Raw genomic sequence first — 56907 nt, forward strand, 5'->3', positions numbered from 1 at the left:
ACGATTGTGCCGAAGTCTCCGCCCTGCCGCACGGTGGCGAAATTGATGGAAAGGCCTTCAATGCTCATCTCGGTATCTCCCCTTATTTTGCTTCACCCGATGCCACGGACGGCCAGAAACGCCTTCATGCGATGCGTTGCCAGATCCGGCTCGGCCAGCACATTGGCCTTGTCCGCAAGCCGGAAAAGCTCGGCGAAATGCTGCGTGGAGCGGGTGCTTTCCTGCCCGCCGACCATGGTGAAATGGCTCTGCAACCCGTTGAGATAGGCGAGGAACACCACGCCGGTCTTGTAGAAGCGGGTCGGGGCCTTGAAGATATGGCGCGATAACGCCACCGTCGGCTCCAGAATATCGAAGAACTCGTTGTCCGCGCCGCGCTTCAGGCTGGCCAGCGCTTTCGAAGCAGCTGGCGCTATGGCGTCGAAAATGCCGAGCAGCGCGTCCGAATGGCCCTTCTCGTCACCGGCGATCAGTTCGGCATAGTTGAAATCGTCACCGGTATACATGCGTACCCCGGCGGGCAGGCGGCGGCGCATGACGATTTCCTTTTCCTTGGAGAGAAGCGAAATCTTGATGCCGTCGATCCTGTCGGCATTCTCTTCGATCATGGCAAGGCAGGTTTCCATCGCCGCCATGTGGTCGCCAGCCCCCCAATAACCCTCAAGCGCCGGGTCGAACATTTCGCCCAGCCAGTGGATCACCACTTTCTGGTCGGCATGGGATAGAACCCTGGCATAAGCCTTGAGATAATCATCCGGCGAACGGGCGGCAGCGGCCAGAGCGCGGCTCGCCATCAGGATCACGCGTCCGCCTTCTCCCTGAACAAAATCAAGCTGTTCGAGATAAGAGTCGACAATCTGGTTCAGGTCGTAACCGCCGCCATTCAGATGATCGGTGCCGACGCCGCAGGCGATCAGCGCATCCTTGCGGCTGGCCGCCTCCTTCAGCGAACGGGAAATCAGTTCCTGCGCCTGCGGCCATGCGAGCCCCATGCCGCGCTGCGCCGTATCCATCGCCTCGGCGACACCGAGGCCGAGGTCCCAAAGGCGGTGACGGAAACGTAAGGTGGCGTCCCAGTCGATGGCGGGCGTCAGCCACGGATCGTTATCGGCAAGGGGATCGGCCACCACATGGGCGGCGGCGAAGGCGACGCGGTTGAAATCCGCGGCACTTCGTTTCTCAACCGCGACCGGCGTGCCGGATAATTTGTAGACCTCGATGCTGCGGTCGTCCTTCGGAAGCTTGAGTTCGCTCACCGTCGCCTCCTCAGGAAAGGGCGGGAACGTCGAGCCAGCGGCGTTCCTTCCAGGATTTCAGTCCAAGCTCCGCAAGCTGTACGCCCTTCACGCCTTCCATGAGGCCATAGGGCCACGGGTCGTTGTCGACGAGGTGGCGCACGAACATTTCCCACTGCGCCTTGAAGCCGTTGTCATAAACGACATTGTCCGGCACTTCCTGCCAGGTCTTGTAGAAATCGATGGTCTGCGGCTGATCGGGGTTCCACACCGGCTTCGGCGTGTTGGTGCGGTGCTGGGTAAAGCATTTTGTCAGGCCCGCCACCGCCGAACCATGGGTGCCGTCCACCTGAAAGGTCACGAGGTCGTCGCGGCGCACCCGCACCGCCCATGAGGAGTTGATGTGGGCGATCACGCCGCCTTCCAGCTCGAAAGTGGCATAAGCGGCATCGTCGGCATCCGCCTTATAGGCTTTGCCCTGCTCATCGAAACGTTCCGGAATATGGGTCGCGCCGAGGCAGCTCACCGATTTCACCGGACCGAACAGGTTGTCGAGCACATAACGCCAGTGGCACAGCATATCGAGAATGATGCCGCCGCCATCCTTCAGACGGTAGTTCCAGGAGGGGCGCTGCGCCGGCTGCCAGTCGCCTTCGAAAACCCAGTAACCGAACTCGCCGCGCACCGAGAGGATTTTGCCGAAAAAGCCGCTGTCGCGCAGCATGGCGAGCTTGCGAAGGCCCGGCAGGAACAGCTTGTCCTGCACCACGCCGTGCTTGATGCCGGCGCTTTCGGCCAGCCGTGCAATGGCCAGCGCCTCTTCCATCGTGTCGGAAATCGGCTTTTCGCAATAAACGTTCTTGCCCGCCTTGATGGCTTTCTCCAGCAGGCTGCCGCGCATCTGCGTCGTGCCGGCATCGAAGAAAAGCGTATCGTCAGGGTTTGCCAATGCGGCGTCGATGTCGGTCGTCCAGCGCGCGACATTGTGCTTTCTGGCGATTTCCTCGATCTTCGCGCCGTTGCGGCCGACCAGAATGGGGTCGAGCATGACCCTTTCGCCGTTCTTCAACAGCACGCCGCCCTGATCGCGAATGGCGAGAACGGAGCGCACGAGATGCTGGTTGTAACCCATGCGGCCGGTGATGCCGTGCATGATGACGCCGATACGTTTCATGAATTTCCTCCCAAGGCGGCCTCTTCCCGAAAGCCGCTTCCGTCAAACATGGCAATTTGTAACCATTTGGTTATTTGTGGTCGTGAAGGATGCGATCTGTCAAGGTGTTTTTGACAGGAAAAATTCATGGCCTGACGACGGTTGCGTTTTCGCGTTTCCACCGCGCCGCAAAAGAAAACGACGCGCTTCGCGGATGCGAATGGCGCGTCGTCGCTGTTGTTAAAGAGGAATTCGGTTTGGCCGGCTCAGACCGGCCGCACTGCAGCAAGCAGGGTGTCGACGATATGCTGGCCCCAGCGTTCGAGTTCGGCGGGGTCTGTCAGGTCGCGCTGGAAGATGGTCGACAGCGTGAACCGGTTCGAAAGATAAAAAGCGCCGAGCGAAGCGATGGTCAGATAGACGTCGATCGGATCGAGGCCGTCACGGAATTCGCCCGCGTTGCTGCCGCGCCGCAGAACGTCTTCCAGCTCCGAAATGAAGTTCGAATGCATCGCCGTAATCGTCGGGGATTGCCTGAGATAGCGGGCTTTATTGAGGTTTTCCGTGGCGAGGATGCTGAGGAATTCGGGGTGGTCGAGGAAGTAGTGCCAGGTGAAAAGCGCAAGCTCGCGCAAGCCCTCCGAAGGGGCCTTGCGGGCCAGGTCAAGCCGTCTCTCGGTGTGGCGGATATGGCGGTAGGCGTCTTCCAGAACGGCGAGATAAAGCGCATCCTTGTCGCCAAAATAATGGTAGATCATCCGCTTGTTGGTGCCGGCGCGGCGGGCGACGACATCGATTCGAGCCCCCGCCAGCCCCTTGGCGGCCACCTCGCGGCGGGCGGCTTCGAGAATGGCGGCGCGCGTTCTTTCCGGGTTTCGCACCTGTGTCGTCGCGCGCTTGCGCTTGGGTGACGGCGTTTTCTCCATGGCCGCATCGGGGGTCGGATCGGACGGCTGGTTTTTTGTCGTTTCTTCCATTTCAGCACCCGCTTGACAATGTTTGCGATCAGTGTTCCCATGTAACCAATTAGTTATAAAACGGCAAGTGTCGTTTACGTTCATCATCAATTGGCAGTCAATAGGGAGGAGTTGCCAATGCCCGTGATGCTTCAGAGGAGAGGTGTGCTTTCAGCGGGGCTTGCGGCCCTGTCGCTTGCAACACTGGGAGGTGGTTCAGCGCAGGCCCAGGCCGCGCGCCTTCGCATGTTGTGGTGGGGGTCGCAGGAGCGCGCCGACCGCACCAACAAGGCGATAGCAGCCTATAAGCAGGTCAAGCCGGATCTCGATATTGCCGGCGAATTCGCAGGATGGAGCGATTATTGGCCGCGCCTTGCCACGCAGGTTGCGGGCCGCAATGCGCCCGATCTGATCCAGATGGATTATCGCTATATCTTCGAATATGGCCGTCGCGGCGCGCTGGCGCCGCTGGACGATTATATCGGCAAGAGCCTGAAGATCGAGGATTTCGGCAAGATGAACATCGATTCCGGCCGGGTCGATGGCAAGCTTTACGGCATCAATCTCGGCGTCAATTCAAGCGCCGTCTTCTTCGACAAGGCGGCCTGGGAAAAATCCGGTGCGACACCGCCGGCGATCGGCCAGACCTGGGAGGAGTTTGCCGAAAACGCCGCCAAGCTCAGCAAGAACAAGCCGAAGCCCGGCTATTACGCCACGGCCGATGCCAGCGGCGTGGAGCCTAGCTTCGAGAACTGGCTGCGCCAGAACGGCAAGTCGCTTTACACGCAGGATGGCGGTATCGGCTTCGATCCTGCCGATGCGACCAAGTGGTTCACTTTGTGGGCGGATTTGCGCAAGAGCGGCGCCTGTGTGCCGGCCGATGTGCAGGCGCTCGACCAGCTCAACATCGAAACCAACCCTTTGACGACGGGCAAGGCGGCAACGGCATTCGCCCATTCCAACCAGTTCGTCGGTTATCAGAAGCTCAACAAGTCCAAGCTTGCCATAAGCTCCTATCCGAAGAGCACGAAGGATGGCCCTTCCGGCCATTATCTGAAACCCTCCATGCTTATCAGCGTCGCCAATGGCAGCGCCGGCATCGAGCAGGCCGTCGGTTTCATCAACTTCCTTGTGGCTGAACCGCAGGGCATCGATATTCTCGGCGTCGAGCGCGGCGTTCCGGCCTCGGAATCCATGCGTAGCCAGTTGAGCAGCAAGCTCGACGAGGTCAGCAAGACGATGGTGGACTATATTGCCGAGATTACCCCCGGCGTCGGCGATCTGCCGCCGGCGCCGCCTCCGGGCGCGGGCGAATTCGCCTTCGTCCTCAAACGCACGGCGGAGGAAATCGGCTTCGGCAAGATCACGCCGGAAGAGGGCGGTGACCGCCTCGTCAAGGAATCCGAAACCGTTATCAAACGGAAGTGATGGTTTATGGCCTTTCGATCTGAAACTCTTGTGGGGGAGAGCCGTGGCGCGGCTCTCCCGAAGCGGGGCGGCGTGAAGCGGATTTTCGACCGCAACATTCACGCCTACCTGTTTCTGCTGCCCTGGCTGATTGGCTTTTTCGGCCTCACCCTCGGTCCCGCGCTTGCGTCTCTTTATCTGTCTTTCACCAATTACGACCTGTTGCAGTCGCCGGACTGGGTGGGGGCGGCCAATTATGTGCGCATCGCCACGGCCGACCCGAAATTCGCCGCGGCCATGCAGGTCACCTTTACCTATGTGCTGCTGTCGGTGCCGCTGAAGCTGATCTTCGCGCTGCTGGTCGCGCTCGCCTTCAACCGCGGCATCAAGGGCCTGACGCTCTATCGGGCGATCTTCTATCTGCCGTCGCTGCTGGGTTCGAGCGTCGCGATTGCCGTGCTCTGGCGCCAGCTTTTCGCCTCTGACGGTCTCGTCAACATGATCCTGTGGCAGGCCTTCGGTTATGAAGGGCCGAGCTGGATTTCCAATCCGGATTATTCGATCTACACGCTGGTCATCCTGTCCGTCTGGCAGTTCGGTTCGCCGATGATCATCTTCCTCGCGGGTCTGAGACAAATCCCGCAGGACATGTATGAGGCCGCCGAAATCGACGGTGCGAGCAAGGTGCGGCAGTTCTTCCGCATTACCCTGCCGCTTTTGACGCCGGTGATCTTCTTCAACGCGGTGATCCAGACCATCGATGCCTTCAAGGCTTTCACGCCCGCCTTCATCATTTCCGAAGGCACCGGCGGGCCGATCAACTCGACGCTGTTCTACACGCTTTATCTCTACCAGGAAGCCTTCGGTTTCTTCCGCATGGGTTATGCCTCGGCGCTTGCCTGGATTTTGGTGATCATCATCTCGCTGTTCACGGCCTTCTCGTTCCTCAGCGCGAAATACTGGGTGCACTACGATGACTGATGCTGTTACCGCCCCCCGGCCGGGCCAGGGCCCGCAACGTTCGCCGCTGAAATCGGTGATGCTCCACACGGCGCTGATCGTCGCGTCCTTCGCGATGCTCTATCCGATCCTGTGGATGATATCGGGTTCCTTCCGGCCGCAGGACGAGCTGTTCGGCTCTTCCTCGCTCATTCCCTCGGCGGTGGATGTCGGCGGATATATTCGCGGCTGGACCGGGCTGCAGGTGAGCTTCGGACAGTTCTTCTGGAACTCCTTCTTCATCTCGGTGCTTGCCACCATAGGAAACGTGGTCGGTTGCTCGCTCGCGGCCTTCGCTTTTGCCCGGCTTCGCTTCGGAGGGCGCAATTTCTGGTTCGCGCTGATGCTCGGCACGCTGATGCTGCCCTATCACGTCGTGCTCATCCCGCAATATATCCTGTTTCTGGAAATGGGCTGGGTGAACACCTCGCTGCCGCTGATCGTGCCGAAATATCTGGCGACGGACGCCTTCTTCATCTTCCTGATGGTGCAGTTCTTCCGCGGCATCCCGCGCGAGCTGGACGAGGCGGCTGTCATGGATGGCTGCTCGCCCTTCCGCATCTACTGGAAGATCATGCTGCCTTTGTCGCTGCCGGTTCTCGCGACGGCCGCTATCTTTTCCTTCATCTGGACCTGGGACGATTTCTTCGGGCCGCTGATCTATCTGAACGACATCAACACCTACACCGTGCAGCTCGGCCTCAGATCCTTCGTGGATTCCACCGGCAGCTCGGACTGGACCTCGCTTTTCGCCATGTCCAACCTGTCGCTGGTGCCGGTCTTCCTGTTCTTCCTGTTCTTCCAGCGGTTGCTGATCGAAGGTATCGCCACCACCGGAATGAAACGCTGAACGGAACCCGGATCGGGAACGCATTTTAAGACAATCAACACTGTCGCTGCCGCCCTGCATGCGGCGTGACAGTCGGGAGAAACAGCATGGCAAGCAGCATTACGCTCGAAAAAATCGTCAAGCGGTTCGGCGCCTTTCCGGTCGTTCACGGCATCGATCTCAAGATCGAGCCGGGCGAGTTCACCGTTTTCGTCGGCCCCTCGGGCTGTGGCAAATCTACGCTTCTGCGCATGATCGCGGGGCTTGAGGAAATCTCCGAAGGCGATCTGCGTATCGATGGCGAAAGGGTCAATGAAACCGCCGCCTCCAAGCGCGGCATCGCCATGGTCTTCCAGTCCTATGCGCTTTATCCGCATATGAGCGTCTACAAGAACCTCGCCTTCGGTCTGGAAACGGCGGGTTACAAGAAACCGGAAGTACAGGCGCGGGTGCAGAAAGCCGCCGATATCCTGCAGATCGGCCCGCTGTTGCAGCGCAAGCCGAAGGCGCTTTCGGGCGGCCAGCGCCAGCGTGTCGCCATCGGCCGGGCCATCGTGCGCGAACCGAAAATCTTCCTGTTCGACGAGCCGCTTTCCAACCTCGATGCGGAACTGCGCGTGCAGATGCGCGTCGAAATCGCCAAGCTGCACCAGACGCTCGGCAGCACAATGATTTATGTGACGCACGACCAGGTGGAAGCCATGACCATGGCCGACAAGATCGTCGTGCTGCGCGACGGCCGCATCATGCAGGTCGGCCGCCCGCTCGATCTCTACAACAACCCGGCCAACCAGTTCGTCGCCGGTTTCATCGGCTCGCCGAAGATGAATTTCCTCTCCGCGAAAGTGGCGTCAGGCGACAGTTCCAACCGCACCATCGAGGTCGCCGGTCAGCGTATCGTGCTGGAAAAACCGGTCGCCGCGCAACAGGGCGAACCGCTAACCTTCGGCGTGCGCCCGGAACATGTGAACCCGCAGGCGCAATCGGCCTCGCTGGGTGAGGCCTCCATCCAGCTCGTCGAACATCTCGGCGGCTCAACGGTGGTCTACACTGCGACCCCCGACGGCCAGCCCGCCACCGTGCTGCTGGACGGCCAGCGCCATATCCGCATCGGTGAGACCATTCCCTTTGCATTCGATCTTTCGAAGACGCATCTGTTCGGGGCGGATGGGCGGCGGATATGACACTTGTATTTAGCGTCTAAAGTAGATGACAAGAGAAAAGCCCCCTTCAGTCATATTGGCTTTGCAGGCCTTTTCGAGCGATTGCGTGCTTACGCGATGAAGAGGTTCTTTCGCGACCAAAGACTTCGGTAAGCTGCATCTCGAGCCGAGGGCACAGTGCGTCGATGATGATCGTGAAGAACAAAGGTGGACGCACGTGGCAAGGTCCGATTGCGTAACGAGGAAAATCTGTCCAGTGTGAAAGTTAAGACTGGAGAGACGAATGCTGAGATTATGGCAGCGCATCACATATTATCGTCATCGTAGTGAGCTTTGGGCGCTTAACAAGGCGCAGCAGATGCCGCTCGTGGCAGGCTTTCCAATCTCGTTGGTGGTCTCATTTTGGTGGTTTGTTATGGCGACGCCAGTGATGCTGCCGCATATAATATTGCAAGCTTACTCCAAGAGTGCTGCGACAATTTTCTTGTTGATCACTGGTCTTCCCCTACTTCTAGCGATCGTTTTAGCGATGCCTTGGTTTTTCAGCTGGCAAGGAATTGCGGCAGGTCTGATGTCGGGTCGATCTGAGGCAGCGAGGAAAAAGGAACAAGTCTTAATGTATGCAATTGACGCCTATAGGGCGAAGTGAGTTTAACGTCTGCGTGCCTGCTGGTTCTCGGCGATTTGGCAAAGATGGTAGGCGTCAATTTCGAGATTCTGGCCATCCCATTTTACGCTCGCACCATAATCTGCAATTGTCGCGGTTTTCCAGATGTCCTCCGATAGTAGTGGAGCCAGTAATCCTCCACCGGTGGCGATCCACCCTGTCAGATCAGCAGACGACTGGCCGCCGTCTCCCCATTCAATCGTGAGCAAGCCATGAGGTTTCGCTGTAATGCTTTTGACCCGTGGTATAATAACCTTCTCCCGTTAACCGGTAAGAGTAGACATTGATCGGTCGAGATTATGACTTATCAAAAATTTCTCCAAGTATCACCGCATCTTCCGCGAACTGTCCGGCATCGTCACCTTTGACGAATTCGAGCATCGCGAAAGCCGGTTTTTTCCAGTCGCCTTCCGGCAAGGCATCCACGCACGCCCGCCAATAATCCGCGCGCTCGTGAAGCGGCAGGCGGCTGGCGTCGGCGAGCCAGGCGAAGACATGCAGGTGGCAGATGCGTGGGCCGAGTGCGGATATTTCCGCGAGTGCGTCCTGCAGCGGCAGGCCGGGGGCGGGTTGCCAGTAGAAAAAGAGGTTGGGCATCGGCAAATCCTGCATGAGTTGCAGGGCCGAGGGCAGGGTGTCCGTCAGCGAGTTGGGGTGATATTCGAGACCGATTGTCATGCCATAGTCGTGCGCCTGGCGGGCGATTGTCGCCAGCGCTTCCGTTGCCGCGCGGCGTTCGCCGGGGGAGTAATCGGCAGATGGCCGTTTGCGGCTGCCGGGCCAGATGCGGATATGGCCGGTGCCGAGGGCCTTTGCGGTTTCCAGCACGGCGGTCACATCTTCCGGCGCAAAATCCGGTGCAAAGATATAGGAGCCGTAAGAGGAGACGGAGAGGCCGGCTTGCGCCGTCCGCGCCGCCACATCCCTTGCATTGGCAAGGTTGCCGGGCGGTACATGGATATCCGCACCCCATTCGATGGACCTGATGCCGTTTGCGGCGGCAAGCTCGATGACGGCCTGTGGCGACAGGGAGCGGAAGGTGACGGAGCAGAGGCCCGGCTCGAAAAATCTCATGCGATCAGTTCCAGATGTTCCGGCCGCACCTGCTGTTGCAGGGGTGCCGCGCGGCAGAAGCGTTCGATTTCGGCAATCGCCATGTCGCCGAGCCTTGCGCGTTCAAGCCCGGTGGCGCCGGCGATATGCGGCGTCAGGAACACGTTCGGCAGGCTGTAAAAGGGTGAGTCCGGCGGTGGCACTTCCGGGTCGGTCACGTCGATGACGGCTTCGATGCGTCCGGTTTTCAGCTCGGCCAGAAGTGCGTCTTCATCCACCAGCGCGCCGCGCGCCGTATTGATCAGGGTCGCGCCATCCTTCATGCGGGCAAGCGCTGCCGCGCCGATCATATGCCGCGTCTGCGGCAGGGAGGGCGCGTGCAGGGAAATGACATCGCTCACCGCCATCAGCTCCTCGAGTGACACAAGCTGCACGCCGAGCTTTTCCGCCTCCGCAGGGCTTAGAAGCGGATCGAAAAGGATGAGGTTGAGATCGAAGGGCTGCAACAGATTGATGACGCGACGTCCGATGCGCGATGCGCCGACGATGCCGACCGTCAGGCCGAGATTGCCGATGGCCTGCGCCTGCAATCGCTCGACAGGGGCGCGGTCGCGATGCTCCAGATAAAGGCGTCGGAAGCCGAAGGTGCGCTTGCCGGCCAGCAGGATCATCGCCAGCGAGAATTCGGCGACCGGCTGCGCATTCGCCTCCGCCGCGCTGCACACGGTAACGCCACGATCGAACACCGCTTGCGACAGGAAATATTTGACCGTCCCGGCGGCATGGGAAATCAGCCTGAGGCGCGGCATCAGCGCCAGCTCCCGCGCGCCGATATCCGGACAGCCCCAGCCGGTCAGAAGAATGTCCGTCCGCGCCAGCTGCTCCTTCACGGAAGCGGCGTGGAAATCGCAGATCCGCCCCGTGTCGAGAATATCGACGCTCTGCGACAGCCTTTCGAGCGCCTGCGGTGTCAGCACATGCTGGGTTCGCTCCGGGTCCATGGCGAGGCTGAGACGCGGAAGCGGGCTCGTCATTGCGGCTCTCCCGCTGCCGCCATGCTGCTGACCGGAACGCCCCGTTCCGCAAACAGGCGGTCGAGCGCCTCCATATCCGGAAGTGCTGGGACCGTCGACAGCGCTGTTTCGCTTTCTGGCCCGGTCACCCCGGCAAAGACTGCGCAGGCAAGCAGGGTTTCGCCCGCCGGAATCTCGCCCCGCAGTTGCGGCACCGTGGTCTTGGCGTTGACGAGATTGGTGTTGGGCAGCGCCTTCAGCGCCACGCCGTGGCGGGTAACGCTCGAACCGAGATCGATGATGGCGGATATGTCTGTGCCGCAATCGGCGGTCGCCCGGCCGGTCTCTTCGCGCACAACATCGCGGTCGCCGTCGTTGCGGTTGATAGCGAAGCCGCCTTCGGTCACCGAAAGGGGGCGGGGAGAGGTGATCCGGTGCAGCCTGATATGCCAGCCGCCAGCCGCAACCAGCGTCGTTTCAACCGCCACATCCGGGAAGGGCTTCCATGTCGCCCGCAGGCTTTCCCCGGCCAGCAGAACCTTCTCGTTGGTTTCGCGCACGCGGTAATGCAGGCCATCTTCGGAGAAGGCCAGCATATTGTCGAAACCGTTGGTCCTGAAACCGCGTTCGTCCACTTCGACGCCGAACCCGTAACGGGAGGAATAGGCGAATTTGGCATATTTCTCCGGCCCGCCGCGCATGGAAAGGTTTTCCTGCCCGCTGGAAAGCGCCGTGACATTGCCGCTGGTCCGCATCATCACCATGCCGGGATGAATGAGCGCCTTTGGTTTTACGGATGTTTCGGGCAGCCTTTCCTCCGCCTGCCAGAAGGGGTGGCTTTCCGGCAGGGCGAGCGGCAGGAAGGCCTTGAAGGCCCAATAGGGCGAGCCCGCTGAATTATAGCTTTCCGACATGGTGAGCTGCGGATAGGCGTAGCCGATGGAAAGCACGCCGTCGCGGTCGGTAATCGGCTTTTTCGCCCACCAGCGCAGATGTTGCAGATAAAGCCCCTTGATCTCGCCCCAGGGCAGCGCCTCCTCATCGGCAAAAGCGAGACCCGCCCAGAAGCCGCCGCAGGCGAAGCGGTAGGTCATGGAGCGGCCGAAGGCGAGCGTGCCGCCATCCTCATCGAACCAGCTGGCGAAATCGCCGGCGAAAAGGCGCGCCCGCTCCCGGTAGCGTGCGGCGTAGGCATCGTCAGGCTTGCTGAGTTTCGCGTAGATCAGGCCGTAAAAATGCATGGCGAAGGCGATGTAATGGTCGATGCGGCGGTAATTACCGTCGCGATACCAGCCGTCGGCGATATAGAATTCGTCCAGTTCCTTCTGGAATGTTTCTGTCAGGCCGCGGTCGAAATCGATACCGAGATGATCCAGCGCCATGTCGACCATCACCCGGAAGAACTTCCAGTTATTATCGGCGTAATTGCGCTCGCGCGCCGTCAGCAGATAGCGGCGCACATTGTCTTTCTGTGCGTCGGATAGCGGTTCCCACAGGTGCTGCGGCGCAAGCCGCAGCGCGAAACCGAGGGCTGCAAGCTCTACCAGCCGCTGATCCCTTTGGCGCACGTCGCCCCAATATTCGGGATGGGAAGGATCGGTGCCGTTGGCTATTCCCCGTGCCAGAAGCGGCCAGTGGTCGAAATGATCGCCGCTCAGCGCAAGCGGTGCGATGCCCCAGAGCGGCCGGGCAAAACCTTCAAGATCGGCCGCCGCCCGGTCGAAATGCGCGGCGGTGCCGCTCAGCGTCACTCTTGCGCCACCCGGCGAAAAATAAGGAAGGAGCGGCGCAAAACTGTCGTCGAGCGCTCGTCGGACATCGGCGCGGCTTTTGAGCGGATTGCCATGCAGCGGATTGAATCTGGCCATGGTGGGCTTACTCATGGTGTCATGCATCGCGTGCCGCCTTTCCCGTTTTTTTCGCCTTGCCGGCCGTCTGTCCTTCCACCAGCTGCACGCCAAGCTGCACCTGACGGGCATTGGCGGAGGGTTCCGTCAGCCGGCGGCGCATCAGTTCCACCGCCTCGCGGGCGATTTCTCGACGGTCGACGCGGATCGTGCTGAGACGGGGCGTGGAAAGCTCGGCAAAGGGCAGGTCATCGAAGCCGATAATGGAAAGATCGTCCGGCACGGCGAGGCCAAGCTCCTGCGCCGCCCCCAGCGCGCCGAGCGCAATCGCGTCATTCATGCAGAAAATGCCGGTGAGTTCAGGGTTTTTGGCCAATAGCTGGCGAACCGCATCGCCCGCCTGTCCGAAGCCGCTATCCGCCGTCGAAAGCAGGAACTCCTCATAGGTCGTTCCCTCTTCCTCGAGGATCGTGTGGCGAAAGCCGCGCATACGTTCCCTGATGGTGTGGCGATGATGCGGGCCGATATAGGCGACCTTGCGGTGACCGAGTTCCAGCAGCCGCCGCGCCGCCAGCGCGCCGCCGTAAAAATTGGAAGGCGAGACGCAGTCCAGCATCATCGAGGGGTCGGCGCTGTTGACCAGAACCGGTTGCAGCACACCCTGCGTGATGCGGTGGATGATTTCATCCTCGGGATCGAGGCCGATGGCGAGAAGGCCGTCCACCTCGCAGACCCGCTGGGTCAGCGCGTCATCCACCTGTTTCTGGTGCAAAAGCCGGATATCGAGTTCGAAACCGTCCGTTTGGGCAAGGCTGCGCAGCATGTCGAAAATATCGTGATAAAAAGCGCCGATATCGCCGGTCGCCCTTTCGGCGGACATGAGTGCGAGGATTTTCTTGCCCTCCAGCGGGACGCCGCCGGTCTGGTTTGCGACCGGTCGCAACGGATAGCCAAGCTCCGCCGCCACCCCCAGAACCTTGGTCTGGATCGACGCGCTGATACCTTTCTCTCCCGCAAGAACGCGCGAGACGGTGCTGATGGAAACGCCGGCGCGCTGGGCGATATCCGACTGGCGCGGGCGGCTGATGTCGGGCGTATCGTTCATATCGTCTCCTGCGCTTGCAAAAAAATCTAATATGATGCAAATATTGCAAACAAAGAAAATTTGCAAGAATTTAAGTAGTCAGTGAAAAATTTGCAAAACGCGGGAGGAGCAGATGCAAACTATCGACAGACGTGGATTTTTGGTGACGGCGGCGCTGGCCGGTCTCGGCGTGGCGGCGGGAGGTTTTCGCGCGGCCGCGGCTGAGACCCGGCTTCGCTGCGTATGGTGGGGATCGGCCGACCGCAGCAAGCGCACCAACGACGTGATCGCCCTTTACCAGAAGGCTAACCCGCAGACGGAAATCAGCGGCGAAATGATCGCCGGTTCCGACTATTGGACCAAGCTTGCGACATCGATGGCGGGGCGCAACGTCGCCGATATCTTCCAGCTCGAACCTTCCACCATTGCCGATTATTCCGGCCGTGGCGCCTGCATGGAGCTGGACCAGTTCGTCGGCAAGTCGCTCGATCTTTCCACCTTCGGCAAAAGCGAGGTCGATCTCTGCCGCATCGACGGCAAGCTTTACGGCGTCGGCCTTGGGCTGAATTCCTTCTGCATGATGTATGACGCCGACACGCTGAAGGAAGCCGGCGTTTCCGTGCCGCAGGACCAGATCACCTGGAAGGCGCTCTCGGAACTGGCGCGCGATTTCAAGAAGAACGGTCCGGCAAAACGGAACTACTGGGCGGTGCCCTATGGCGCGCGTTATCATTATGTTTTCGATGTCTGGCTGCGCCAGCGCGGCAAGCTGCTGTTTCAGGACGGCACCATCGGCTTCAACAAGGAAGATGCGAAGGAATGGTTCGCCTATTGGGAGGACCTGCGCGAGAACAAGCTCTGCGTTTCCGCCGATATCCAGACGCGTGACGACAATACCATCGAATCCAACGCCCTGACGCTCGGCAATTCGGCCATCGGTTTTGCTTATTCCAACCAGCTTGTCGGTTATCAGAAACTCAACAAGCAAACGCTGTCCATCGGCATGCTGCCGGGCGAGGGGCCGGGCAAGCCGACCGGGCATTATTACCGGCCGGGCCTCATCTGGTCCATTTCGTCCACCTCGACCAATGCGGAAGCGGCGGCGAAATTCATCAATTTCTTCGTCAACGATCTGGAAGCCGGCAAGGTGCTCGGCGTCGAGCGTGGCGTGCCGCCGGCCAAGGTCGTGCGCGAGGCCCTGTTGCCAAGTCTCAACGAGACCGAGCGCAAGACGGTGGATTATATCGAAAGCCTGTCGGGCAAGCTCGATACCTATCCGGAACCCGCGCCGATCGGCGCTAACGAGTTCGACCGTGGCGTGATGCGCCCCATTGCCGATTCGCTCGCCTTCGGCCGCGCCAGTGTGGATGAAGCGGCGCAAAACCTCGTCGACACCGGCACGCGGACCCTGCGCAAGCGCGGCTGACGACGAAACGGGCACCGCCACGCGGCGTCGAGACCGTGTGGCGGTGCTCTTTTTTGTGAAGTGTCAGGGGTGAATGGCGCTTCATGCCTTTCAAAAGCGCCTGCATGACAAACAGCACTGGACAAGTGCATGGCATTTAAGCCAGAAATTCTGATCTGGATCGATAAATCTGAAGATTAGAATATGGCGCCCAATTTCCTCCTCGTTGATGCTGAAAAAGAATTCGATGTCCTGAAAGCGGCGGCCTCGTTGATCCGCGTGCAGATATTGAAGCTGCTGCATGAGGCGAGCGGCCTCAACGTCAACGAAATTGCGCAGAGGCTGGAGCTTCCCCAGTCCACCGTTTCCGCCGGCGTGGCCGTTCTCGAGGAGGCGGGGCTGCTGCGAACCGAAACGCGCAAGGCGCGCAAGGGCAACCAGAAAATATGCTTCGCCACCTGCGACGAACTCATTGTTTCCTTCCGCAAACCCGAGGCACCGGTCGCATCAAATTACATCGCGGTCGCCATGCCGCTCGGTCTTTATACCCAAAGTTCGGTAACCGCGCCCTGCGGCATCTGCTCGCCGGAGGGCATCATCGGCCTGCTCGATGTGCCCGATACATTCATGGATCCGGACCGCATGAAGGCGGCGCTGTTGTGGTTGACCTCCGGCTTCGTGGAATATCAATTTCCCAATAACGCCAAGATTCAAGGGCGGGAAGTCGAGGAAATCGAGTTTTCGATGGAGGTCAGCTCCGAAGTGCCGGGAACGCACAGCAACTGGCCTTCCGATATTACGCTATCCGTCAACGGCCGGGAAATCGGGGTCTGGACCTCGCCCGGCGACTTCGGCGACAAGCGCGGTGCGTTTACGCCGGACTGGTGGAAGCTCTCCGGTTCCCAATATGGCATGCTCAAGACCTGGCGCATCACCGCGCAGGGAACCTATGTCGACGGAACCCGGATTTCGGATGTGACGCTGGCGGATATCGATCTGACGAGCCACCGTTCCATCCGCTTGCGCATCGAGGTCAAGGCCGATGCAAAACATCCGGGCGGGCTGAATATATTTGGCCGCGGCTTCGGGAATTACGATCAGGACATCGTTCTGCGCCTGCGCACCGCAGGCTGATCCAGCCAATTTTCAAAAGTATGATTTTCGCGGTTGACAGGCGCGGATTCCCTCGGCAACTATATTATCAAATATGGTTTATATCATATTTTTAGATATAAATGCGCAGGGGAGGAGAGCCTTATGAAAGCGCGGGTTTCAGTCCACCGGGACTTCCGGATTGGGCGTATCGACGATCGTCTTTATTCCGCCTTCATCGAACATATGGGGCGTGCCATTTATGGCGGCATCTATGAGCCCGGCCATCCGCGGGCGGACGCGAACGGCTTCCGCAGGGACGTTCTGAAATTCGTGCAGGATCTGAAAATTCCCGCCATCCGTTATCCCGGCGGCAACTTCGTTTCGGCCTATCGCTGGGAAGACGGCATTGGGCCGCGCGACCAGCGCCCTATCCGTCTCGATCTCGCATGGCGCTCCAAGGAAACCAACCAGATCGGTATCAACGAATTCGCCGACTGGGCGCAGATGGCCGGCATCGAGATGATGCTCGCCGTCAATCTCGGTTCCCGTGGTCTGGATGATGCCCGCAATTTCCTCGAATATGTGAATTTTCCGGGTGGCACCACGCTCAGCGATCTGCGCCGCAGCCACGGCGCGGAAAAGCCCCACGGTGTGAAAATGTGGTGCCTCGGCAACGAGATGGACGGTCCCTGGCAGATCGGTCACAAGACGGCGGTGGAATATGGCCGTCTGGCCAATGAAACCGCGAAGGCCTTCAAGGGTTTCGATCCGACGATTGAAGCGATTGTCTGCGGCAGTTCCAATGACGGCATGCCGACCTATCCCGAATGGGAGCGCGAGGTGCTGGAGGAATGCTATGAGAATGTCGACCACATCTCGCTACACAAATATTTCGGCAATAACAGCCGCGACACGCTGAATTATTTCGGCAAGATCGAGGAAACCGGGCGCTATATCCAGACGATTGCCGGGGTCATCGATTACGTGAAGGCCAAAAAGCGCGCCAAAAACGAGGTTTCCATCTGCTTCGACGAATGGAACGTCTGGTATCATATCCGCGAAGAAGACGGCAAACGCATCAAGAGCTGGGACTGGCCGGAAGCGCCGGCACTTCTGGAAGAGACATACAACTTCGAAGATGCGCTTTTTGTCGCCGGTCTGCTCAACGAGTTCATCCGCCGTTCGGACCGCGTGCGCATCGCCTGCATCGCCCAGCTCGTCAATGTCATCGCCCCCATCCGGGCGGAAAAGAATGGACCGGCCTGGCGGCAGACGATCTATTATCCCTATCAGTTCGCTTCGCTTTATGGCCGTGGCGTCGCGCTGAACGTCGCCGTCGATTGCCCGACTTACGATTGCAACGCGGCCGACGACGTCAAATATCTCGATGTTGCCGGTGTTTATGACGAAGCGGAAGGCGTCGTGACACTTTTCGTGCTCAACCGCCATCTGACAGAAGCGGCAGAGATCGATGTCAGCCTCACCGGCTATTCATCCGCCACTCTCAGCCTGCATCTTGCCATGGCGGGATACGATCTGCGCCTCGGCAACGGCCCGGATCAGCCGGATCGCGTCGTGCCGGTGCCGGGCAGCGGCGTCGCCGTGGAGGACGGGGCACTGAAGGGTTCGGTGCCTGCGCTGTCCTATCATGTGCTGCGGCTGAAGGTTCAGTGAGGCGGCCATGGGTGTCCGTCTCAACAATGTCGCCAAGTCCTTCGGATCCTTCGCGGCGATCCGGGATGTTTCTATGGAAATTCCAGCCGGCAGCTTCGCGGTCTTCGTGGGGCCTTCCGGCTGCGGAAAATCCACCCTGTTGCGCATGATCGCCGGCCTTGAGGAAACCAGCGGCGGGCGCATCGCCATCGATGAGCGTGATGTCACCGCGGTCGAACCGGCGGATCGCGGCGTTGCGATGGTGTTCCAGAACTATGCGCTCTATCCGCATTTGACGGTGTTCGAGAACATGGCGTTCAGCCTGCGTCTTGCCCGCCGGCCGAAGGCGGAGGTGACGGAGAGGGTGGGCGAGGCCGCGCGCATCCTCCAGCTTGAGGAGCATCTGCACAAACGGCCCTCGCAGCTTTCCGGCGGCCAGAGGCAGCGCGTGGCCATCGGCCGCGCCATCGTGCGGCAGCCGAAGGTCTTCCTGTTCGATGAGCCGCTGTCCAATCTGGACGCCGAACTGCGTGTGCAGATGCGGCTGGAACTGACCCGGCTTCACCGCAAGCTGGGCGCGACGATGATCTATGTCACGCATGACCAGGTGGAGGCCATGACGCTTGCGGACAGGATTTTCGTTCTGAAGGGCGGCATCGTGCAGCAGGCGGGGGCGCCGCTTACCCTTTACGACGATCCGGACAATCGTTTCGTGGCCGGGTTTATCGGATCGCCCGCGATGAACTTCCTGCGGGCCGATATCGTCTCCCAGGCGGATGGCATCGTGACGCTCGCGCCCGAGGGCGCGGCAGGGCATCTCATGGCCCGGCTTGCCCAGTCCGTTTCCCCCGGCCAGCGGGTCGAGATCGGAATTCGGCCGGAGCATCTGACGATTGCGGAAGAGGGCGCCCTGCCGGTCGTCGTCGAGGTCGCGGAGGAGCTTGGCGATCTTTCCTACCTCTATACCCGCACCGGATCCGGGAAGGAAATCATCGTGCAGCGGCAGGGCACGCGGGAAAGGCTGGATGGCCGGTCGGTATCGCTTACCGCCTCGCCCGACCATGTCCTTGTCTTCGACGATGATGGCAGACGGTTGCGATAGGCGCGAGGAGGCGTCTTTCGAAACAGCAAACCATCCCTCAACGGGATGTTCTATCAAACGGGAGGAGTGAACGATGCGATTGATCAAGACATTGCTTGTTGGTGCGGCTCTGGGTCTCAGCGCCCTGCCGGCTCTCGCGAAGCAGGATATCGTCTGGTGGGACTTTCTGTCGGGCGGTGACGGCGTGCGCATGAAGGCGTTGATCGATGCCTTCAACAAGGAACACCCCGACATCCAGGTCAAGGGAACGACGCTCGAATGGGGCGTGCCCTTTTATACCAAGGTGCGCACGGCCTCCGCGGTGGGTGAGGGGCCGGATATCATGACCTATCACCTGTCACGCGCGCCGCTCGGCCTTGAAGAAAAAGTGCTGAGCGAAATCACCGAAAAGGATCTCGAGGATGCGGGGCTGAAGACCGGAGACTTCTTCAGCGCACCCGTGGATGCGGCCACCCAGAACGGCAAACTCTACGCCGTGCCGTTCGATATCCATGCGCTTGTCCTTTATTACAATGCCGATCTTCTGAAAGGCTCGCCCTATCTCGATGCCGAGGGCAAGCTGACCGGCATCGAGACGATCGAGGATTTCGAGAAGGCGCTGGCCTGGGCGAAGGACAATGGCGTCCAGACGCCGATCACCTATCAATCGGGTGGCGAAGGCGGGGTGTGGCGCGTCTTTTATACGCTGCTGTCGCAACAGGGCGGCGAACTCGTCACCGAAAAGGAGGTTCTCGCCGGCGACAATGCCGAAAAGGCGGCAAAAGCCATCGAGACCCTGTCCAGATGGCGGGAAAACGGCTGGGCCCCGGAACAGGCGGAATATGAAGCCTCGGTGGCGCTCTTCTCCGCCGGCAAATCCGCGTTCCAGCTAAACGGCGTCTGGGAAGTTCCGACCTACAAGGATCTGGAAAAGAACGGCAAGCTCGGCTTCAAATGGAGTGCGGTGGAAGTACCGCCCCTGATGGGCAAGCGCGCCACCTGGGCGGATTCCCATGCTTTCGCCATTCCGAATGAAGGTGACAAAACGGTCTCCGGCGAAAAACGCGCTGCGGTGATGAAGGTGATCGGCTGGATGGAGAAACACGCCATCAGCTGGGCCGATGCCGGGCATATTCCGGCTTACAAATCCATCACCGAAAGCAGCGAATACAGGGCGATGCAGCCGAATGCCACCTATGCCTCGCTGGCGGAAGCGGCGGTGTTCGATCCGAAGACCACCATAACCGGGGTCGCTTCGCCCGCCTATGATGCCGCTCTCAACGTCATTGCCCCCGCCATTCAGGGCTTCATGAGCAGCACCGACGCCGTGGAACAGATCAAGGATGAGCTGCAGGGCAAGCTCAGGTAATCGGCAGCCTGCCCTCCGGTTTGAAGCCGGAGGGCAGAGTGCAATGCGCAAGCTCCCGGAGACATTCCATGGCTATGATTGAAAACCGGCGCAAGAAATCGCTGATCGCGCTGTCGATGGTGACGCCGTTCGTTCTGGTCTTCACCACCTTCTTTCTTTATCCGCTGATAGAGATGGTGCGCATCAGCTTCACTGACGCGCCGCTGATCGGTGAGGGAAACTGGGTCGGCCTGGAGAATTACGCGAAACTGCTGAGCGACCGCCTGTTCGTCACCTCGCTCAAGAACAACGGCTATTTCGTGCTTCTGACCGTCGTGCCCACGACCGTCATCGCCCTGATGATCGCGCTCGCCGTCAGCCGCCTCTCGGGCGTGAAGCAGACGATTGCCATGAGCCTGTTTTTCCTGCCCTATGTGCTGCCGGTTTCGGTCGTCACCGAAATCTGGGCGTGGATGCTCGATCTGCAGTTCGGCATTCTCCAGCCGGTCATATCGCTGCTGGCGGGCAAACCCGTCGCCGTTTTCAAGAACCCCTACTGGGTCATGCCGATGGTCGCCGTCGTCACCATCTGGTGGACGAACGGATTCAATGTGCTGCTCTTCATTGCCGGATTGCGGAACATACCGGCCGAGCTTTATGAGGCTGCGGCTCTGGACGGTGCGACGACCTGGCAGCGCTTCCGCCGCGTCACCTGGCCCCTTCTGTGGCCGGTCACGGCGCTGGTGCTGACGCTGCAACTGATCCTGCAACTGAAGATATTCGACCAGATCTACCTCTTAAGCGGCGGCGGGCCGTTCAATTCCAGCTTCGTGCTGCTCCTCAAGGTCTACCGCGAGGCCTTCCAGATGAACAATGGCGGTTATGCGTCTGCCGTGGCGACGGTGCTTTTCCTGCTGATCGTCATCGTTTCCGTTTTCCAGTTCCAGCTGCTGCGCATCCGGAGGAATTCATGAGCCCGATGAGAAAATTCGAGAACCTCGTTCTGACGCTGCTGACTTTTTCGGCGGCCCTCGTCTGGATTTTTCCGCTCTACTGGAGCTTCGTCACCTCGCTTCGCGCCGATGAGAACGTTGCCGGCAACATGTCGCTTTTGCCGGACGAGTTCCGCCTCGGCGCTTATTTCAATGCGATATTCAATACCCGGCTGATGACCTGGTATGTGAACTCCATCGGCACGGCCGTCATCGTCACGATCTCGGTGCTGTTCATTTCCATGCTCTGCGCCTATGCGCTGTCGCAGATACGCTTTCCCGGCAGGCGTCTGCTTTATGGCATCGTGCTGGCGAGCTTCATGGTGCCGGCGCAAACGCTGGTCGTCACCCAGTTCATCCTGATGAAGAACCTCAACCTCATCAACACCTGGGCGGGCATCATCCTGCCGCAGTTGATCACGCCCATCGTCATCATCGTCTACAAGCAGTTTTTCGACAGCGTGCCGAAGGAGATGCGCGAAGCCGTGGTGCTGGATGGCGGCGGCGAATACACGATCCTGTTCCGGGTCTATCTGCCGCTTAACTGGGGCATCACGACCGCCATGGCGATCGTGACCTTCATTACGGTATGGAACGCCTTCTTCTGGCCCTTCCTCGTGGTCACCTCCGAAAACATGATGACGATCCCGGTCGGCATCACCCAGGTCAACGATGCTTTCGGTGTCGCCTATGCGCGGCTGATGGCTGTCGCCATGCTGGCGGCCCTGCCGGTCATCATCGCCTATGTCATCTTCCAGCGGCGCGTGACGGAGGCGATCATGATTTCGTCGGGTGTGAAGGGCTGAGGGCGGCTAAAACGCCGCTCCTCCGCCTCAGCGCAGGCGCTGCGGCATCGCATCCGCCGGTATCAGCGGCACATAGCTTTCGCCGTTCAACTGCTCGCGATGCTCGGCTTTCGCCGCGGCGATCATTGCCGGATCGAGCATGGCCTGCACGGCGGAGGCGGCCATGACCTTGCCGGCCTGCAACATCCCCTTGTGGGCGTAACCGGAGGTTCCCTGCGCCACCATCTGCCAGGTGTGGGGCGGTGTGCCATAGGCCTCTGTCGCCACATAGACCTGACCGGTCGGCACCAGCCAGCTGACATCGCCGACATCGGTTGAACCATGCAGGAAGGTTGGCTCTTCCTGAAAACCGTTCAGGTCTTCCGAAAGGATCTTGCCGCGTCTGGCGATGCGGGTCTGCACTTCGGCCGAGAAGGTCTTCTGAATGGATCCGGCAAAGTCCTTCTCGCTGTTGGAAAAGGCGGCAACGCCGATCTTTTCGAATTCCCGATGCATCATCCGGGCGAGCGTCACATTCGGCACGAGATCGGCCGATGCCGCGTCGAAGGTGATCTGCAGCTCGGTTCCAGTCATCAGCGCCGCGCCGCGCGCGACATCCTTGACGCGCTCGGTGATGTCGCGGACCTGATCCATTCTGGGCGCCCGAACCTTGTAGAGCACCTGCGCCTGCGACTGCACCACATTGGGCGCCCGTCCGCCCGTGTCGGTGATGGCATAGTGGATGCGGCCGTCCTGAATGATGTGCTCGCGCAGGTAGTTACAGCCAACATTGGTCAGTTCGACCGCATCGAGCGCCGAGCGTCCAAGATGCGGCTCGAACCCGGCATGGGCGCTGGTGCCGCGAAAGGTGAAATAGAGCTGGTTGGTGGCCAGCATGCGCGCATTGTAAGCGAGGTTTTCGTCCCATGGATGCCAGGTGAAGGCGACGTCCACATCGGCAAACAGGCCTTCGCGGGCCATATAGGCCTTGCCGCCGCCGCCTTCTTCGGCCGGGCAGCCGTAATAGCGGATCGTGCCTTCAAGCTTCAGTTCGTCCTTGCAGGCCTTGAGCGCGAGGATTGCCGCAAGCGCGCCGGTGCCGAGAAGATTATGGCCGCAGCCATGGCCGTTTCCACCCTCGGTGATCGGCGTGTGGCTGGCGACACCACTTTCCTGGCTAAGACCGGTCAGGGCATCGAACTCGCCGAGAATGGCCACGACGGGGTGGCCTTCGCCATAGCTGGCGACGAAGGCGGTTTCGATATTGCCGGCATTGCGGGTGACGGCGAAGCCCGCTTTTTCCAGCTCGTCCGCCAGCAGGGCCGCCGATTTTGTTTCCTCGTAACGGATTTCGGCGAAGGACCAGATGGCATCCGCCACGGATTTCAGATTATCCGCATGGGTGGCGACGGTGCGCTCGATGATGTCGATATAAGTCATGGTCTTCCTTCAGGCGGTCTGTTCGACGGTTTTGTTGTCGTGAATGGCAGGGAAGGTGGCAGCGATGGCGCAGACGATCACGGCGCAGCCGACGATCACCGCAAAGGCGATTCCGTAATTCTGTCCCGTGGCGGAAAGCACGGCGCCGATGAGCATGGGCGAGGCGAACGAGCCAAGCTGCGCCAGCGAATTGATGAGGCCGGTGGCCGTGCCGATCGAATTCTGCGGAAAGTGTTTCATGATGCTGACGAAGACGCTGATCGAGATGGCGTTGAGAAACACGTTCGAAACCGACAGATAGGCAAAGGCCAGCGGAATGGATTGCGCGTTCGCCATCAGATAGATGAAGATCGCCGACACGGCAGAGCCGATGCAGATGAGGTATTTTTCCTTCTGGTGGAAAAAGCGGTCCAGCAGCCAGCCGCAGATGAGGAAGGAGACAAAACCAAGTGCTGGCGGGATCATGGAATACGCGCCCATTTCCACCATGCTCATGCCCTTGACCTTCACCCAGTAGGAGGGCAGCCAGGATTGCAGGCCCCAGAAGACGATGTTGGTGAAGAAATAGACCGAGGCGATCTTCCAGGTCAGCGTATTTTTCAGCAATCCGGCGATGCGCTGCTTTTCCGAAACCCTGGGGCCGGCGTCTCGTGCCGCCAGCGTCTGCGAGCGCGGCTTCATAACGGTGTAGAGCGCAATCGACAGAATGACGCCGACCGAACCCAGAACGAAGAACATGATGCGCCAGCTATAGAACGAAATCAGCGTGGTGATGACGATGGCGCCGAGCGCGAAGCCGACGGAGGCGCCCGATTGCAGCACCGATTTGGCGCGGGCCATCTGGGTTTTCTCGAAATTCTCGGTGATCGCGACCGATCCCCCGGCCGGGAAAATCGCTTCCCCCGAACCCGTGATCGCCCGCGCGGCGGCCAGTCCAACCGCACTGGTGACGACGCCGGAGGCGACCGTGCCGAACGACCAGACGGCCACCGCCGAACTCAATACCCGGCGCGAACCGAAGCGATCGACAAGATAGCCGCCAACCAGTTGTGTCATCGAATAGGCGAGGAAAAAGGCGCTGATGATCATGCCCTGATGATCGGTGCCAAGGCCGAATTCCTCGCTGATCGGAATGATCGCATAGTTGATTGCGGTCTTGTCCAGAAAGCCGACGACCCAGCAGACGAACAGCATTCCAATGATAATATGGCGGCGTTTTATCGCAGAAAGCATTTTAGCGGTTCCCATTATTTTTGATTTTTAAGTTTGTGTCACCGTCACGAAAAATTCATATGTTGAAAGCGCCATAAAAATCTGAAATTTAATGTGCATTAGCACAGGAGTCTTTGCGCTTGAAAATCGATCTCCATGCGCATCCCATCCTGCGTGAAATGGTGCAATCGCAGGCCGTTCAGCTCAGAACCATCGATGCCGACGGCCCGGAATTGTCGGACGGAATCTCCCATATCGTTGAAATAAAAGAAGGAAATCGGCATCTTTCGGTCGATCATTCCTATTATACCGCCAAGCGGACGGAGTTTGAGATCCACGACGGTGACGGCGAGAAGGTCGTGGGCCGAATTCTTCAGGCTGTACACGAAGCGGTCATCGGCCTTCAGGCGAGAACCTTCGAAATGCTGGCTTCGGTGAATTCGGCGGTCATCAATTCGCTGGATGAAAAGGAGATCGTGCATAACGTCCTTCGCGAAGTGATGAACGTGCTGCCCCATTGCGATGCCGGGGTCTTTCGCCTGTTCGACGAGGAGAGCGGTTTTCTCATTCCGGTCTCGCATGAGGGATTGCCCGACGACTATACCCATTATCGCGTCCAACCGAACGAGTCCGTTTCGGGCGAAGTTTTCGCCACCGGTCGGCCGGCCATTCACAATGGCCGGCAGAACATCATCGCCGCCCACCGCGTCATGCGTCCCGAAAGCCAGTCTTTCATGGAGCGGTCGGAGATTGCGAATGCCCTGCTCTGTGTCCCCGTCATGGCGGAGGGCAAACGTCTGGGCACATTGACGACGCTGTGTTTTTCCAGCGACGGCGCCTTTTCGGTCTTCGACAGGACTGTTCTGGAATCGCTGGCGACACAGATCGCGGTCGCCTATCAGCGCTCGCTCGCCTATCAGAACGCCGTCGCCACCTCGCGCCGGCTGGAGCAGATGCGCAGCGACCTTGCCCGCAAGAATGCCGAACTGGACCGTGCCGTCGCATTGCATGAGGCGCTGTTGCGCATCTTCGCGGCGGGCAGCGGCATGACGGAGCAGCTTCATGCCGTTGCCGGGCTTTTTCGTGTCGATTTCCGCTTCGAGAATGTACTTGGTCTCGACTATCGCTCCGCCGGCTGGACGGAAGACGGTGAAACGCTGCGGCAGACGGTGGAAGTCGCGGAGGCCCCGGTCGGCCAGTTTCATTTCAGGGCCTCGGGCGATGCCGGTTTCCATCAGGTGCTTTTCGGCACATTGGCGACATTCGTGGCGCTGGATTTCGTGCACGACATGTCGCGGATGGATGTGCTGAATGCCCGCAGGAAAGCGCATTTCGAGGCACTGGCCGCCGGCGTCGATCCCGATGGCCGTCGCAGCCATCAGGGCTTTCGGCTTGATCGTTACCATCAGGTGTTTGTGGCGCGGGGGCCGAGGCGCGATGTTTCGGCCAATCCGCAGCTATCCCTCTACAAGTCCCAATCCGATTTGCAGCAGGCAATGACGGCGTCGAATTCCCTCATTTTTCACGAGGACGAGCAGATCGTCATGCTGGTTTCCGCCTCCACCGCCGCAGCACTTGAGCGAAACCTGCGGGCGGTTGCCGAGATTGCCGGCAAAGAGGCCATCTGCATCGGCGCGAGCGAGATCTACGATGCGAACGAAGGCCATCTTGCCGCGCGCGATCTGGCTGCGCAGGCAAGCGAGGCTTTGCTGCGACGCGGCCAATCGGGGCTTTTGCGCCACCGCGACATGGGGGTGGAGCTATTGCTGGAGGGCAGGGCGCGGCAGGATATTCTTGAATTCACGCGGCAGATTCTCGCACCGCTGCTGCGCGATCCCAAACATCGCACCCTGCATGAAACGCTTTCGCGTTACATTCAGGAGGGGAAGTCCGTCGCCCGCACGGCGCAGGCGCTGAATATTCATTCCAACACGCTTTATCAGCGGCTGCAACGCGTGGAGACGCTGACCGGCCGCAGGCTTGCCGATGCGGCCGATTTTACGCTGCTCAGCCTCGCCTGCCAGCTTCACGCCGATTATTCGGGTGAAACCGCAGCCGTCAGATGACGTGGGCATTGTGCAGGGCGGTCAGCACCTCGTTCTTGAGGTTTGCGAGCTGCGGAGACCGCCGGTCGCGCGGGCGCGGTGCGTCCACCTCTATCCGCTGCTGGATACGGCCGTCATGGGCGCCCATCATGTAAATCCGGTCGCCGAGATAGAGCGCTTCGTCGATATCGTGGGTGACCAGCAGGAAGGAGATGCCGCGCTGTTCGACGAGCTTCAGCACCAGGTCCTGCAATTTCATCCGTGTGAAAGCATCCACCGCGCTGAAGGGTTCATCGAGCAGCAGAATGCGCGGCTCGGTATAGAGCGCCCTTGCGATCGCCACACGTTGCGCCATGCCGCCCGAAAGAGCCTTCGGCAGCGCCCCGCCATGGCCACTCAAACCGACATCGTCGATCAGCCTTTCCACGCGCCCGACATCATATTTCCTGCCGGCCGCATAACCGATGTTTTCGGCAACCGTCAGCCAGGGCATCAGGCGGGGTTCCTGAAAGACGAATGCGATGGGCGGTGAGTTCGATGCCTGCTCCTCGTCCTGCTGAACCCTGACCGTGCCTGAAAAACGCCGGTCGAGGCCGGCGGCGATGCGCAGCAACGTGCTCTTGCCGCAGCCGCTGGGGCCGAGAAGAACCGCCGCCTCGCCATCGCCTAGCGTGAGCTGGATATCCTGAAGGACCACCGTATCGCCGAAAGCCTTTTCGCGCACATCGACATCGAGCAAACTCATCGCAGGCGTCCTCCCTGCTGAAGCGGATAGGTGTCGCGCCAGCGCAGGCAGCGGTCTTCGACGATCTTGAAGAGGCTGTCGGAAATCTTGCCCAGCACCGCAAGGCAGATGATGGCGATCATGACGAGATCGGGCCGCGAAAGCTCCCGCCCGTCGGAGAGCATGTAGCCGATACCTTCCGAGGCGGCCAGAAGTTCGGCCGCGACGACGCTCAGCCAGGCGAGCGACAGCCCATAACGCAGGCCGGTGAAGAGATGTGGCAGGGAGGCGGGAATGAAAATTCGCCACACCAGCACGGGCAGCGGCTGGCGATACATCTCGCCCACCTCCACCAGCTTGCGATCGACATTTCGGATGCCGGAAAAGAGGTTGAGATAGACTGGGAAAAACGCGCTTTTGGCGATCAGCACGATTTTTGAGGTTTCGCCGATGCCGAACCAGATCATCAGCAGCGGCACCCATGCAAGGCTCGGGACTGCCCGCAGCGCCTGAAACGTCGACTCGAGATAACGTTCGGCGGCAATCACCAGACCGACGAGCGAACCGACGACGATGGCGAGCAGGGAACCGATGACGAAGCCGACGAAGACGCGGGCGGTACTAGCCGCAACATTCGTCCACAGGGGACCTTCCGCAAGCCGCAGGAACGTGTCGTAAAGTTCGGAAGGCGGCGGCAGCACATAGGGGCTGACCCAGCCGAGGCGAACGAAAAGCTCAAGCAGCAACAGCGATCCGACGGGCACGATTGCGCCGCGCAGGTCGAAACGGCCAAGGAAATTCCCCACCCTTTGCACAGGCGGCAATCGGGAAGGGAATTGTCCCGCAGTCTGTTTCACGCGCTGGAATTCGCGCGGATGGGAATTCATGCGCCAAGCGCCTTTTTCGCCGGTGCCGGATCGCTCAGCGAGGACAGGACATTGTCGACATTGACGCCGGGGCGCAGGACGTCGTCACCCAGAAGCGGCGTGACGATGCGGATCGAGTTCAGCAATTCCTCGCCCGGAACGGGATTGTTCCAGTCGCGCTTCTCGATTGTCAGCCGGGTGATCTTGGGATCGTTGCCGGTGACCTGCGTGACGAAATCGATGAATTCGCTTTTGTTTTCACGAATCCATTTCTGCGTCTGCACCCAGACGCCGAGGAGTCTGTCGACCGCTTTCGGGTATTTGGCCAGAAACTCCTCGGAGACGCTGAAGACGCTGCCGTCGCGCCAGCTGCGCTCGTCGAAAATCGCCCGGTCGCCGGCAAGCTCGGCCTGGGACGTGTGCGGATCGATGCCGACCCAGGCATCCACCTGACCCTGCTGAAGCGCGTTGAACCCTTCCGGATGTTGCAGGTTCACGACCTTGAGGTCGTCGATGGACAGCTTGTTCTGGTCAAGCGCGCGGACGAGGGTGAAATAGGGCGCGGTGCCTTTGGTGACCGCAATGGTCTTGCCCTTGAGATCGGCGACGGTTTTGATGGGTGAATCCGGGCGCACCTGAATGATTGACGAACCGCCCCAGCTCGCCACATAGATCACCTTCAGCGGCACGCCGTTGGCGCGGGCGAGAAAGGCGGAAAGTGCGGCCGAGCCGGCAAAATCCGTCGAGCCGACCTTCAGGAATTCGAGCGAATTGTTGCTGCCGCGGGATTGTACCCAGGTGATCTTCGTGCCGACATCCTTGAAAGCCTCCTCGAGCCAGCCCTTGTTCTTTATCAGCAGCGTATGGGAGGAGTAAAATCCCCAGTCCAGCTTCAGCTCGGCAGGAAATTCCGGGGAACTCTGGGCCAGTGCCTTGCCCGTGGCAAGCGGCGCGGCAAGAGCGCCGGCAATGCCGAGTTTGAGGATCTGGCGGCGGGAATGTTCAGCCTTCATATTAATTCACCTAATTTATGTATTTTGTGTATTTAAAGGGTATGGGCGGGTGTTTTTGAGGTCAATCCGCCCTTCTGGAACCTCATGCCAAACTTTGCGACCGGCGTGGAAAATCTCCCTACCGGGAGCGCAATCGGCGCGACGGCGCTTTATTCAGCTGAAAAAACGATTGGCCGGTCGTTGCAGGCCGAGATGGTCGCGCAATGTCGGCCCCTCATAGTCCTTGCGGAACAGCCCGCGCTTTTGCAGTTCCGGCACCACCTGCGTCGTGAAGTCATCGAGGCCGGCAGGCAGGAAAGGGAAGGTGACGTTGAAACCATCCGAACCCTCCTCGTGGAGCCATTGCTCCATCTCGTCAGCGATGGTCTTTGGCGTGCCGACGAAGGCAAGACCCGCATAACCGCCCAGCCGCTGGGCAAGCTGGCGCACCGTCAGGCCCTCGCTTCGGGCAAGCTCGATCACCCTTTCACGGCTGGATTTGCTAGCGTTCGTTTCCGGAATATCAGGCAGGGGGCCATCCGGATCGAAGCCGGAAACATCGTGGCCGAGCGCAATCGAAAGCGAGGCGATTGCGCTGTCATAATGGACGAGACTGTCGAGCCGGGCGCGTTTGGCCTTGGCCTCTTCGACGCTGTCGCCGACGAGAACGAAAGCGCCCGGCAGGATGACAATTCCGTCGCGTGAACGGCCCGCCGCGACAGTCCTGTCCTTGACGTCCTTATAAAAAGCCTTGCCCGCCGCAAGCGTGGGTGTTGCGGCAAAAACCACCTCTGCCGTCTCGGCGGCAAGCTGGCGGCCCGGCTCGGAAGCTCCGGCCTGCACGATGACGGGCCAACCCTGCACGGGGCGCGCGATGTTGAGCGGTCCGCGCACGGAAAACTCCGGTCCCTTGTGGTCCAGCACATGCATCTTGTCGGGATCGAAGAACAGCCCGCTATCGACATCCCGGATAAAGGCGTCATCCGAAAAAGAGTCCCAGAGACCGGTGACGACATCGTAAAATTCCCGCGCGCGGCCATAGCGCTCGGCATGATCCGGCTGTTCCTCGCGGCCGAAGTTCCGGGCGGCGTCTGGATTTGACGTGGTGACGATGTTCCAGCCGGCGCGACCGTTGCTGAGGTGATCGAGCGAGGCGAAACGCCGGGCGACGTGATAGGGCTCGTCGAATGTGGTGGAGGCGGTGGCGACCAGCCCGATGCGGGAGGTGACGGCGGCGAGGGCCGAAAGCAGGGTGAAGGGCTCGAAGGAGGTGACGGTGTGGCTGCGGCGCAGCGCCTCGGTGGGCATGTTCAGCACCGCCAGATGATCTGCCATGAAGAATGCATCGAACTTCGCGGCCTCGAGCTGCTGTGCAAAGCGCGCCAGATGGGCGAAATTGAAATTCGCATCCGGGAAGGCGCCCGGATAACGCCATGCACCCGTGTGGAGACTGACGGGCCGCATGAAGGCGCCGAGATGCAGTTTGCGATCATTTGCCATTGGGCTTCACTTTCATCGATGTTTTGGCTTGCGCGGCGCGTTGCGGAAGGCTTCAGCCGAGGCAGGCCCTTGCTCGTCGCGACGATATCCCCGCCGGGGGATTGGCGCGGCAAAGACTATTCCGATTATGATTTCCGAACCGAAAGATTTTTGCTGAAATTCTGCATTTGGCGATGATCCCGTCACCCGCGCCGGTCTCGTTTCCATCCCGTCGAGCGCAAGAATCGGTGGGCCGAGCTTCACTCCCTGCCGCTCGCGCGAAAATTTGCCGAAAACTGCAAATGATTAGAAGATTTTTGCTTTCCGGATTTCCGCTTCTGTGTTTCTTATAATGCTTAAATAGAATTTTTAACGCTCATTAATTCAGAAATAACATGATGGAAGATCGCAAAACCGACGCATTGTCTGTGAATGCAGGCGGCTTGCCGGCGCTGGAGGCGAGGCTTGCGCAGGAACTCGCCCTGCTTGAGCGACCGGCAAAGCCGTGGGTGCCGCGCACCTCTCGCAACGGTTCCGAGGTGCTGGATGTCGCCGTCATCGGCGCCGGGCTCTGCGGGTTGACCGCGCTTGCCGCTCTTTCATTTGCCGGGATCGACAATATCCGCGCTTTCGACAGGGCGCCCAGCGGGCGGGAAGGCCCGTGGGTGACCAGTGCGCGCATGGAGACATTGCGCACCCGCAAGGAGCTGGCCGGGCCGGCGCTCGGCGTACCCTCCCTGACATTCCACGCATGGTTCGAGGCGCAGTTCGGCGCGCGCGCCTATGAGGAGATGGTGCTCATACCGCGTGAAGCCTGGATGGCTTATATGGTCTGGTACCGCAATGTGCTGGCGCTGCCGGTGAGCAACGAAACCGAACTTGCCGGTCTCGTTCTGCGCGAGGATGGCCTGCTCGCTCTCGATTTTCTGGGGCCGGAAGGTCCAGCAAAAGTTCTGGCGCGCCGGGTGATCCTGGCGACGGGGCTCGATGGCCTCGGTGCGCCGCGGCTGCCGGATGTGGCGAAAACGGTTCCCGCCCGCTTCGTGCGCCATAGCGGCGATATATTCGACGTGGGCGTTTGGCGCGGCAAACGTGTCGCGGTGGTCGGCGCCGGTGCTTCGGCGATGGACAATGCAGCCGCAGCACTGGAGGCGGGGGCGGCCCGCGTCGATCTTTTCATTCGCAGGACCGATATCCCCCGGGTTGAAAAATTCGGCGGTATCGCCAGCCTCGGCATGACCCACGGTTATATCGGTCTGCCCGATGCCGACCGCTGGGCCTTTATGGTCGAGGCGGAGCGCACACAGATTCCGCCGCCGCGCCACAGCGTCCTCCGGGTCTCGCGCCATGACAATGCGTTCTTCCATCTGGGCAGTCCCGTTCTCAGCCTGACGGACGTGGGCGATGCGGTGGAAATCGAGACCCCGAAGGGGCGCTATTCGGCCGATCTCATCATTTTCGCCACCGGCTTCGATGTCGATTTCGCCCGGCGGCCGGAATTTACCGCCTTGAGCGGCCGCGTCCTGCTCTGGCGTGACGCCTATCAGCCGCCGGCCGATGAGGAGAATGACGCGCTGGCGTCCTATCCTTATCTCGGGCCGGCTTTCGAGTTTCTGCCGAAACCGGGTCTGCCGGCCGCCGAGGCGGAGGCGATTTCCCGTATCCATTGCTTCGCTTATCCGGCTGTTCCCTCCCACGGGAAAATCACCAGCGGCATTCCGGCCGTCAGCCCGGGCGCTGAGCGTCTGGCGCAGGGCATCGCCAGGTCTTTCTTCGTCGAAGACCGCGCCCGTCATTTCGAGACTTTCATGAACCACGACGCCGCTGAAATCACCGGCGAGGAATGGCGCGATGCGGACGCGCAGGACAGGATCAAGGAGCATGCCAATGGCTGAAGCCGCGCTGAAACTGGAGATATTTTACGGCATTTCTTCGCCATGGGCCTATTTCGGTGCGCCACGAGCCGTGGAAGTCGCCCGCACACATGGCGCCGCAATCGTGCTGCGCCCCATCCGCATCATCGAGGCCAATGGCGGCATTCCGCTGCGTAGCCGTCCGGATGCCCGGCAGAGCTATCATGCTGTGGAGCTGGACCGGTGGCGGCGTTATCTCGACATGCCGCTCAACCTGACGCCGAAATTTTACCCCTGCGCCACCATCGAACGGGCCGCACAGCTCGTCATCGCCGCGCAGAAGGCCGGGCTCGATGCGATCAGCCTGTCCTTCGCCATCCAGCGCGCCCTGTGGAGCGAAGAGCGCGACATTGCCGATCTCGACACACTGCGCACCATCGCGCAGGCTGTCCTCGGCTCGGAAGGTGCAGCCCTCGTGCGCGATCCGCAGCCGGAAGACATCGTGGCGGAATGGCAGGGAAATCTGGCAGAGGCCGAACGTCTCGGGATTTTCGGAACGCCGACCTATGTGGTGAACGGCGAACTCTTCTGGGGGCAGGACCGTCTGGAATTCGTCAGCCGCGCCCTTGGGGCGCTCAAGCAGCAGCTTTCGCAATCCGCAGTGAGGACATCCGCATGACCGATGCCGCAAAACTCCATAATGACGCCATCGTCATCGACGGTCTGCAAACCTGCCAGTGGAGCAGGTCGATATTCGAAGACATGCGCGCCGGCGGCCTCACCGCCGTCAATGTCTCCAGTGTGATCTGGGAAAATTTCCGCGAAGGCATCGGTTATGTCAGCGAATGGAAGCGTTTCCTGCGGGAAAACGACGACCTTATCCGCCCGGTGCGCACGGTCGCCGATATTCATGCGGCCAAGGCCGAGAACAGGACCGGCATCATCATCGGCTGGCAGAACACCTCGCCGCTCGAGGACAAGCTCGATTACGTCGAAATCTTCAAGGATCTCGGCGTCGGCATCATGCAGCTGACCTACAATACCCAGAACTATTCCGGCGCCGGATATCTGGAGGAAAACGACAGCGGCCTGACCGGCTTCGGCCGCGAGGTGCTGGCGGAAATGAACCGCGTCGGCGTGCTCTGCGACCTGAGCCATGTCGGCGACAGAACGACGGCGGATGTCATCGCCCGCTCGAAAGCGCCGGTCTGCATCTCGCACGTGCTGCCGCGGGCGCTGCGCGATGTGAAGCGCAACAAGCCGGATGAACTCTTCAAGGCCTGCGCGGAGAAGGGTGGCATCATCGGCATCAGCCTTTTTGCGCCGGGACTTGCTGCCGGAAACGACGCCACGGTGGAGGATTATCTCGACGCCATGGCCTATGTCATCGATCTCGTCGGCGAAGACCATGTCGGCATCGGCACGGATTTTTCGCAGGAGCGGCCGCGTCCCGGCCCTTGGCAGCTCTGGGCGAACCGCGACAAGGGCACGGCCCGCACGCTGACGGAATTCGCGACGGTCAAGATTTCCAAGCCGAAGGGCATCGAGCGCATCGGCGAGGTGCCCAACATCACCGCCCGCATGCTGGCGCGCGGCTGGAGCGAAACGCTCGTTCTCAAACTTCTCGGCCAGAATTGGCTGCGTGTGCTGGATGCCGCCTGGCGGCCCGCAAACTGACAATATCGAAAACAAACGGAGGCAACTGAAATGAAAAATGCTCATCAGCGCCGCAAGGCCGCTCTCGTCGTCGGCATCGTTGCCGCCGGAATCGCATCGCTCTCGGGCACCGTCTTCGCACAGGATGCGACGAAGGGCACCGTCAACATCGTCGGCTTCTCCGGCGTTTTTGCGGATAACTACCAGAAATTCATCATCGACGCCTTCAAGGCCAAACATCCCGGCATCGAGGTGAATTATCAGCAGAGCAAAAATTCGGCCGAAACGCTGGCGCTGCTCACCCTTCAGCGCGCCGAGCCGAAGGTCGATGTCGCCCTGATCGACGTTTCGGTGGCGATCAAGGCGAACAAGGAAGAGCTGTTCACCAGGCTCGATGCCGCAAAGGTGCCGAACCTTGCCGAACAGCCGGAATGGGCGCGCATCGATGGCGACCGCGCCGTCGCCTTCTCGCAGGACAATCTCGCCATCCTCTACAATACCGACGCGGTGAAGGAGCCGCCGACAAGCTGGGCCGATCTCGCCGATCCGAAATACAAGGGAAAGATCGCCGCCAAGCTTTCCGATACGCGCGGCGTCATTCTCCTGCCGATCCTCACCAAGCTGAAGGGCGGCGACTACAAGACCTCCATCGATCCGGCCATCGATTTCCTGAAGGAGGTCGCGCCGAGCGTCTCGACCTTCGAACCTGCGCCGGATTGTTATGCGGTGGTGCAGAGCGGCGAAGTCGATCTCTCCATCTGCTGGAATGGCCGCGCGCAATATCTGCACGACACGCAGGGCGGCAAGATCGGGATCGCCCTGCCTAAGGAAGGCTCCATCGGCCAGACGAACACCATCGGTCTGGTCGAAGGCTCCGCCAATAGGCAAGCCGCCGAACTCTTCGTCAATTATGCGCTGAGCGCCGAGGCGCAGGCGACCTTCGCCGAAAAGAGCTTCTACGGTCCGGTCAACAGCAAGGTTGCGCTGAGCGAACCCGTCGCCGCCCGCATCTATGGCAGCAAGGAGGCCCAGGCCGCGCAGTCTTCTCTCGACTGGAACTTCGTGGCGGACAAATATTCGGCGTGGATACAGCGGATCAACCGCGAGGTCATCGCGGCGAATTGAGACAGGAAGCAGAGGACGCCATGGCCGATCATCATGTCGAGATCGACAATCTCGTGAAGACCTATCCGGGCGCCCTCAAGCCCTCCGTGGATCACGTCAGCCTTTCCCTGCCGCGCGGGGAAATGCTGGCGCTGCTGGGGCCTTCCGGCTGCGGCAAGACGACGATCCTGCGCATGATCGCCGGCCTCATTCCGGTAACCTCGGGCGAAATCCGGCTGGACGGTCGCGATATTTCCGCAACCCCGGTCCACCGGCGCAATATGGGCATGGTCTTTCAGGCCTATGCCCTGTTTCCGCATATGAATGTTTCCGAAAACATCGCCTTCGGGCTGGAAATGCGCGGCATCGCAAAATCCGAGCGCAAGGAGCGGGTGGCGAAGGCGCTCGATCTGGTCAAGCTTTCCGGCTTCGGCGAAAGGCGCGTCTCCCAGCTTTCCGGCGGCCAGCAGCAGCGGGCGGCGATTGCCCGCTCTCTCGTCATCGAACCCGCTCTGCTGCTGTTCGATGAGCCGCTTTCCAATCTCGATGCCAAGCTGCGCGACGAGATGCGCGATGAAATCCGCGATATCCAGAACCGCACCGGCGTCACCAGTATTTTCGTCACCCACGATCAGGATGAGGCCCTGTCCATGGCCGACCGGCTCGCGGTCATGTCCGAAGGCCGGCTGGAGCAGATCGGCACGCCGCGGGAGATTTTCGACCGGCCGAAAACCGATTTCGTCGCTTCCTTCATCGGCGCCGGCTCGTTCCTTACGGGCACCGTGGTTGCGCCGGGGCGGGCTGAGATTCCCGGTCTCGGTTTCCTGCATTTCTCGGGCGCTGTCCCGGTCGGCCAGAAAGCGCGGTTTCTGGTCCGTCCGCATCGCTTTCTGCTTGGCGATGGCGTCAATGCTTTCTCCGGCATTGTCGAGCACGTCACCTATCGCGGGCAGATGTTGACGCTCGGCGTGCGCGCCGGCGATCATCGCCTGCAGGCCGATCTGCCCACCCATGCCGCCGCTCTGCCGGCAAAGGGCGAGCGCGTGACGCTGTCGGTTGCGCCGGAGGATGTGACGCTGATCGGGGAGGCGGCCTGATGGCGGCGGCAAGCCATACTTCCGGTGGCGGCACGTCGCATCGCGGCGTTTTGCTTCTCCTGCTTCTGCCGGGCCTCGTCGCACTGCTGACGACGTTTCTCCTACCGCTCATCTGGCTGGTGCGCGCCTCCTTCGCCTCCTCGTCCATGGCCGCCCTTCGCGGCGGCGACTGGACGCTCGAATCCTACAGAACCGTGCTGTTCGACCCGTTTTACTGGAAGATCGCCTGGAACACGCTTTATCTCGGCGTGAACGTCGCCATTTTCGCGGTCGTTCTTTCCTATCCCATCGCGCTTTTTCTGGCCCGCACCCAAAGCCGCTGGCGCGGCGTGCTGACAGCGCTTGCCGTCGCGCCGCTTCTCACCTCCTCGGTGGTGCGTACCTATGGCTGGATGGTCATTCTGGGGGATCGGGGCGTCATCAACACCGCGCTGCAATCCTCCGGGCTGACGGATGGTGTCATACGGCTCACCAATAATTATTTCGGCGCGACCGTCGCGCTGATCGAAATCCTGATGCCCTATGCGATCCTGGCGATGCTGAGCGGTTTCGGCCGGCTGAACACGCAGCTGGAGGAAGCCGCCTCCATGCTCGGCGCGAACCGCCTGCGCGTGTTCACCCGCATCGTGCTGCCGCTTTCGCTGCCCGGCGTTCTCACCGCGGCACTTCTCGTTTTCGTGCTGGCGATTTCCTCCTTCGTCACGCCGCGCCTGATGGGCGGCGGCCGCGTCTTCGTCATCGGCACGGAGGTTTATAACGAAGCGACGGTGACGCTGAACTGGCCGCTGGCGGCTGCACTTTCGGTGCTGCTGCTCGTGCTGTTCGGCAGCGTGATCGTAATTTATCAGCGCGCCATGCGCGCGCTTGAGACGTGAGGCCGGCCATGGACGCAAAATTCGGACGTCTTGCCCACGCGCTTCTGCTGACACTGCTTTACCTGTTTCTTCTGGCGCCGATCATCGTCGTCCTGATTATTTCCTTCGATACGCGGCAATATCTGGCTTTTCCGCCGGAAAGCCTGTCCTTCGGCTCCTATGCCAAGGTTTTCGCCAATGCCAAATTCATCGGCGCCTTCTGGCGCAGCCTCGGTATCGGTCTTCTTGTCGGTTTCGTCTCGATCTTCGCGGGGCTGCTTCTGTCGCTGGCGCTCTCACGGCACGAATTTCGCGGCAAAGGGGCGATCAATTTCCTCATCCTCGCACCCTTCCTCGTGCCGCATATCGTGCTCGCCGTCGGCGTGATGCTGGTGCTCGGGCCGCTTGGCCTGCTGGATAGCTATACCGGCATTTTCCTCGCGCATCTTGGCATCACCACGCCCTATACGGTGCGCACCATCACCATGAGCCTGATGGCGGTGGATCGGCGTGTCGAGGAGGCGGCGCGCGTTCATGGCGCATCGCCCGCCATGGTGCTGTGGCGCATCACCCTGCCGCTGGTCCGACCCGGCCTCATCGCCGGTGCGGTCATCGCCTTCCTGATTTCTTTCGATGAGGCGACGATCTCGCTCTTCATCGTCTCGGTCAAATCCTCGACGCTACCGACGGAAATCTATCATTATCTGGAATATTCCACCGATCCGCAGATTGCTGCTCTCTCCGTTATCCTCATCCTGATTTCGGTCATCGTCGTGGTGGCGGTGGAGCGGTTGATCGGGCTGCGCAAGGTGCTGTGACATGACGATGGTGAAAGTGGCAGCCGGTACATTGCAGGGCAGTCTGGAAAACGGAATTCACGCCTTTCTCGGTGTGCCCTATGCCGCGCCCGTCACGCCCGAACGCCGCTTTGAAGCGCCCCAGCCCGTGTCGCCATGGCAGGGCGCGCGGGACGCCACCCGGTTCGGCCCCGTCTGCCCGCAAATTCCCACTTACGGCCCGGTGGGCACTGCCGCGACCTCGAAACTGGCCTTCGGCGAGGACTTCCTCACCGTCAATATTCGCACGCCCGATCCGGCGGGCAGGGCGCCCGTGCTGTTCTGGATCCATGGCGGCGGTTACGCGGTCGGTTCCGCCAATGAACCGGTGCTGCAGAGCGGCGCCTTCGCGGCAAGCGGCATCGTTGAGGTCACGGTCAATTATCGCCTTGGCGCGCTCGGTTTCCTCCATCTTGAAGGCAGGCCCGACAATCGCGGTCTGCTCGATCTTGTCGCCGCACTCAAATGGGTGCGTGACAATATTGCCGCCTTCGGTGGCGACCCGGACCGGGTGACGCTGGCCGGGCGCTCGGCGGGCGGCTTTGCCGTTGCGGCGCTGATGGCCATGCCGGGCGCGCAGGGGCTTTTCCACCGGGCCATGCCGCAGAGCGGCGCAAGCACGGGCATCGCCTCGATGGAGGATGCCGCCAAACTGACGCGCCGGTTTCTGGAGGCTGCAAATGCCGATGAGGCTTCGCTTGCAGCCCTGCCCATTCACCGGCTGCTCGAAATTCAGCGCGATCTCTGCAACCAGTCCTATGAGCAGCATGATTTCGTCCGCGACGGCGCAGCCTCGATGCTCGGCGTGCCCTTCGTCCCGGTTGTCGATGGGGTAAGCCTGCCGGAACATCCGGAAACTGCCGCACGCGAAGCCCGCATCGCCGCCGTGCCGATGATGATCGGCTGCACGACGGGAGAATATGTGACCCATGCGACGGCGCAGCCGAAAATGGATTTCGCGCTTTGTGCGGAATTGCTGCATGAGCGGGTTTTGCCGCGTGGCCTCACCGGCTCCCTTATTGTCGAGCGTTATCGAAGGGCTCTGCCAGGCCACAGCCCACGCGGCATCTGGCGCGCGGTTGCCGGCGATCTCGTCTTCCAGCTTCCGGCGATCCGTTTCGCCGGGCTGCATGCCCGTTTCAATCCGGTCTATAAATATCTCTACGGCCCGCTGGAGGCCGATGAGCTGGGCGCGCCGCACGGGGCGGAGGTCGGCTCGGTCTGGTATCGCGATGGTTCGAATGGCCGCGAACTGCCCGAGCGCCAGCGGGTGGCGGATGCGGGCTTCGCAGGAGCGATCCACGATCTGTGGGCCTCTTTCATAAAGGACGAACGGCCCCGTGCCCCGAATGGTGAGTGGCCGCTATATCGTGCCGAAAAACCAATGGTTCTGCGGGCGGGCCCGGCCGGGTTTGGCGTTACTCCCGATCCTTTCGACGGGCGCGAGGCGCTCTGGCTGCCGGCTGGCCATGAGGATCGCGGGCCGGTATAGCGCTTGGTGACGATGAGGCAGAAACACAGGTCTTGAATACAGGTCTTGGGGCGGAGTGGAAAATGGCGTCTGACTATCTCGATACGCGGCAGCTCGAGGCTTTCGTGGCCGTGGTGTCGATCGGCAGCATCACCGGCGCGGCCAAGGCGCTGGGCAAGTCTCAACCCGTCGTGACGCGCCTCATTCAGGACCTTGAGGGTGAAATCGGCTTCGCGCTGCTGCACCGCAACGGTCCCCGCATCACGCCCACCGAAAAGGGCGTCGCCTTTTTCGCGCAGGCGGAACTGTTCCTCGGCGGTCTCAGAACGATCGGCGAAAGCGCAAGGCGCATTCACGCGGCGCGCCGCACGGCCATCGAGGTCGCTTCCATTCCGGCGATTGCCGCAAGCCTCCTGCCACGGGCGCTCGCCGCCCTGCCGGCCGACCGGTTTCCCGATCACGTGCATCTCCAGAGCATTTCTTCGGAAAATGTCGTGCAGGCGGTGATGGCGGGCACGGCGGATCTCGGCGCCGTCAGCCTGCCGCTCGACAATCCTGGTGTCGACATTCACTGGCTGGGGGAGGTGCCGTGCGTGGCCGTGGTGGCGGAAGATCATCCGCTCGCCGGGAAAACGGTCATCTCCGCCGAAGACCTTGCCGGAAACCGGCTCATCGCTTCGGCAAACCCCTTTCGCCTGCGCATGCGGATCAACGATGTGCTTTCCAGCCTCGGCGTCGACCTTTCCTCCGTGATCGACAGCAATGCGACCTATGTTTCGCTTTCGCTGGCGCGCATGGGTCTCGGTGTCGCAATCGTCGAATCGATTACCCTCTGGGGCCTGCCGGTGGAGGGTGTTCGCGTCATACCGCTCTCGTTCCACATCCCGTTCCAGTGGGGCCTCGTGACGGCGGCCGGCCGGCCGGTTATCTTCGAGGTGGAGCAGCTCGTGGCCACGGCAAGACGGCTGGTGGTGGATATTCCCCAAGCAATTATTTACGATAAAATATCGCAAATTCAGAATTTTGATTGAATTTCCTGATGTAATTTGTGCGTTCCGCAAGCCGCAAGCCGCAAGCCGCAAGCCGCAAGCCGAAAGCCGCCAGTAGTATAATGTTCCCAAATCCGGCCGGACTCGGCCCGGCCCAATCCGATCCCGTGCGGCGGACTATATCCGAGACTGCAGCGGACGCGCTTTGCGCGGTCGCCGGAGCACTTTTGAGTAAAAAGCGAAATCGCTTTCACGTCCGGACAATGCGTTAAAACAGAAGGCCAGGGCACTCCTCCGCGAACCCCCGTTCACGCGAAATCTTCTAGACCGCCAGCAGTTTCTCGTTGCCGATGCGGGTGGTTTCGACGGCGCCCTCGGTTTCGATCCGTTTTCCCGTGGCCGGATCGAAGAAATGAAGGTGGGCGGCGGGGAGATCGAGGTGGATGCGCTGGCCGGGTTTTACCGAGAGGTCCTCACCGATGGCGGCGGAGAAGGTCTCGCCGGCGATATCGGCATGGACGATGCGGCCCGAGCCCAGTTCTTCGACGAAATCCACGACTGCCGGCACGCCGGCGCCATCCGTGCTGACCACACACTGTTCCGGGCGAATGCCGACGGTCACGTCGCGGCCGCGCAGTTCCAGCGCGGTTTCGGGGAAGAGCTTTACGGGCGTGCCATGCAGCATCACGGCGGGGGATTCCACCTCCACCCTCGTGCTGAACAGGTTCATGGCAGGTGAGCCGATGAAAGAGGCAACGAAGGTGCTGGCCGGGCGGTGATAGATATCCAGCGGATGGCCGACCTGCTCGACATTACCCTTGTTCATCACCACCAGCCGGTCGGCCAGCGTCATGGCCTCCACCTGATCGTGGGTGACGAAGATGGAAGTGGCGGAGAGGCGCTGGTGCAGCTTGCGGATTTCCGCGCGCATGGTCACGCGCAGCTTGGCGTCGAGGTTGGAGAGCGGCTCGTCGAAGAGAAACACCGCAGGTTCGCGGATGATGGCGCGGGCCATGGCGACGCGCTGGCGCTGGCCGCCGGAAAGGGCCGCGGGCTTGCGCTCCAGATAATCGGAAAGGCCGACGATCTTTGCGGTCTCCTCGATGCGGCGCTGGCGTTCGGCCTTGGGAACGCCGGCGACCTTCAGCGCATAGCCGATATTGCCGGCCACCGACATATGCGGATAAAGCGCGTAGTTCTGAAACACCATGGCGCAGCCGCGTTCGCGCGGCTCCAGCGTGTTGACCACCCGCCCGCCAATGGCGATCTCGCCGGAGGTGATGTCCTCCAGACCGGCGATCATGCGCAGAAGCGTGGATTTGCCGCAGCCCGACGGGCCGAGGATGACGACGAATTCGCCGGAGTCGAAGGTGAGGTCCACGCCGTGCAGGGTGGGCGTCTTGCCATAGGATTTGCGGACCTGGCGGATATCGATCTGAGCCATGATGGGAAACCTTGTTGTTGAAAGCCGCGCTGTTACTTGTCGGACGAGACGAGGCCGCGGACGAACCAGCGTTGCAGGAAGGCCACGACGAGAAGCGGCGGCAGGATGATGATGAGGGAACCGGCCAGCGTGACGTTCCAGTCCGGCGTGCCGTCATCGGCGGGCAGAAGCGCGCGCAGCGACATCATTACCGTCTTGTAGGACGGATCGGTGACCATAAGGAGCGGCCACAGATACTGGTTCCAGGCGTAAACGAACATGATGGTGGTGAGCGCCAGCATGTTGGTGCGTGACAGCGGCAGCAGCATGTCCACGAAGAAACGCGCGGCACCCGAGCCGTCCATGCGCGCGGCCTCCGCCAGCTCGTCCGGGATCGTCATGAAGAACTGCCGGTAGAGAAAGGTGCCGGTGGCGGTGGCGATCAGCGGCAGGGTGAGGCCGGCATAGGAGTTCAGCAGGTTCCATTCCAAGGTGACCTCAATGCCGAACAGGCCGAGGATGGAGCGGAACGGCTGGAAAAGATCGGCGGCGACGGAATAGGTCGGCACCACGCGCACTTCGAGCGGCAGCATCAGGGTGATGAACACCGTCCAGAAGAACAGGTGCCTGAGCGGCGAGCGGAAGAATACGATGGCGAAGGCGGTGAAGGCCGAAAGGGCCACCTTGCCGACGGTCACCAGCGTCGCCATGATCATGCTGTTGAGGAGGGCGTTGCCGAGATTGGCGCGTTGCCAGGCCGCTTGCGCATTGGTGAAGAATTCGCCCTGCGGCATGAAGTTGAAAGGGACGCTGTTGACCTGCTGGACCGACTGGCTGGCGCCGGAAATGACGACGATGAAGGGGCCGATGAGCAGGAAGAAGCCGGCCACCATGATCGCATAGGTCAGGGCGTCGGCATAGGGTGTGCGCTGGATCATCGCCGCCTCACTTGTAATGGACTTGCCGCTCGACGAAGCGGAACTGGATGAAGGTGAAGACCATGATGAGGCCGATGAGGACGAGGCTCTGCGCCGAGGCGCCGGAATAGTTCAGCCCCTCGAAGGCCTCGCTGACGATGCGGTACACCATCACTTCGGTGGCGTGGTTGGGGCCGCCCTCGGTGGTGGAGGCGACGATGCCGAACGTATCGGCGCCGACGAAACCCTCGGTCATCATGATGACGGTGAGGAAGAACAGGGTCGGGGCCAGCAGCGGCACCTGAATGTCGATGGCGCGGCGAATGGGCCCGGAACCGTCCATGGCGGCGGCCTCCGTCAGCGAACGCGGCACGGATTGCAGGCCGGCGAACAGGAAGATGAAGGTGTAACCCGCCCATTTCCAGATGAAGATGACGATGACGAGGGTGAGCGCGTGCTCGCCGTATTTGGCCGGGTTCCAGATATCGGGCCACCAGGAATTCAGCGATGCGGCGATGCCGCGTTCCGGCGACAGGATGAAGCGGAAGGCCATGCCGGCGGCGGGACCGGCAATCGCATAGGGCAGGATATAAAGCACCCGGAAAAAGCCGGAGCCGGGAAGCTGGCGATCGACCGCAAGGGCGAGCACAAGGCCGATGAGGATCGCGAAAAACGGACCGGCGACCGCAAAGATCAGGCTGGTGAGGATCGACTGCCAATAGAGCGGATCGCCGAAGGTTTCGATGAAATTGGCTAAACCGACGAATTCCGCCTGGCCGCCGAAGGGCGGCTCCAGGGTGAATGCCCAGTTCAGCACCGCCGCGACCGGCCAATAGAAGAACAGAAGGATAAGCAGAAACTGCGGCAGGGCGAAGAGCACAGGCAGCCATGTGCTTTTGAAGACGGTACGCTTTTCCATTGGAGTCCGGCAGGGTTCGAGATTTCGGCGGGCCTGCCCGAACGACTGTCCGGACAGGCCTTTGACGGCGATGAAAGAACGCTTAGTTCAGCTTGGCGCCTTCATAGGTCTTTTCGAAGCGGCGAAGGCCGGTGTTGGCGCGCTCGACGGCCTTGTCGAGTTCGGCCTGGACATCGGCGTTCTGCATGAAGATGGCTTCGAGCGAGGTCGAGAGTTCCTTGCGGATCTGCGTGAAGTTGCCGAGGCGGATGCCGCGGGTATATTCGGAAGGCGGCGTAAACGTCAGGCTTTCGATGGCCTTTTCGCGGCCCTTATAGGGGGCCTTGTCGTAAAAACCGTTGGCCTTCATGGCGTCGAAGCCGGTCTTGGTAACCGGGATGTAGCCGGTGACTGTCGACCACCACTCAACCATGTCAGGCTGGGCGATGAAGTTCAGGAATGCGGCAGCACCCTTGTATTCGGCGTCCGGACGACCGGCCATGACCCACAGCGAAGCGCCGCCGACCAGCGAGTTGTGACGCTCCGTGCCCTTCCAGATCGGGAGCATGGCGACGTCCCACTTGACGCCTTCCGGCATGGACTTGCCGACGGTGCCGTGGCTGGCGATCGAGGACATGAACATCTGGCAGGTCTGCGAGGTGAAGGCGGGCAGGATGTCCATGCCGAGCTGCTTGGTCTTGACGACGAACAGCTTCTCGTCCTGCATCTTCTTGAAGAACTTGACCTGATCGACGAACTTGGTCTTGTTGATCGTCAGTTCCGCGTCCAGACCCTGATAGCCGTTGGCCTTGGTGGCGATGGGCTGGTTGTGGATGGCGGAGAACTGCTCCATCAGCATCCAGGTGTCGAAGTTGAAGGCGAGCGGGCATTCGAAACCGGCGGCCTTCAGCTTCTTGGAAGCGTCTTCAACCTGTTCCCAGGTGTCGGGCTTGAAGGTGATGCCGGCTTTTTCGAAAGCGTCGACATTGTAATAGAAGACAGCGGTGGAGGAGTTGTAGGGGAACGAGTTCAGCTCACCGGCGGCCGTGGCGTAATAATTGGCGATGCCGGGGAAATAATTGTTCCAGTCGATCTTGTAGCCATTGTCGGCCATCAGCTTCTTGGCGGGAACGAAAGCCTTGGACAGCATCATGTCCAGCGTGCCGGCGTCATAAATCTGGGTGATGGCGGGCTGCTTCTTGGCGCGATAGGCGGCAATGGTGTTCTGCAGGGTGGATTCGTAATCGTTCTGCGAGGTGCATACGATCTCGAATTCGGCCTGGGAGTCGTTGAACTTCTTGCAGGTTTCCTGGACGCGGTCGCCGAGATCGCCGGAAAGGCCGTACCAGAATTCGAACTTGGTCTTTTCTGCCTGGGCGGCGGTGGCGCCGAAGGCGGCGGCGATGGCGACGCCGGCCACGAAGGAAGTCAGAGCGGAAGATTTCATGAGTTGAGCCCCGTTGATGGAATGATGGCCTGCTCGGCAAGGACCTCATGTCCCCGGCACGTAGCCACGGGCTCTGCTAACAGCCGTCTTTGACGGATGGCTTACAGTTTGTTGAACGTTTTATGATGACTGGCCGCGCAGCCGATTCTGCGCGGCGAAAAAAGTGCGACAAATACGGAAAACCGGCATTTAAGCTTATTTATCAGTATCTTCCTGTTTTTGGCTCGCCTCGCTACTTGTTGCTGAACAGCTTCCTCCAGTCAACCGCGACGTGCAGCCTCGATGGCGGCGACGTCGATTTTCTTCATATCCATCATCGCGTCGAAGGCGCGCTTGGCCTCCGCGCCGCCTGCGGCCATGGCGTCCATCAGCACGCGCGGCGTGATCTGCCAGGAAACGCCCCATTTGTCCTTGCACCAGCCGCAGGCACTTTCCTCGCCGCCGTTGCCGACGATGGCGTTCCAGTAACGGTCGGTTTCTTCCTGATCTTCGGTCGATATCTGGAACGAGAAAGCCTCGCTCTGCTTGAAGACCGGCCCGCCATTGAGGCCGATGCAGGAAACGCCTGCCACGGTGAACTGCACCGTCAGCACATCTCCCTTCTTGCCGGAGGGATAGTCGCTCGGCGCATGGTGAACGCCGGTTACCGCGCTATCCGGAAAGGTTTCGGCATAAAATCTGGCCGCGGCCTCGGCATCCTTGTCGTACCAGATACAGATCGTGTTCTTTTCCATTTGTGTGTTCCTCCCAAATTGAAATCGTCGTGGTGCCGGCGCGGAAATTCGCCGGTCATTGCCGGTTCCCCATTCGGTATAGAATGCGACCATGCGCCGAACGTTCCCAAAAAAAGGCGGCGAGAGAAAACCGGCAGGCAACACACTGCCACGGTATCTGCAACTTCAGATGACGAACATCAACTTTATCCTTAAATATTATTTAACAATGTAACCATAATATTCACGAATGATTTTGAATAGAAATCATCCCTTTTCATCGGAGAAACGCGCGTGAGTATTCTTGATCGTGGTGCCAATGCTTTTGCGGTTCTCGCCGCGCTTTCCAAATCCCAGGCCATCATTGAATTCGATCTTTCGGGAAAAATTCTCAACGCCAACGAGAATTTCTGTCGGGCGCTCGGTTATGAGCTTTCGGAAATCGTCGGCAGGCACCACAGCATGTTCGTGGAACCTGCGGTCGTGTCCTCGCAGGATTACAAGGCCTTCTGGTCCAAGCTTTCGGCCGGCCAGTTCGATCAGCGGCAATATAAGCGTATCGGCAAGGGCGGCCGGGAAGTCTGGATCGAGGCGTCCTACAATCCGGTGTTTCGTCGCGGCAAGCCGGTGAAAGTGGTCAAGATCGCCACCGATATTACCGACCGCAAGCTGAAGGCGGCGGAAGATGCGGGTAAGATCGATGCCCTGTCACGGGCGCAGGCGATTATCGAATTCTCCCCGAACGGCGACGTTTTGACCGCAAACGAGAATTTTCTGGCCGCGCTCGGTTATTCGCTGGCGGAAGTGCAGGGCAGGCACCATTCCATGTTCTGCGAACCGGCCTATACGCAGTCGCCGCAATATAAGCAGTTCTGGGAAAGGCTGGCCGGCGGCGATCTCGTGGCGGACGAGTTCATGCGGCTTGGCAAGGGCGGCCGCAAGGTCTTCATTCAGGCGTCCTATAACCCGATCTTCGATCTCAACGGCAAGGTGTTCAAGGTCGTCAAATTCGCGACCGACGTGACCGGCCGCGTCGAAAACGTCGAAAAGCTGGCGCAGTGCCTCACCGATCTGGCCGAGGGCGATCTTGCCCAGAGCATCGACAAACCCTTCATCCCTTCGCTTGAAAGATTGCGCACGGATTTCAACGCGGCTTCGGAAAAGCTGAAAAGGGCCATGACGCTGGTGTCTGAAAATGCCGGCGCCATTTCGTCCGGTTCCAACGAGATCAGGTCCGCTGCCGACGATCTCGCCAGACGCACGGAGCAGCAGGCCGCCTCCATCGAGGAGACGGCAGCCGCGCTCGAAGAAATCACCACCGCCGTCAACGATTCGAGCCGCCGTGCCGAAGAGGCCGGCAAGATCGTCGCCCGTGCCCGTGACCATGCGGAACATTCGGGCCAGGTGGTGCGCGATGCGATCGGCGCCATGGACCAGATCGAAAAATCATCGCGCGAGATTTCCAACATTATCGGCGTGATCGACGAAATCGCCTTCCAGACCAATCTTCTGGCATTGAATGCAGGCGTGGAAGCCGCCCGCGCGGGTGAAGCGGGCAAGGGTTTTGCCGTGGTTGCGCAGGAGGTTCGCGAACTCGCGCAGCGTTCCGCAACGGCCGCCAAGGAAATCAAGAGCCTGATCAATGCTTCCGGCGCGCAGGTGGAAAACGGCGTCGGCCTCGTCACCAGGGCGGGTTCGGCCCTGCAGGAAATCGCCGAGCAGGTGCGGGATATCAACACCAATGTCGTGGCGATTGTCGATGCCGCACGCGAACAGTCCACGGCGCTTGCGGAAATCAATCAGGCGGTCAACACCGTCGATCAGGGCACCCAGCAGAACGCCGCCATGGTCGAGGAGCAGACCGCCGCAAGCCACAGCCTTGCGCGGGAAGCGGCGGCCCTGTTCGAACTTCTCGGGCAATTCCGGTTCGAGGACGCTCCGCGCTCCTCCGCCTCCGCGCGTAGCGGATTCGAGCAGCAATCCGCGCCGGTGAGCTCGCATCGCAGCGCATCCCGCCCGCTTGCGGCGCGCGGTTCCGCTGCGGTTGCCGTCAAGCATGAGGAGTGGCAGGACTTCTAGAGTGAGACCTCAGTTGCTTTGAAGCCGGTGGTGAGCCCACATTCTCTCATCATCGGCACTGTGCCACTGTCGTCCGGTTTAAATTCCGGACGGTCCGCAGCACCCTTTAAAGTCAGCTGCGGAGTATCAACATTCTCTCGGCGTCATCCTCGGCCTTGTGCCGAGGATCTAATCACGTTTAATAAAATCAATACGTTGCAGATCCTCGGGACAGGCCCGAGGATGACGTCGGCGTGATTGGCTCGACTTGCCTTCCCATCCGATCACGCCAGTCCATTCGATGTTCGATACGTGATGACAAGCCGGAAAGCTGGGCATATCTTCCGGATTGGCCGATAATCGGCACATCGCTTCTGGAATTTTCGGGGACTTTCGCTTGGCAGGGATATCGACAAGCCGCATGGCTCTTGCCCTGTGTCTGCTGACCGCAGCCTTCGGCGCGGCGCGAGCCGAACAGCCCGCCGGGGAAAAAGCCTCCTGCGCCTATACACATGATGTCGCGCCGGACCTGTGCATCAATGCCGGCAGTTACAATAACGATCTTTGCCATGCCATTGAGGTGCTCGCCGCCCGCCATGCCGTTCCGCCGGATTATTTCGCCCGGCTGATCTGGCGGGAAAGCCTGTTCCGGCCGAATGCGGTCAGTCCGAAGGGGGCGGAGGGCATTGCCCAGTTCATGCCGGGAACGGCGCGGTTGCGCGGTCTCGAAGACAGTTTCAACATCATCGCCGCGCTTGAGGCGTCTTCCCGATATCTCTCCGAATTGAACGTGCAGTTCGGCAATTTCGGCCTTGCCGCCGCAGCTTACAATGCGGGGGAGGCGGGCTTGCGGAACTTCATCGCCAACGGTCGCCTGCCCACCGAAACCCGCGATTATGTGTTCGCGATCACCGGTTATCCGGTGGAGACATGGAAGGACAATCCGCCGGAAAAGGCGGCTCCGGCGCTGGATGACAACCGTTCCTTTCTCGATGCCTGCGTGCGTCTCGCCGACACCCGCACCATGAACGATCCCGTTCTCATTGCCTCGGCCGACTGGGCACCCTGGGGCGTGCAGCTTGCGGCGCATTATAATCCGGCCGTGGCGAACCGGCTTTTCACCCGGGCGATCCTGCAGCTTTCGGAACCGCTAAATGCCGAGCGGGCTTTGATCGTGCGGCAGCGGGGCGGGAATTTCGGTTCGCGGCCGCGTTTTGCCGCCCGCATCGGCCGGGAAACCAGAGCCGAAGCCAATGCGCTTTGTGGCGATATCCGGCGGGCGGGCGTTCCCTGCACCGTGTTCCGCAACAGGTAAAAGCGGCGCGCGCCGGACCGGTAAATCGGCTTCCCGCGACAGGGCTGATCATAAGAAGTTGATCGGCTTTGCGGCCGTTCCATCTTTCCGTGCAAAATGATCGTGCCTAGATTTGCCCCCGGACGCTGGCCGACAACCGGGGCCGGTGACGTTTTTTAGGGAATGATCTGGAAATGAGATGGCTTGAAAGAGGATGTCTGGCGGCCGTGCTGGTCGTCGTTGCGGCGTGCACCAGCGCCGGCGAGACGGAGATTTCCCGCACTGTCGCAGGTTTCGTGGGGCAACCGCGCGAGGCCGCAATCGCCCGGCTTGGCCGCCCGAACAAGGTCATCATCGAAAACGGTGAAACCGAATCCTACTGGCTGAAAGTCGATAGGGAGACCTATGCCGGCCTCAGCAACAGGCGCGAAGTCAAGACCGTCGACGGGCAGGCGCAGGTCTCGGAAACCGAGGGCATGAAGATCAAGGAACATCGCCGCGACTGCATCATCAAGATAACCGCGGATGCCGCCTCCATCGTCAGGACGAGCGAGATCATCGGCAATCCGGCCAATTGCGAAAACCTTCTCGACAGGCAGGCTTCCTGAGGAACCGCTGTCGCGGTCGCTCCGGTTGCCGAAGCCTCAAAGCTCCATCTTGATGGTCAACATATATTCGGTGCCCTTCGCCCGGTCACGCGTGCGGGAGACTTCAAGCGTGACTTTGTCCAGCTTGTGCCCAAGGGTTTCCTTGATGGTTCCTCCCGGCGTATCTTCGCGCCGGAACGAGGTGTCGCCGTAACCGACGCCGATTTTGCGGGTAATGGCGCTCTCCGTGTAGGTTCTTCCGAACATGGCGGAAGCCTGGCCGCTGCGCACCGTCGTTTCGAAGCCGCGGGATTCGATGTCGCGATAGGCCGAGGCGGCAATCGAATTGTCCGAACTGCTATAGCTGCCGCCGGCGCTTATTCTGGCGAGCCGATGGCCGTCATGTTCCAGGGAAAAATTGCCGTCGGCCGAAGGTCCGAAACGCCCGCCGTTCATGGCGTCCTTATAGGTGAAGCGGAAGCGGCCGCTGCGTGCGTCCACCTGATAATTATAGGAGGCGTCGCCGCTGCGGATCTGGATGCCCGGCGCCGGCTCGCTGCCGAGAATCGGCGACACCTTGTCCGCGAACTGGAACAGGGGTTTGGTGACCTCTTCGAATTCCGACTTTGACAATGCCAGCGGCTTGCCATCCGGGTCGAACTTCCCGACCGCGAGGCACGGGCGCTGGTTGATGATGCTCTTCAGGGCAAAGACCGTGCAATTGTCGCTTGTCGTACCGGCAATCGCGGCGTGGACGGAATTGCGCAGGGTGTAACTGCCGCAGCAGGAGAAGGCCTCGTTGTCGAGGCTCGCATCGCGCGTATAGCCGGTAAAGACAATGCCGCTCGCCCCGTTGGTAAGGCCTGCATTGGCGAAATGCGGCCCGCTTTGCAGCGGAAACAGCTTCAGCCGGCTCTGGTCAGCGAGCGTTTTCGGGTTGGAAGGCGATGGAAGCGGCATTCTTCTTCTCTCCTGAAACACGGGAACGGTGCGCTTTTTTTACCATCGTAAATTGAAGCCGCAACCCTTAACTGTACCCCGTGAGATATGCCGTTTCTGTGGATGAGAGCGACCGCTGTTGTTACTGTGAGCCTGTGCGCATATGTTGGAATACTCAATCTTGATTTCCGGGCAAGGCGGACAGGCGCATAATGACCTCCCAGTTGGATTTTTTCGCACCCGCGGCAGCGCGGCTTCCGCAGGCTGAAAGAGGGCGAAAAGCCGGTGGTCGCGAAACGGCCCAAAAGACCGGTACGGACGATGAGGCCCTTGCCGCATATCTTGAATCCACCGGTAATTATCGTGTCCTGCGCCGGCTGCAGCCGCGCGCGGTCGTCGATCGGCCAAGGCCGGAGTTTGCCCGTCAGGGTGTGATCCTCGATACGGAAACGACGGGTCTCGACCATCGCACCGACGAGATCATCGAAATCGGCGTCATCGCCTTCACATTCGACGATAACGGCACAATCGGCGATGTCACTGGCATCTATGGCGGGTTGCGGCAGCCGGGTATCGCCATTCCCGAAGAAATCACGCGCCTGACCGGTATTACCGACGAGATGGTCGCGGGACAGTCGATAGACATGGACCGGCTGACCTCCCTCATTGCCCATGCCGATCTGATCATCGCCCACAATGCCGGTTTCGACCGCCCCTTTTGCGAGGCCTTCTCGCCGATCTTCAGGGACAAGGCATGGGCCTGCTCCGTTTCGGAAATAGACTGGCGCTTGCGTGGTTTCGAGGGCAACAAGCTCGGTTATCTGATCGGCCAATCCGGCTATTTCCACGATGGCCATCGCGCCGTGGACGATTGTTTCGCCCTGCTGGAAGTGCTGGAGCAGACGCGCCCCGGCCAGAGCAGCACGCCCTTTGCCGAACTCCATGAGGCGAGCCGGCGCTCAAGGGTGCGCCTCTACGCGGAAAACAGCCCGTTCGACATGAAGGATCATCTGAAAAAGCGGGGCTATCGCTGGTCGGACGGTTCCGATGGCCGGCCGAAATCCTGGTGGGTGGAACTGCCGGAGGAAAAGCTCGAAGAGGAACTTCATTTCCTGCGGACCGAAATTTACCGCTGGGATGCCGATCCCACCGTCAAATATCTCACCGCTTTCGACCGGTTCAAGGCCGGGTGAAGCGCGGGATATTTCGGGTTCGCAGATTGCATACAATTTCTGCAATGAATCGAAAACAATCGATGTAAAATTGGGCAGGTCCGCGCAAGGCTTTCCGAAGCGCAGAAAAATATCGTTTTACATCAATGGCTAAGCCGATTGGCACGGCTCCTGCATGACAAAGACGTCGCAGGAGAGTGTTTATGAGCAAAGCCGCAGCAATCGACATCGCGTCCGTATCCAAGATTTACGGCAACACCACCGCCGTGCATGCGATAAGCCTCAAGATTCCGGCCGGGAGTTATTGCTGCCTGCTCGGCCCGTCGGGCTGCGGCAAGACCTCGACATTGCGGATGATTGCCGGCCACGAAAGCATCTCCAGCGGCGATGTCCGGCTCGGCAATACAGTCGTCACCGATCTGCCGCCCGCCCGGCGCGGCACGGCGATGATGTTCCAGTCCTATGCGCTGTTTCCGCACCTCGATCTCGTCGACAATGTCGCCTTCAGCCTCAAGATGAAGGGCGTGGACAAGGAAACCCGCCGGGCGAAGGCGCTCGAGATGCTGCGGCTGATGCAGCTCGAACCCTATGCCAGCCGCCGTCCGGCCCAGCTTTCCGGCGGCCAGCAACAGCGCGTGGCGCTGGCGCGTGCGCTGATTACCGATCCCGAGGCGCTGCTGCTGGACGAGCCGCTTTCGGCGCTCGATCCGTTTCTCAAGATCCGCATGCGCGCCGAGCTGAAGAAGCTGCAGACCTCGCTCGGCATTACCTTCGTTCACGTCACCCACAGCCAGGAAGAGGCCATGGCGCTGGCCGATATCATCGTCGTCATGAATGACGGCCGCATCGAACAGGCGGCCACCCCGCGCGAGGTGTTCGAGCATCCCGCCACCGCCTTCGTTGCCCGCTTCATGGGCGACCACAATGTCATTTCCGGGCGTTACCGGGAAAAAACGGGCGATCTCGTCACGCTCGAAGTGGCGGGCGGCGGCACTTTCACGGCAAGCGGCGTCGCCCCGGATGACGGCGCGGTCGATATCGCCGTGCGCACCGACCGGGTGCGCGTCGGTGAAGCAGACCAGCCGGGCCTCGGTTTCACCGGCATCGTCTCGAATGTCGAATATCGCGGCGCAAGCGTGAAGATCGCCGTAACCGGCGCGGGCATCGAGGATTTCAACGTCATCCTCAGCGATGCCGCCTTCTTCGAAAACCCGGTCAGGACCGGCGACGCCATACCGCTTTCATGGAATGCGGCCGATGCCATCGTGCTCGGCCGGGTAGAGAAGTGACCCCAAAAATAACCAGAGGAGAACTTTGAAATGACCGATACCACCAACAGCAAAAAGGGCCTGTCCCGCCGCGGCCTCCTGAAGGCGGGAGCAGCCGCCACGGGTGCGGCAATCGGCTCCGGCCTCATCACCGGCTTCCCGACCATCTGGGCGCAGAACCCGATCACTATCCGCCAGTTCGGCACGGGTGTGTCGAACCTCAACGCCATTGCCGAAAAGTGCAAGGCCGATCTCGGCATCACGCTCGAAATGACGGCGACGGATTCCGACGCCGCCGCCCAGCGCGCCGTCACCCAGCCGAATTCCTACGATATTGCCGATATCGAATACTGGATCCTGAAGAAGGTCTATCCGGCCGGCGTCATCCAGCCGATGGAAATCAAGAAGCTGAAATATTACGACAAGATCGTGCCGCTGTTCAAAAACGGCAAGCTGAAGCCGGACAGCGTCGTGGCGCAGGGCACGGCCCCGCACACGGTCGGTTTCGTCGAAAAGCCTGGCGACAAGACATTTGCGAAGGGCGAGACCGATTATTTCACCATGGTCCCGACCATCTACAATGCCGATACGCTCGGCATCCGCCCCGATCTCGTCGGCCGCGATATCTCCAGCTGGGCCGATATCATGGACCCGAAGTTCAAGGGCAAGACCTCCATTCTCAACATTCCCTCCATCGGCATCATGGATGCGGCGATGATCATGGAAGCCATGGGCAACATCAAATATGCCGACAAGGGCAACATGACCAAGGAGGAGATCGACAAGACCATCGACTTCCTCATCAAGGCCAAGAAGGACGGCCAGTTCCGCGCCTTCTGGAAGAGCTTCGACGAAAGCGTCAACCTCATGGCCTCGGGCGAAGTCATCATCCAGTCCATGTGGTCGCCCGCCGTCGCCGCGGTCCGTTCCAAGGGCATCGCCTGCAAATACCAGCCGCTGAAGGAAGGTTATCGCTCCTGGGGCGGCGGTCTTGGCCTTGCCAAGCACCTCTCGGGCGCGAAACTCGATGCGGCCTATGAATATATCAACTGGTACACCTCGGGCTGGGTCGGCGCTTACCTCAACCGTCAGGGTTATTATTCCGCCGCCATGGAAACGGCCAAGGAGCACATGAGCGCCGACGAGTGGGGCTACTGGGTCGAAGGCAAGCCGGCGCAGGGCGATATCATCGCGCCCGACGGCAAGGTCATGGAAAAGGCCGGCGCGGTGCGCGATGGCGGCTCCTTCGAGGAACGCATGGGCAAGGTCGCGTGCTGGAACTCCGTCATGGATGAAGACCGCTACATGGTCCGCCGCTGGAACGAATTCATCGCGGCTTAGTACCCGAAACGGTTAAGATCGGTGGCGTTGGCTGCCGGTCTTGACAGCAACAGAGCCTCTAAACTCTCCGTCATCCTCGGGCTTGTCCCGAGGATCTAACGACCCACCACATCAAACGTGGTTGGATCCTCGGGACAAGCCCGAGGATGACGTCGCGTTTGAAGAGAGCTTTGCCTGACACATTGCCCGGTGCGAAAGCTGCCGGTGCTTCAGCAAATCCAGCGAAAGGCTTCATGATGGTGACGGTCAGACTCATCGGCGTCAGCGACAAAAAGGACAGGCCGCCCCGCAGCTTCGCGCTGCCGCAAAAGCTCGTCTCCTATGTTCAGGCCGCACCGCTTTTGCTGATCCTCGGCTTTTTCCTGGCTCTGCCGATCCTCATGATCGCCGTCGTCAGCTTCTGGGATTACGATTTCGCCCAGATGTATCCGGATTTCGTGACGTTCAACTATCTGGAAACGCTCGGCTCCTGGGTCACCTGGCAGACCTATCTCAACACCCTGAAATATGCCGCCGTGGTCTGGGCCATCACGCTGTTCTGCGGTTTCTGGGTCGCCTATTTCCTCGCCTTCCACATCCGCACCACCACCATGCAGATGGTGCTCTTCCTCGTCTGTACCGTGCCCTTCCTGACGTCGAACATCATCCGCATGATTTCCTGGATTCCGGTGCTTGGGCGAAACGGCCTCGTCAACAGCGCCCTGGTCGGAACCGGTATCATTCCCGAACCGATCGAATGGCTGCTTTATTCGGATTTCGCCGTGGTGCTCGCCATGGTGCATCTTTATACGCTGTTCATGGTCACGCCGATCTTCAACACGCTGATGCGCATCGACAAATCGCTGATCGAGGCGGCGCGTGACGCGGGTGCGACGGGCTGGCAGACGCTCAGCAACGTCATCATTCCGCTTGCCAAGCCCGGCATGGCGATTGGCAGCATCTTCGTCGTCACGCTGGTCATGGCCGATTTCTCCACCGTTCAGGTGATGTCCGGCGGCCAGAGCGCCTCGGTGGCGCTGATGATGAAGAACCAGATGTCGCTGCTGCAATATCCGGCCGCCGCTGCGAACGCCGTCATCCTGCTCATCCTCGTTCTTCTGATGGTCGCGGGCATCCTGCGCATCGTCGATATCCGCAAGGAGCTTTGATCCCATGCATCAGGAAAAACGCGGCCGCGAATTCTATATCCTCGCCTTCTTTTTCGCCCTCTTCGTGCTGTTTCTTTACGGCCCACTGTCGGCTATCCTCATCCTCGCCTTTCAGGGGCCGAATGGCGGCCTGACTTTCCCGCTGAACGGCGTTTCGCTGCACTGGTTCGGCAATCTTTTCGAACAGCAGGCCGTCGGCGATTTCGGCGGCTCCTTCCGCCGTTCCTTCGCTCTCGGGCTGATGGTCATGGCCGTTACCGTGCTTGTCTCGCTGCTGGCGGGCCTTGCCTTCCGGCGCAAATTCATCGGTGCGACGCCGTTGTTCTATCTGTCGGTCGCAAGCCTCGTGGTGCCGTCGATCATCATTTCGCTCGGCATCGGCGTTCTGTTCCAGCAGCTCGGGCTGGAGCCGTCATGGTATACGTCCGCCTTCGGCGCGCATCTCACCTGGACGCTGCCTTTCGGCGTGCTCATCATGCTCGCCGTCTTCAACCGGTTTTCGCCGTCCTATGAGGAAGCGGCCCGCGATCTCGGGGCATCCTCCTGGCAGACCTTCGCCCATGTGGTGCTGCCGATGATCGCGCCGAGCCTGATCGGCGTCGGCCTCTTCGGCTTCACGCTTTCTTATGACGAGTTCGCCCGCACATTGATGACGTCAGGCACCTACAACACGCTGCCGCTGGAAATCTACGGCATGACCACCAATGTCACGACGCCCGTGCTTTATGCGCTCGGTGCTGTTACAACCCTGTTTTCCTTCCTGGTGATCGCGGCCACGCTCGGCCTGATCGTCATGCTCAATCGCCGCCATTCACGCGGATAAAGAAACGTAAAATGCGCATTCTCGTCATCAATCCCAACACCACGCAATCCATGACCGCGACCATTGCCGACGCCGCGACGCGGATAGCCGGCCGCGATACGGACATACTGGCCGTCACCTCGTCCATGGGCCCCGTCTCCATCGAAGGTTATTACGACGAGGCTTTCGCCGTGCCCGGCCTGCTGCTGGAGCTGGCAAAGGCGCCGGCGCTTGGAGCCGACGCGGCAATCATCGCCTGTTTCGACGATACCGGGCTCGATGCGGCCCGGGCTCTCGCCGATATTCCGGTTATCGGCATCTGCGAGGCGGCGGTCTCCGCCACCGCCTTCATCGCGCAGAAATTCACCATCGTCACGACGATGGAACGCTCGCGGCTGCCGCTGGAACACCTTGTCCACCGTTATGGCATGTCCGCCCGCTGCAATGTGCGCGCCGCCGATATTCCGGTCCTGTCGCTGGAAGACCCCGCCTCGAACGCTCGTGAAAGGCTGCGCGC

The 56907-nt window shown here is 60.5% G+C and carries 52 protein-coding genes (2 of these 52 only partly in view); 31 read left to right on the forward strand and 21 right to left on the reverse strand.

Annotation, left to right across the window (positions count from 1 at the left end):
• The 4 genes from I3J13_RS19390 to I3J13_RS19405 all read right to left on the reverse strand — a co-directional run.
• Positions 1 to 68, reverse strand: the 5' end (the start) of a protein-coding gene (locus tag I3J13_RS19390) for a sugar phosphate isomerase/epimerase family protein (RefSeq protein WP_196379859.1). It extends 754 nt beyond the left edge of the window; only the first 68 of its 822 coding nucleotides appear in the window; it begins with the start codon at positions 66 to 68; the stop codon falls past the left edge of the window.
• Between the two features lie 24 nt (positions 69 to 92).
• Positions 93 to 1256, reverse strand: a complete 1164-nt coding sequence (locus I3J13_RS19395) for a DUF993 family protein (RefSeq protein WP_196379860.1) — start codon at positions 1254 to 1256, stop codon at positions 93 to 95.
• A gap of 10 nt (positions 1257 to 1266) precedes the next feature.
• The gene (locus tag I3J13_RS19400) at positions 1267 to 2409 is read right to left on the reverse strand and encodes a Gfo/Idh/MocA family protein (protein WP_059757130.1); all 1143 of its coding nucleotides are present in this window, start codon (positions 2407 to 2409) and stop codon (positions 1267 to 1269) included.
• 245 nt (positions 2410 to 2654) lie between these two features.
• Positions 2655 to 3365: a TetR/AcrR family transcriptional regulator gene (locus tag I3J13_RS19405; protein WP_078053611.1), complete on the reverse strand. Its 711-nt coding sequence runs from the start codon at positions 3363 to 3365 to the stop codon at positions 2655 to 2657.
• 117 nt (positions 3366 to 3482) lie between these two features.
• On the opposite strand from I3J13_RS19405, the gene I3J13_RS19410 reads away from it, so the two are divergent.
• The 5 genes from I3J13_RS19410 (at position 3483) to I3J13_RS19430 (ending at position 8391) form a co-directional block, all read left to right on the forward strand.
• On the forward strand, positions 3483 to 4772 hold the full coding sequence (locus tag I3J13_RS19410) for an ABC transporter substrate-binding protein (protein ID WP_059757133.1): 1290 nt from the start codon (positions 3483 to 3485) through the stop codon (positions 4770 to 4772).
• A 6-nt stretch (positions 4773 to 4778) separates the two neighbouring features.
• Positions 4779 to 5732: a carbohydrate ABC transporter permease gene (locus tag I3J13_RS19415; RefSeq protein ID WP_003520181.1), complete on the forward strand. Its 954-nt coding sequence runs from the start codon at positions 4779 to 4781 to the stop codon at positions 5730 to 5732.
• Positions 5725 to 6600: a carbohydrate ABC transporter permease gene (locus tag I3J13_RS19420; RefSeq protein ID WP_059757136.1), complete on the forward strand. Its 876-nt coding sequence runs from the start codon at positions 5725 to 5727 to the stop codon at positions 6598 to 6600. Before I3J13_RS19415 ends, I3J13_RS19420 begins: the two co-directional genes overlap by 8 nt.
• A gap of 86 nt (positions 6601 to 6686) precedes the next feature.
• Complete coding sequence (locus I3J13_RS19425) at positions 6687 to 7763, forward strand: ABC transporter ATP-binding protein (protein WP_003520178.1); 1077 nt, start codon at positions 6687 to 6689, stop codon at positions 7761 to 7763.
• Positions 7764 to 8025: 262 nt separating this feature from the next.
• Positions 8026 to 8391 (forward strand): hypothetical protein, encoded by a 366-nt coding sequence (locus tag I3J13_RS19430; protein WP_020809241.1) that lies wholly within the window; start codon positions 8026 to 8028, stop codon positions 8389 to 8391.
• 315 nt (positions 8392 to 8706) lie between these two features.
• Here I3J13_RS19430 and I3J13_RS19435 read toward each other — a convergent pair whose 3' ends face one another.
• From I3J13_RS19435 to I3J13_RS19450, 4 genes are read right to left on the reverse strand one after another with little or no spacing between them, the layout of a single operon-like run.
• Positions 8707 to 9483, reverse strand: coding sequence for a sugar phosphate isomerase/epimerase family protein (locus I3J13_RS19435; RefSeq protein WP_196379861.1), 777 nt, complete (start codon positions 9481 to 9483; stop codon positions 8707 to 8709).
• Positions 9480 to 10496, reverse strand: coding sequence for a hydroxyacid dehydrogenase (locus tag I3J13_RS19440; RefSeq protein ID WP_196379862.1), 1017 nt, complete (start codon positions 10494 to 10496; stop codon positions 9480 to 9482). Before I3J13_RS19440 ends, I3J13_RS19435 begins: the two co-directional genes overlap by 4 nt.
• Positions 10493 to 12370, reverse strand: a complete 1878-nt coding sequence (locus I3J13_RS19445) for a DUF2264 domain-containing protein (RefSeq protein WP_196379863.1) — start codon at positions 12368 to 12370, stop codon at positions 10493 to 10495. The genes I3J13_RS19440 and I3J13_RS19445 overlap by 4 nt, the downstream gene beginning before the upstream one ends.
• Positions 12363 to 13427 (reverse strand): LacI family DNA-binding transcriptional regulator, encoded by a 1065-nt coding sequence (locus I3J13_RS19450; RefSeq protein ID WP_065656075.1) that lies wholly within the window; start codon positions 13425 to 13427, stop codon positions 12363 to 12365. Before I3J13_RS19450 ends, I3J13_RS19445 begins: the two co-directional genes overlap by 8 nt.
• Positions 13428 to 13539: 112 nt before the next feature.
• Between I3J13_RS19450 and I3J13_RS19455 the strand changes: the two genes are divergently transcribed.
• The 7 genes from I3J13_RS19455 (at position 13540) to I3J13_RS19485 (ending at position 21786) form a co-directional block, all read left to right on the forward strand.
• Positions 13540 to 14832, forward strand: coding sequence for an ABC transporter substrate-binding protein (locus I3J13_RS19455; RefSeq protein ID WP_035264369.1), 1293 nt, complete (start codon positions 13540 to 13542; stop codon positions 14830 to 14832).
• Between the two features lie 183 nt (positions 14833 to 15015).
• The gene (locus I3J13_RS19460) at positions 15016 to 15945 is read left to right on the forward strand and encodes an ArsR/SmtB family transcription factor (RefSeq protein WP_003520170.1); all 930 of its coding nucleotides are present in this window, start codon (positions 15016 to 15018) and stop codon (positions 15943 to 15945) included.
• Positions 15946 to 16068: 123 nt separating this feature from the next.
• Positions 16069 to 17580, forward strand: coding sequence for an arabinosylfuranosidase ArfA (arfA, locus tag I3J13_RS19465; RefSeq protein WP_196379864.1), 1512 nt, complete (start codon positions 16069 to 16071; stop codon positions 17578 to 17580).
• 7 nt (positions 17581 to 17587) lie between these two features.
• On the forward strand, positions 17588 to 18661 hold the full coding sequence (locus I3J13_RS19470; protein ID WP_196379865.1) for an ABC transporter ATP-binding protein: 1074 nt from the start codon (positions 17588 to 17590) through the stop codon (positions 18659 to 18661).
• Positions 18662 to 18734: 73 nt separating this feature from the next.
• Positions 18735 to 20009, forward strand: coding sequence for an extracellular solute-binding protein (locus I3J13_RS19475; protein WP_196379866.1), 1275 nt, complete (start codon positions 18735 to 18737; stop codon positions 20007 to 20009).
• Between the two features lie 68 nt (positions 20010 to 20077).
• Positions 20078 to 20962 carry a carbohydrate ABC transporter permease gene (locus tag I3J13_RS19480; RefSeq protein ID WP_196379867.1) on the forward strand — a complete coding sequence of 295 codons (885 nt, stop codon included), beginning with the start codon at positions 20078 to 20080 and terminating at the stop codon, positions 20960 to 20962.
• Positions 20959 to 21786 (forward strand): carbohydrate ABC transporter permease, encoded by an 828-nt coding sequence (locus I3J13_RS19485; protein WP_059757170.1) that lies wholly within the window; start codon positions 20959 to 20961, stop codon positions 21784 to 21786. The genes I3J13_RS19480 and I3J13_RS19485 overlap by 4 nt, the downstream gene beginning before the upstream one ends.
• A gap of 27 nt (positions 21787 to 21813) precedes the next feature.
• On the opposite strand, the gene I3J13_RS19490 is transcribed toward I3J13_RS19485, so the two are convergent.
• Both I3J13_RS19490 and I3J13_RS19495 read right to left on the reverse strand, forming a co-directional pair.
• A complete protein-coding gene (locus I3J13_RS19490) occupies positions 21814 to 23205 on the reverse strand; it encodes an amidohydrolase (RefSeq protein ID WP_196379868.1) in 1392 nt (463 codons plus the stop codon).
• 9 nt (positions 23206 to 23214) lie between these two features.
• Positions 23215 to 24438 carry an MFS transporter gene (locus tag I3J13_RS19495; RefSeq protein ID WP_196379869.1) on the reverse strand — a complete coding sequence of 408 codons (1224 nt, stop codon included), beginning with the start codon at positions 24436 to 24438 and terminating at the stop codon, positions 23215 to 23217.
• A gap of 119 nt (positions 24439 to 24557) precedes the next feature.
• On the opposite strand from I3J13_RS19495, the gene I3J13_RS19500 reads away from it, so the two are divergent.
• Positions 24558 to 26483 (forward strand): helix-turn-helix domain-containing protein, encoded by a 1926-nt coding sequence (locus I3J13_RS19500; protein ID WP_196379870.1) that lies wholly within the window; start codon positions 24558 to 24560, stop codon positions 26481 to 26483.
• Here the strand turns inward: I3J13_RS19500 and I3J13_RS19505 are convergent.
• From I3J13_RS19505 to I3J13_RS19520, 4 genes are all read right to left on the reverse strand, one after another.
• Complete coding sequence (locus I3J13_RS19505) at positions 26476 to 27207, reverse strand: ABC transporter ATP-binding protein (protein WP_196379871.1); 732 nt, start codon at positions 27205 to 27207, stop codon at positions 26476 to 26478. The two genes, I3J13_RS19500 and I3J13_RS19505, sit on opposite strands and share 8 nt — an antisense overlap.
• Entirely contained in the window at positions 27204 to 28073 is an 870-nt protein-coding gene (locus I3J13_RS19510; RefSeq protein ID WP_196379872.1) for an ABC transporter permease, read from the reverse strand. The genes I3J13_RS19505 and I3J13_RS19510 overlap by 4 nt, the downstream gene beginning before the upstream one ends.
• Positions 28070 to 29065 (reverse strand): aliphatic sulfonate ABC transporter substrate-binding protein, encoded by a 996-nt coding sequence (locus I3J13_RS19515; RefSeq protein ID WP_196379873.1) that lies wholly within the window; start codon positions 29063 to 29065, stop codon positions 28070 to 28072. The genes I3J13_RS19510 and I3J13_RS19515 overlap by 4 nt, the downstream gene beginning before the upstream one ends.
• A gap of 153 nt (positions 29066 to 29218) precedes the next feature.
• Positions 29219 to 30544, reverse strand: a complete 1326-nt coding sequence (locus I3J13_RS19520) for an LLM class flavin-dependent oxidoreductase (RefSeq protein WP_196379874.1) — start codon at positions 30542 to 30544, stop codon at positions 29219 to 29221.
• A gap of 374 nt (positions 30545 to 30918) precedes the next feature.
• Between I3J13_RS19520 and I3J13_RS19525 the strand changes: the two genes are divergently transcribed.
• The 9 genes from I3J13_RS19525 to I3J13_RS19565 all read left to right on the forward strand — a co-directional run bounded on the left by I3J13_RS19525 (position 30919) and on the right by I3J13_RS19565 (position 40425).
• Entirely contained in the window at positions 30919 to 32418 is a 1500-nt protein-coding gene (locus I3J13_RS19525) for a SidA/IucD/PvdA family monooxygenase (RefSeq protein WP_196379875.1), read from the forward strand.
• Positions 32411 to 33055, forward strand: a complete 645-nt coding sequence (locus I3J13_RS19530; RefSeq protein ID WP_196379876.1) for a 2-hydroxychromene-2-carboxylate isomerase — start codon at positions 32411 to 32413, stop codon at positions 33053 to 33055. The genes I3J13_RS19525 and I3J13_RS19530 overlap by 8 nt, the downstream gene beginning before the upstream one ends.
• Positions 33052 to 34053, forward strand: coding sequence for a dipeptidase (locus tag I3J13_RS19535; protein WP_059757183.1), 1002 nt, complete (start codon positions 33052 to 33054; stop codon positions 34051 to 34053). Before I3J13_RS19530 ends, I3J13_RS19535 begins: the two co-directional genes overlap by 4 nt.
• 30 nt (positions 34054 to 34083) lie before the next feature.
• On the forward strand, positions 34084 to 35157 hold the full coding sequence (locus I3J13_RS19540) for an ABC transporter substrate-binding protein (protein ID WP_196379877.1): 1074 nt from the start codon (positions 34084 to 34086) through the stop codon (positions 35155 to 35157).
• 20 nt (positions 35158 to 35177) lie between these two features.
• On the forward strand, positions 35178 to 36233 hold the full coding sequence (locus I3J13_RS19545) for an ABC transporter ATP-binding protein (RefSeq protein ID WP_196379878.1): 1056 nt from the start codon (positions 35178 to 35180) through the stop codon (positions 36231 to 36233).
• Positions 36233 to 37108: an ABC transporter permease gene (locus I3J13_RS19550; RefSeq protein ID WP_196379879.1), complete on the forward strand. Its 876-nt coding sequence runs from the start codon at positions 36233 to 36235 to the stop codon at positions 37106 to 37108. The genes I3J13_RS19545 and I3J13_RS19550 overlap by 1 nt, the downstream gene beginning before the upstream one ends.
• Before the next feature lie 8 nt (positions 37109 to 37116).
• Complete coding sequence (locus I3J13_RS19555; RefSeq protein WP_059757194.1) at positions 37117 to 37905, forward strand: ABC transporter permease; 789 nt, start codon at positions 37117 to 37119, stop codon at positions 37903 to 37905.
• A gap of 1 nt (position 37906) precedes the next feature.
• Positions 37907 to 39415, forward strand: coding sequence for a carboxylesterase/lipase family protein (locus tag I3J13_RS19560; RefSeq protein WP_196379880.1), 1509 nt, complete (start codon positions 37907 to 37909; stop codon positions 39413 to 39415).
• Between the two features lie 62 nt (positions 39416 to 39477).
• Positions 39478 to 40425, forward strand: a complete 948-nt coding sequence (locus I3J13_RS19565; RefSeq protein ID WP_196379881.1) for a LysR family transcriptional regulator — start codon at positions 39478 to 39480, stop codon at positions 40423 to 40425.
• Positions 40426 to 40705: 280 nt separating this feature from the next.
• Here I3J13_RS19565 and I3J13_RS19570 read toward each other — a convergent pair whose 3' ends face one another.
• From I3J13_RS19570 to I3J13_RS19590, 5 genes are all read right to left on the reverse strand, one after another.
• Complete coding sequence (locus tag I3J13_RS19570) at positions 40706 to 41827, reverse strand: sn-glycerol-3-phosphate import ATP-binding protein UgpC (RefSeq protein WP_080854754.1); 1122 nt, start codon at positions 41825 to 41827, stop codon at positions 40706 to 40708.
• A gap of 32 nt (positions 41828 to 41859) precedes the next feature.
• A complete protein-coding gene (locus I3J13_RS19575; protein ID WP_003520206.1) occupies positions 41860 to 42744 on the reverse strand; it encodes an ABC transporter permease subunit in 885 nt (294 codons plus the stop codon).
• 7 nt (positions 42745 to 42751) lie between these two features.
• The gene (locus tag I3J13_RS19580; RefSeq protein WP_196379882.1) at positions 42752 to 43642 is read right to left on the reverse strand and encodes a carbohydrate ABC transporter permease; all 891 of its coding nucleotides are present in this window, start codon (positions 43640 to 43642) and stop codon (positions 42752 to 42754) included.
• An 82-nt stretch (positions 43643 to 43724) separates the two neighbouring features.
• Positions 43725 to 45068 carry an extracellular solute-binding protein gene (locus I3J13_RS19585; RefSeq protein ID WP_196379883.1) on the reverse strand — a complete coding sequence of 448 codons (1344 nt, stop codon included), beginning with the start codon at positions 45066 to 45068 and terminating at the stop codon, positions 43725 to 43727.
• Positions 45069 to 45328: 260 nt separating this feature from the next.
• Positions 45329 to 45802, reverse strand: coding sequence for a VOC family protein (locus tag I3J13_RS19590; protein WP_004432877.1), 474 nt, complete (start codon positions 45800 to 45802; stop codon positions 45329 to 45331).
• Positions 45803 to 46075: 273 nt separating this feature from the next.
• On the opposite strand from I3J13_RS19590, the gene I3J13_RS19595 reads away from it, so the two are divergent.
• Complete coding sequence (locus I3J13_RS19595) at positions 46076 to 47860, forward strand: methyl-accepting chemotaxis protein (protein WP_196379884.1); 1785 nt, start codon at positions 46076 to 46078, stop codon at positions 47858 to 47860.
• Between the two features lie 168 nt (positions 47861 to 48028).
• Here the strand turns inward: I3J13_RS19595 and I3J13_RS19600 are convergent, their stop codons facing one another.
• Positions 48029 to 48262, reverse strand: a complete 234-nt coding sequence (locus I3J13_RS19600) for a hypothetical protein (RefSeq protein ID WP_196379885.1) — start codon at positions 48260 to 48262, stop codon at positions 48029 to 48031.
• Between I3J13_RS19600 and I3J13_RS19605 the strand changes: the two genes are divergently transcribed.
• Together I3J13_RS19605 and I3J13_RS19610 are read left to right on the forward strand one after the other, a co-directional pair.
• Positions 48261 to 49154 carry a transglycosylase SLT domain-containing protein gene (locus I3J13_RS19605; protein WP_196379886.1) on the forward strand — a complete coding sequence of 298 codons (894 nt, stop codon included), beginning with the start codon at positions 48261 to 48263 and terminating at the stop codon, positions 49152 to 49154. The genes I3J13_RS19600 and I3J13_RS19605 overlap by 2 nt on opposite strands.
• Before the next feature lie 173 nt (positions 49155 to 49327).
• Positions 49328 to 49741, forward strand: a complete 414-nt coding sequence (locus tag I3J13_RS19610) for a hypothetical protein (protein ID WP_174057609.1) — start codon at positions 49328 to 49330, stop codon at positions 49739 to 49741.
• A 36-nt stretch (positions 49742 to 49777) separates the two neighbouring features.
• On the opposite strand, the gene I3J13_RS19615 is transcribed toward I3J13_RS19610, so the two are convergent.
• Complete coding sequence (locus I3J13_RS19615) at positions 49778 to 50680, reverse strand: hypothetical protein (protein ID WP_196379887.1); 903 nt, start codon at positions 50678 to 50680, stop codon at positions 49778 to 49780.
• 191 nt (positions 50681 to 50871) lie between these two features.
• Here I3J13_RS19615 and I3J13_RS19620 point away from each other — a divergent pair, with 191 nt between their 5' ends.
• The 6 genes from I3J13_RS19620 to I3J13_RS19645 form a co-directional block, all read left to right on the forward strand.
• Positions 50872 to 51852, forward strand: a complete 981-nt coding sequence (locus I3J13_RS19620) for a 3'-5' exonuclease (RefSeq protein WP_196379888.1) — start codon at positions 50872 to 50874, stop codon at positions 51850 to 51852.
• 182 nt (positions 51853 to 52034) lie between these two features.
• Positions 52035 to 53120 (forward strand): ABC transporter ATP-binding protein, encoded by a 1086-nt coding sequence (locus I3J13_RS19625; protein ID WP_196379889.1) that lies wholly within the window; start codon positions 52035 to 52037, stop codon positions 53118 to 53120.
• A gap of 30 nt (positions 53121 to 53150) precedes the next feature.
• A complete protein-coding gene (locus tag I3J13_RS19630; protein WP_020811719.1) occupies positions 53151 to 54440 on the forward strand; it encodes an ABC transporter substrate-binding protein in 1290 nt (429 codons plus the stop codon).
• Positions 54441 to 54676: 236 nt separating this feature from the next.
• Positions 54677 to 55588, forward strand: coding sequence for an ABC transporter permease (locus tag I3J13_RS19635; protein WP_003508215.1), 912 nt, complete (start codon positions 54677 to 54679; stop codon positions 55586 to 55588).
• A gap of 4 nt (positions 55589 to 55592) precedes the next feature.
• Positions 55593 to 56411 (forward strand): ABC transporter permease, encoded by an 819-nt coding sequence (locus tag I3J13_RS19640; protein ID WP_196379890.1) that lies wholly within the window; start codon positions 55593 to 55595, stop codon positions 56409 to 56411.
• A gap of 11 nt (positions 56412 to 56422) precedes the next feature.
• Positions 56423 to 56907: the 5' portion of an aspartate/glutamate racemase family protein gene (locus I3J13_RS19645; protein WP_196379891.1), read on the forward strand. The gene runs 319 nt beyond the window's last position; 485 of the gene's 804 nt are visible here — the first part of the coding sequence; it begins with the start codon at positions 56423 to 56425; the stop codon falls past the right edge of the window.

It is taken from the genome of Agrobacterium leguminum (genome assembly GCF_015704895.1).
Lineage (GTDB): Bacteria > Pseudomonadota > Alphaproteobacteria > Rhizobiales > Rhizobiaceae > Agrobacterium > Agrobacterium leguminum.

Coding starts and splice junctions, on each gene's coding strand:
- I3J13_RS19545 (WP_196379878.1), top strand. CDS start 35,178: ATGGCCGATCATCATGTCGAGATCGACAATCTCGTGAAGACCTATCCG.
- I3J13_RS19555 (WP_059757194.1), top strand. CDS start 37,117: ATGGACGCAAAATTCGGACGTCTTGCCCACGCGCTTCTGCTGACACTG.
- I3J13_RS19610 (WP_174057609.1), top strand. CDS start 49,328: ATGAGATGGCTTGAAAGAGGATGTCTGGCGGCCGTGCTGGTCGTCGTT.
- I3J13_RS19525 (WP_196379875.1), top strand. CDS start 30,919: ATGATGGAAGATCGCAAAACCGACGCATTGTCTGTGAATGCAGGCGGC.
- I3J13_RS19450 (WP_065656075.1), bottom strand. CDS start 13,427: ATGAACGATACGCCCGACATCAGCCGCCCGCGCCAGTCGGATATCGCC.
- I3J13_RS19540 (WP_196379877.1), top strand. CDS start 34,084: ATGAAAAATGCTCATCAGCGCCGCAAGGCCGCTCTCGTCGTCGGCATC.
- I3J13_RS19605 (WP_196379886.1), top strand. CDS start 48,261: ATGGCTCTTGCCCTGTGTCTGCTGACCGCAGCCTTCGGCGCGGCGCGA.
- I3J13_RS19485 (WP_059757170.1), top strand. CDS start 20,959: ATGAGCCCGATGAGAAAATTCGAGAACCTCGTTCTGACGCTGCTGACT.
- I3J13_RS19635 (WP_003508215.1), top strand. CDS start 54,677: ATGGTGACGGTCAGACTCATCGGCGTCAGCGACAAAAAGGACAGGCCG.
- arfA (WP_196379864.1), top strand. CDS start 16,069: ATGAAAGCGCGGGTTTCAGTCCACCGGGACTTCCGGATTGGGCGTATC.
- I3J13_RS19510 (WP_196379872.1), bottom strand. CDS start 28,073: ATGAATTCCCATCCGCGCGAATTCCAGCGCGTGAAACAGACTGCGGGA.
- I3J13_RS19535 (WP_059757183.1), top strand. CDS start 33,052: ATGACCGATGCCGCAAAACTCCATAATGACGCCATCGTCATCGACGGT.
- I3J13_RS19455 (WP_035264369.1), top strand. CDS start 13,540: ATGCAAACTATCGACAGACGTGGATTTTTGGTGACGGCGGCGCTGGCC.
- I3J13_RS19435 (WP_196379861.1), bottom strand. CDS start 9,483: ATGAGATTTTTCGAGCCGGGCCTCTGCTCCGTCACCTTCCGCTCCCTG.
- I3J13_RS19440 (WP_196379862.1), bottom strand. CDS start 10,496: ATGACGAGCCCGCTTCCGCGTCTCAGCCTCGCCATGGACCCGGAGCGA.
- I3J13_RS19470 (WP_196379865.1), top strand. CDS start 17,588: ATGGGTGTCCGTCTCAACAATGTCGCCAAGTCCTTCGGATCCTTCGCG.
- I3J13_RS19625 (WP_196379889.1), top strand. CDS start 52,035: ATGAGCAAAGCCGCAGCAATCGACATCGCGTCCGTATCCAAGATTTAC.
- I3J13_RS19400 (WP_059757130.1), bottom strand. CDS start 2,409: ATGAAACGTATCGGCGTCATCATGCACGGCATCACCGGCCGCATGGGT.
- I3J13_RS19570 (WP_080854754.1), bottom strand. CDS start 41,827: ATGGCTCAGATCGATATCCGCCAGGTCCGCAAATCCTATGGCAAGACG.
- I3J13_RS19425 (WP_003520178.1), top strand. CDS start 6,687: ATGGCAAGCAGCATTACGCTCGAAAAAATCGTCAAGCGGTTCGGCGCC.
- I3J13_RS19430 (WP_020809241.1), top strand. CDS start 8,026: ATGCTGAGATTATGGCAGCGCATCACATATTATCGTCATCGTAGTGAG.
- I3J13_RS19580 (WP_196379882.1), bottom strand. CDS start 43,642: ATGGAAAAGCGTACCGTCTTCAAAAGCACATGGCTGCCTGTGCTCTTC.
- I3J13_RS19460 (WP_003520170.1), top strand. CDS start 15,016: ATGGCGCCCAATTTCCTCCTCGTTGATGCTGAAAAAGAATTCGATGTC.
- I3J13_RS19415 (WP_003520181.1), top strand. CDS start 4,779: ATGGCCTTTCGATCTGAAACTCTTGTGGGGGAGAGCCGTGGCGCGGCT.
- I3J13_RS19490 (WP_196379868.1), bottom strand. CDS start 23,205: ATGACTTATATCGACATCATCGAGCGCACCGTCGCCACCCATGCGGAT.
- I3J13_RS19520 (WP_196379874.1), bottom strand. CDS start 30,544: ATGGCAAATGATCGCAAACTGCATCTCGGCGCCTTCATGCGGCCCGTC.
- I3J13_RS19560 (WP_196379880.1), top strand. CDS start 37,907: ATGACGATGGTGAAAGTGGCAGCCGGTACATTGCAGGGCAGTCTGGAA.
- I3J13_RS19505 (WP_196379871.1), bottom strand. CDS start 27,207: ATGAGTTTGCTCGATGTCGATGTGCGCGAAAAGGCTTTCGGCGATACG.
- I3J13_RS19445 (WP_196379863.1), bottom strand. CDS start 12,370: ATGCATGACACCATGAGTAAGCCCACCATGGCCAGATTCAATCCGCTG.
- I3J13_RS19585 (WP_196379883.1), bottom strand. CDS start 45,068: ATGAAATCTTCCGCTCTGACTTCCTTCGTGGCCGGCGTCGCCATCGCC.
- I3J13_RS19480 (WP_196379867.1), top strand. CDS start 20,078: ATGGCTATGATTGAAAACCGGCGCAAGAAATCGCTGATCGCGCTGTCG.
- I3J13_RS19615 (WP_196379887.1), bottom strand. CDS start 50,680: ATGCCGCTTCCATCGCCTTCCAACCCGAAAACGCTCGCTGACCAGAGC.
- I3J13_RS19565 (WP_196379881.1), top strand. CDS start 39,478: ATGGCGTCTGACTATCTCGATACGCGGCAGCTCGAGGCTTTCGTGGCC.
- I3J13_RS19405 (WP_078053611.1), bottom strand. CDS start 3,365: ATGGAAGAAACGACAAAAAACCAGCCGTCCGATCCGACCCCCGATGCG.
- I3J13_RS19575 (WP_003520206.1), bottom strand. CDS start 42,744: ATGATCCAGCGCACACCCTATGCCGACGCCCTGACCTATGCGATCATG.
- I3J13_RS19620 (WP_196379888.1), top strand. CDS start 50,872: ATGACCTCCCAGTTGGATTTTTTCGCACCCGCGGCAGCGCGGCTTCCG.
- I3J13_RS19600 (WP_196379885.1), bottom strand. CDS start 48,262: ATGCGGCTTGTCGATATCCCTGCCAAGCGAAAGTCCCCGAAAATTCCA.
- I3J13_RS19590 (WP_004432877.1), bottom strand. CDS start 45,802: ATGGAAAAGAACACGATCTGTATCTGGTACGACAAGGATGCCGAGGCC.
- I3J13_RS19410 (WP_059757133.1), top strand. CDS start 3,483: ATGCCCGTGATGCTTCAGAGGAGAGGTGTGCTTTCAGCGGGGCTTGCG.
- I3J13_RS19475 (WP_196379866.1), top strand. CDS start 18,735: ATGCGATTGATCAAGACATTGCTTGTTGGTGCGGCTCTGGGTCTCAGC.
- I3J13_RS19550 (WP_196379879.1), top strand. CDS start 36,233: ATGGCGGCGGCAAGCCATACTTCCGGTGGCGGCACGTCGCATCGCGGC.
- I3J13_RS19420 (WP_059757136.1), top strand. CDS start 5,725: ATGACTGATGCTGTTACCGCCCCCCGGCCGGGCCAGGGCCCGCAACGT.
- I3J13_RS19495 (WP_196379869.1), bottom strand. CDS start 24,438: ATGCTTTCTGCGATAAAACGCCGCCATATTATCATTGGAATGCTGTTC.
- I3J13_RS19530 (WP_196379876.1), top strand. CDS start 32,411: ATGGCTGAAGCCGCGCTGAAACTGGAGATATTTTACGGCATTTCTTCG.
- I3J13_RS19630 (WP_020811719.1), top strand. CDS start 53,151: ATGACCGATACCACCAACAGCAAAAAGGGCCTGTCCCGCCGCGGCCTC.
- I3J13_RS19515 (WP_196379873.1), bottom strand. CDS start 29,065: ATGAAGGCTGAACATTCCCGCCGCCAGATCCTCAAACTCGGCATTGCC.
- I3J13_RS19640 (WP_196379890.1), top strand. CDS start 55,593: ATGCATCAGGAAAAACGCGGCCGCGAATTCTATATCCTCGCCTTCTTT.